This is a genomic window from Sphingobacterium sp. UT-1RO-CII-1 (genome assembly GCF_026711005.1).
Lineage (GTDB): Bacteria > Bacteroidota > Bacteroidia > Sphingobacteriales > Sphingobacteriaceae > Sphingobacterium.
Window position 1 is genome coordinate 72,774 of the sequence record NZ_JAPPVJ010000011.1, and the last position, 46,723, is coordinate 119,496.

34 protein-coding genes are annotated in these 46,723 nt (G+C 37.6%); 13 read left to right on the top strand and 21 right to left on the bottom strand.

Translation table 11 applies throughout. The annotated features are described in order from the left end of the window. Nucleotides 1–117 precede the first annotated feature (117 nt). On the top strand, nt 118–996 hold the full coding sequence (gene era, locus ORI89_RS18305; protein ID WP_268232000.1) for a GTPase Era: 879 nt from the start codon (nt 118–120) through the stop codon (nt 994–996). Here the strand turns inward: era and uvrC are convergent. The 3 genes from uvrC to porW all read right to left on the bottom strand — a co-directional run bounded on the left by uvrC (nt 984) and on the right by porW (nt 8,276). Then, nucleotides 984–2,792, bottom strand: coding sequence for an excinuclease ABC subunit UvrC (gene uvrC / locus ORI89_RS18310; RefSeq protein WP_268231965.1), 1,809 nt, complete (start codon nt 2,790–2,792; stop codon nt 984–986). The two genes, era and uvrC, sit on opposite strands and share 13 nt — an antisense overlap. 85 nt (nt 2,793–2,877) lie before the next feature. Beyond that, nucleotides 2,878–5,127: a penicillin-binding protein 1A gene (locus ORI89_RS18315; RefSeq protein WP_268231966.1), complete on the bottom strand. Its 2,250-nt coding sequence runs from the start codon at nt 5,125–5,127 to the stop codon at nt 2,878–2,880. Nucleotides 5,128–5,144: 17 nt separating this feature from the next. Next, nucleotides 5,145–8,276: a type IX secretion system periplasmic lipoprotein PorW/SprE gene (gene porW, locus ORI89_RS18320; protein ID WP_442800898.1), complete on the bottom strand. Its 3,132-nt coding sequence runs from the start codon at nt 8,274–8,276 to the stop codon at nt 5,145–5,147. 238 nt (nt 8,277–8,514) lie between these two features. On the opposite strand from porW, the gene ORI89_RS18325 reads away from it, so the two are divergent. After that, nucleotides 8,515–9,735 carry a TCR/Tet family MFS transporter gene (locus ORI89_RS18325; protein ID WP_268231968.1) on the top strand — a complete coding sequence of 407 codons (1,221 nt, stop codon included), beginning with the start codon at nt 8,515–8,517 and terminating at the stop codon, nt 9,733–9,735. Here the strand turns inward: ORI89_RS18325 and ispF are convergent. Further along, entirely contained in the window at nt 9,719–10,198 is a 480-nt protein-coding gene (gene ispF / locus ORI89_RS18330; RefSeq protein ID WP_268231969.1) for a 2-C-methyl-D-erythritol 2,4-cyclodiphosphate synthase, read from the bottom strand. The genes ORI89_RS18325 and ispF overlap by 17 nt on opposite strands. Before the next feature lie 314 nt (nt 10,199–10,512). Between ispF and ORI89_RS18335 the strand changes: the two genes are divergently transcribed. The 3 genes from ORI89_RS18335 (at nt 10,513) to ORI89_RS18345 (ending at nt 13,857) form a co-directional block, all read left to right on the top strand. Beyond that, entirely contained in the window at nt 10,513–12,036 is a 1,524-nt protein-coding gene (locus tag ORI89_RS18335) for an SUMF1/EgtB/PvdO family nonheme iron enzyme (protein ID WP_268231970.1), read from the top strand. Nucleotides 12,037–12,178: 142 nt separating this feature from the next. Continuing rightward, the gene (locus tag ORI89_RS18340; RefSeq protein WP_268231971.1) at nt 12,179–12,751 is read left to right on the top strand and encodes an RNA polymerase sigma factor; all 573 of its coding nucleotides are present in this window, start codon (nt 12,179–12,181) and stop codon (nt 12,749–12,751) included. Between the two features lie 14 nt (nt 12,752–12,765). Then, entirely contained in the window at nt 12,766–13,857 is a 1,092-nt protein-coding gene (locus ORI89_RS18345; protein ID WP_268231972.1) for a S1C family serine protease, read from the top strand. A 64-nt stretch (nt 13,858–13,921) separates the two neighbouring features. Here ORI89_RS18345 and ORI89_RS18350 read toward each other — a convergent pair whose 3' ends face one another. Further along, on the bottom strand, nt 13,922–14,557 hold the full coding sequence (locus tag ORI89_RS18350) for a peroxiredoxin (protein ID WP_268231973.1): 636 nt from the start codon (nt 14,555–14,557) through the stop codon (nt 13,922–13,924). Nucleotides 14,558–14,727: 170 nt separating this feature from the next. Here ORI89_RS18350 and ORI89_RS18355 point away from each other — a divergent pair, with 170 nt between their 5' ends. After that, complete coding sequence (locus ORI89_RS18355; RefSeq protein WP_268231974.1) at nt 14,728–15,864, top strand: acyl-CoA dehydrogenase; 1,137 nt, start codon at nt 14,728–14,730, stop codon at nt 15,862–15,864. Nucleotides 15,865–15,919: 55 nt separating this feature from the next. Here the strand turns inward: ORI89_RS18355 and ORI89_RS18360 are convergent, their stop codons facing one another. The 4 genes from ORI89_RS18360 to uvrB form a co-directional block, all read right to left on the bottom strand. Then, nucleotides 15,920–16,327, bottom strand: a complete 408-nt coding sequence (locus tag ORI89_RS18360) for a hypothetical protein (protein WP_268231975.1) — start codon at nt 16,325–16,327, stop codon at nt 15,920–15,922. A gap of 5 nt (nt 16,328–16,332) precedes the next feature. Next, on the bottom strand, nt 16,333–17,583 hold the full coding sequence (locus ORI89_RS18365) for a glutamate-5-semialdehyde dehydrogenase (RefSeq protein WP_268231976.1): 1,251 nt from the start codon (nt 17,581–17,583) through the stop codon (nt 16,333–16,335). 31 nt (nt 17,584–17,614) lie between these two features. Beyond that, nucleotides 17,615–18,649: a glutamate 5-kinase gene (proB, locus tag ORI89_RS18370; protein WP_268231977.1), complete on the bottom strand. Its 1,035-nt coding sequence runs from the start codon at nt 18,647–18,649 to the stop codon at nt 17,615–17,617. Nucleotides 18,650–18,739: 90 nt separating this feature from the next. Next, nucleotides 18,740–20,779 (bottom strand): excinuclease ABC subunit UvrB, encoded by a 2,040-nt coding sequence (gene uvrB / locus ORI89_RS18375; protein ID WP_268231978.1) that lies wholly within the window; start codon nt 20,777–20,779, stop codon nt 18,740–18,742. 110 nt (nt 20,780–20,889) lie between these two features. On the opposite strand from uvrB, the gene upp reads away from it, so the two are divergent. The 4 genes from upp to ORI89_RS18395 all read left to right on the top strand — a co-directional run bounded on the left by upp (nt 20,890) and on the right by ORI89_RS18395 (nt 23,345). Further along, nucleotides 20,890–21,537, top strand: a complete 648-nt coding sequence (gene upp / locus ORI89_RS18380) for a uracil phosphoribosyltransferase (RefSeq protein WP_268231979.1) — start codon at nt 20,890–20,892, stop codon at nt 21,535–21,537. Between the two features lie 75 nt (nt 21,538–21,612). Further along, the gene (locus ORI89_RS18385; RefSeq protein ID WP_268231980.1) at nt 21,613–22,086 is read left to right on the top strand and encodes a ribonuclease H-like YkuK family protein; all 474 of its coding nucleotides are present in this window, start codon (nt 21,613–21,615) and stop codon (nt 22,084–22,086) included. A gap of 83 nt (nt 22,087–22,169) precedes the next feature. After that, nucleotides 22,170–22,721, top strand: a complete 552-nt coding sequence (locus ORI89_RS18390; protein ID WP_268231981.1) for an ATP-binding protein — start codon at nt 22,170–22,172, stop codon at nt 22,719–22,721. A 213-nt stretch (nt 22,722–22,934) separates the two neighbouring features. Then, nucleotides 22,935–23,345: a BrxA/BrxB family bacilliredoxin gene (locus ORI89_RS18395; RefSeq protein WP_326494330.1), complete on the top strand. Its 411-nt coding sequence runs from the start codon at nt 22,935–22,937 to the stop codon at nt 23,343–23,345. A gap of 39 nt (nt 23,346–23,384) precedes the next feature. Here ORI89_RS18395 and ORI89_RS18400 read toward each other — a convergent pair whose 3' ends face one another. The 3 genes from ORI89_RS18400 to lipA all read right to left on the bottom strand — a co-directional run bounded on the left by ORI89_RS18400 (nt 23,385) and on the right by lipA (nt 26,293). Next, nucleotides 23,385–24,620, bottom strand: a complete 1,236-nt coding sequence (locus ORI89_RS18400) for a beta-carotene 15,15'-monooxygenase (RefSeq protein ID WP_268231983.1) — start codon at nt 24,618–24,620, stop codon at nt 23,385–23,387. 11 nt (nt 24,621–24,631) lie between these two features. Further along, nucleotides 24,632–25,270 (bottom strand): peptidylprolyl isomerase, encoded by a 639-nt coding sequence (locus ORI89_RS18405; protein WP_268231984.1) that lies wholly within the window; start codon nt 25,268–25,270, stop codon nt 24,632–24,634. A gap of 144 nt (nt 25,271–25,414) precedes the next feature. Beyond that, nucleotides 25,415–26,293: a lipoyl synthase gene (gene lipA, locus ORI89_RS18410; protein WP_268231985.1), complete on the bottom strand. Its 879-nt coding sequence runs from the start codon at nt 26,291–26,293 to the stop codon at nt 25,415–25,417. Nucleotides 26,294–26,441: 148 nt separating this feature from the next. On the opposite strand from lipA, the gene ORI89_RS18415 reads away from it, so the two are divergent. After that, nucleotides 26,442–28,679, top strand: a complete 2,238-nt coding sequence (locus ORI89_RS18415) for a glycoside hydrolase family 20 protein (protein ID WP_268231986.1) — start codon at nt 26,442–26,444, stop codon at nt 28,677–28,679. 237 nt (nt 28,680–28,916) lie between these two features. Continuing rightward, a complete protein-coding gene (gene carB, locus ORI89_RS18420; protein WP_268231987.1) occupies nt 28,917–31,736 on the top strand; it encodes a carbamoyl-phosphate synthase large subunit in 2,820 nt (939 codons plus the stop codon). A 124-nt stretch (nt 31,737–31,860) separates the two neighbouring features. Here carB and ORI89_RS18425 read toward each other — a convergent pair whose 3' ends face one another. The 3 genes from ORI89_RS18425 to ORI89_RS18435 form a co-directional block, all read right to left on the bottom strand. Further along, entirely contained in the window at nt 31,861–32,781 is a 921-nt protein-coding gene (locus ORI89_RS18425; protein WP_268231988.1) for a siderophore ABC transporter substrate-binding protein, read from the bottom strand. Between the two features lie 75 nt (nt 32,782–32,856). After that, complete coding sequence (locus ORI89_RS18430) at nt 32,857–34,107, bottom strand: DUF4374 domain-containing protein (protein WP_268231989.1); 1,251 nt, start codon at nt 34,105–34,107, stop codon at nt 32,857–32,859. Nucleotides 34,108–34,156: 49 nt separating this feature from the next. Next, nucleotides 34,157–36,667, bottom strand: coding sequence for a TonB-dependent receptor (locus ORI89_RS18435; RefSeq protein WP_268231990.1), 2,511 nt, complete (start codon nt 36,665–36,667; stop codon nt 34,157–34,159). A 118-nt stretch (nt 36,668–36,785) separates the two neighbouring features. Between ORI89_RS18435 and ORI89_RS18440 the strand changes: the two genes are divergently transcribed. Further along, nucleotides 36,786–37,796, top strand: a complete 1,011-nt coding sequence (locus tag ORI89_RS18440) for a helix-turn-helix transcriptional regulator (protein ID WP_268231991.1) — start codon at nt 36,786–36,788, stop codon at nt 37,794–37,796. 43 nt (nt 37,797–37,839) lie between these two features. On the opposite strand, the gene ORI89_RS18445 is transcribed toward ORI89_RS18440, so the two are convergent. The 6 genes from ORI89_RS18445 to ORI89_RS18470 all read right to left on the bottom strand — a co-directional run bounded on the left by ORI89_RS18445 (nt 37,840) and on the right by ORI89_RS18470 (nt 46,417). Beyond that, a complete protein-coding gene (locus ORI89_RS18445) occupies nt 37,840–37,977 on the bottom strand; it encodes a hypothetical protein (protein ID WP_268231992.1) in 138 nt (45 codons plus the stop codon). 2 nt (nt 37,978–37,979) lie between these two features. Further along, nucleotides 37,980–39,050 (bottom strand): formylglycine-generating enzyme family protein, encoded by a 1,071-nt coding sequence (locus tag ORI89_RS18450; RefSeq protein WP_268231993.1) that lies wholly within the window; start codon nt 39,048–39,050, stop codon nt 37,980–37,982. Between the two features lie 227 nt (nt 39,051–39,277). Continuing rightward, nucleotides 39,278–40,690, bottom strand: coding sequence for a Gfo/Idh/MocA family protein (locus ORI89_RS18455; RefSeq protein WP_268231994.1), 1,413 nt, complete (start codon nt 40,688–40,690; stop codon nt 39,278–39,280). 271 nt (nt 40,691–40,961) lie between these two features. After that, on the bottom strand, nt 40,962–42,266 hold the full coding sequence (locus ORI89_RS18460; protein WP_268231995.1) for a TolC family protein: 1,305 nt from the start codon (nt 42,264–42,266) through the stop codon (nt 40,962–40,964). Between the two features lie 4 nt (nt 42,267–42,270). Then, entirely contained in the window at nt 42,271–45,348 is a 3,078-nt protein-coding gene (locus ORI89_RS18465) for an efflux RND transporter permease subunit (protein WP_268231996.1), read from the bottom strand. Between the two features lie 10 nt (nt 45,349–45,358). Beyond that, nucleotides 45,359–46,417, bottom strand: coding sequence for an efflux RND transporter periplasmic adaptor subunit (locus ORI89_RS18470; protein WP_268231997.1), 1,059 nt, complete (start codon nt 46,415–46,417; stop codon nt 45,359–45,361). Between the last annotated feature and the right edge of the window lie 306 nt (nt 46,418–46,723).

The following is a 46,723-nucleotide window of genomic DNA, read 5'->3' on the forward strand; positions in this document are numbered from 1 at the left end:
AATGTGTTTTTATATTTAAACGCGCTTTGCTTATCACCCAGCGCAACATTACTTCCTCTTTTATTGGAGCACAAAGATATTATTTGTTTCTTTGTAATCCAAATAGAAACAAGAAAAATGTCACATAAAGCAGGATTCGTCAGCATCATCGGCAAGCCTAACGCCGGAAAATCTACCCTAATGAACTCATTAGTAGGTGAAAAAATGTCAATTATCACACCAAAGGCACAAACCACGCGTCACAGGATAATTGGCATTGTAAACGACGAGAACCATCAAATTGTATTTTCTGATACACCTGGCGTCATAAAACCGAATTATTCTTTACAAGAGTCAATGATGAATTTTGTACAAGGATCGTTAATTGACGCTGATATAATTCTATTTATGACCGACATTCATGAAAAGTATGACGAAAATGACGTTTTAGAAAAACTACGGAAAACTGCTTCACCTGTCGCTGTTTTAATTAATAAAATTGATAAATCTTCTGAAGAAGAGGTGAAAGCTAAAATAGAGTTTTGGCAAGAGAAGTTAAATCCAGATGCTATTTTTGCTATATCAGCACTCCTCAACCATGGTGTATCCGGTATTATGGAATATATCAAAGATAAATTACCTATACATGCACCATATTATGAAAAAGACGAGCTAACCGATAGAAATATGCGCTTTTTCATTTCAGAAATGATACGCGAGAAGATATTCAAGCTATACGACAAAGAAATACCCTACAGTACCGAAGTCGTGGTAACGAGCTATAAAGAAGAGGATAAAATCACTCGTATAGCTGCAGAAATAATCGTCGAAAGAGATTCGCAGAAAAATATTATTATAGGCAAAGCAGGAGCAATGATCAAAAAAGTGGGAACATACGCCCGCCAGGATATGGAAGAGTTTATTGACGGAAAAGTGTTTTTAGAACTCTTCGTTAAGGTAATTCCAGATTGGCGCAGTAAGAAAAATTATTTAAAAAAATTCGGCTACGACGATTGATCATTAAAATAGGCCCGGAGTGCATGAACTTGTTTTTTGTTCAGCACTTCGCTCAACTCATCATCCGTAGCTCCTTTAACTCTTTTTGTTGACTTAAACTTTTTCAGCAATTTCTCTACAGAGACTTTTCCTATTCCAGGAATATTGTCCAACTCGGACACAAATGTTTTCTTACTTCGTTGATTTCGGTGAAAAGTAATACCAAAACGATGGGCTTCATCACGAAGATGTTGTATTACTCGCAAAGTTTCTGATCTCTTATCTAAATATAAAGGATACTGATCACCAGGAAAATATAGTTCTTCTAGGCGCTCTGCAATCCCTATAACCGTCATCTTTTTTTCTATCCCTAATAATCTTAAGCTTTTCAAAGCAGCACTCAACTGCCCCTTTCCTCCATCAATCACTACGAGCTGAGGTAACTCTGCCCCTTCCTCCAATTGTCTTTTATAGCGCCTATAAACAGCCTCTTCCATAGTCGCGTAATCATTCGGCCCATCTACTGTCTTCACATTAAAATGTCTATAATCTTTCTTTGAAGGTTTTGCATCTTTAAACACAACAATTGCAGAGACAGGGAAGCTTCCTTGAATATTTGAGTTATCAAAACATTCTATATGTTGTGGCAAAACATTCATTCTCAAATCTTTTTTCATCTGAGTCAAGATACGCTCCACCTTCACATCCGGATTTAGGCGCTCATAATGTAGCATACGCTCTTTCTTAAAGTAAGCAACATTTTTCATAGAGAGATCCAACAAACTCTTTTTATCTCCGGCTTTTGGCACTGTAAACTTCAAAGCACTATCTGTTTCGATCGGGATATCAAATGGTACAATAATCTCTCGGGAGGTACTCCTGAACCGGCCTCGTATTTCTGGAATTGCTAAACTCAAGAGCTCCTCTTCCGTCTCGTCCAAACGTTTTCTTAACTCAATAGTTTGCGTTTGAATCACGACACCATGAGCTACTTTTAAATAGTTAACGAAAGCATAATTATCATCTGATGCGATGCTAAATACATCGATATTCGTAATGGAGGAGCTAACAACAGTGGATTTACTTTGATAATTGGATAATTTATCTAATTTAACTTTTAAGCGATGAGCAAGCTCATAATTCATTGCCTCGGCGGCGGCTTTCATTTGACTTTTCAAACGATTAGTAACAATTGCTATCTTTCCGTTCAAAATATCTTTAATATCCGAAAGGTTCTGTTCATAATCCTCTTCGGTCTGATAACCTTCGCAGGGTCCTTTACAATTTCCGATTTGATATTCTAAGCAAACCTTATATTTTCCCTTTGCAATATTAGCTTCTGATAGATTGAGATTACAAGTCCGCAAGGGGAAAAGTTCTCTAATCATACTTAAAATAATATGCATCATACCCACAGATGCGTATGGGCCATAATACTTTGAGCCATCTTTCACATAGTTTCTCGTCCAGAAAACACGCGGAAAATTTTCATTTTTAATAACAATCCATGGATATGTTTTATCATCTTTAAGTAATACGTTATAGCGGGGCTTATGCTTTTTAATCAAATTATTCTCAAGCAGCCAAGCGTCTATTTCTGTATCTACAATTGTAAAACTAAGTCTTGCAATTTTACGTACAAGCACTCTTGTCTTTGCATTCAATTGAGTTTCATTAACAAAGTAAGACCCGACCCTATTTCTCAGGTCTTTTGCTTTACCAATGTAAATCAGTTCATTATTTTTATCAAAATACTGGTAAACTCCGGGTTTATGTGGAACCTTCCTAAGCTCTTCTTTATAATCAAAAACATCCATCTGCAATCACATCAAATACAAAAGAGCAAAAAACGAATCTTATAAAACGTCTTTTGCTCCCTTTCGAAACAACATTTAGGGACTTTTAAAAGCCCAACCTGTTATCATTTAACTCTTCATTTTCTATTGGCGCCCCCATAAAAGGAACAAATTGATTACAATCTAATTCAAACCTAGTAATCCCCCCCTCAGGCATTTCAAATTTTGCATCTCCATAGTGCAACTTCTTATCTGCATAAACCTTCTTCATATACAGCCCAAAGATTGGCAAAGCTGCTTGAGCCCCTTGCCCCGACGCCATACTATAAAAACGTATTCCTCTATCTTCAGCTCCGGTCCATACTCCTGTCACCAGCTCAGGTGTTACACCTATAAACCAAGCATCAGAGTTATCATTCGTTGTTCCTGTCTTTCCTCCTATAGGCTGCGTAAGCCCTCCATACTCTGCCCGACGCAAGCGTGACCCCGTCCCTCCATCAACCACACCGCGCAGCATATCAACCATTGCATAAGCAGTTTCACTATTCAATGCTTTTACCACATGTGGAGCTTTTTCATAGATAGGGGTTCCATTTTTATCCTCTATACGCAAAATCATTATTGGCTCGATCCACGTTCCATGATTTACAAAAGCAGAGTAAGCTCCCACCATATCATATACAGAAGCCTCATAAGCTCCAAGTGCAATCGAAGGATATGGCGGCACTTCAGAAGTAATACCCATTTTCTTTGTCAACGTTGCAACATTCGCAGCCCCAACTTCATTAATCAAATAAGCTGAAGCAAAGTTTTGGGATAATTTTAAAGCATTTTTTAAAGTAATTGGGTCACCGCCATTGGCCGTTCCTCTCGGAGTCCACTTACCATAGGTCTGTAAATGATTAGGGACCGACACGCAAGGCGAGTAGCCATTATCAATAGCATAAGCATATGTAAAAGGTTTAGCTGTTGATCCTACTTGTCGTTCAGCTAATTTCACATGGTCAAATTTAAAATGCTCAAAGCTAATTCCCCCCACCCAGGCTTTAATATGTCCGGTTTTAGGTTCCATAGACATTACTGCATTTTGCAAAAAGAGCTTATTATACCTGATCGAATCCATAGGAGTCATCATAGTATCTATATTTCCTTTATAAGTAAACAAAGTCATAGGCACCTTCTTATCAAACTCCGCTCTTATTTGCTCCTCGGTCATATCCTCTTCTTTCAGCATCCGATATCGATCTGACCTGCGCATACCAGTAATCAACAACTTTGCATTATCTCCTTTAAAAGGATCTGCAGTTTTATATTGTCGGTCAAAGTCTCGTTGCAATTTAGCCATCCATTCTTTTTGCGCTTCTTCAGCATATTGCTGCATTGCGTAATTAATCGGCGTATAAACCTTCAAACCATCCCTATCCAAATCATAAGCCGACCCATCTGCCTTTGTAATAGACAATCTTTTAAATTCCTTTTTTATTTCCTCTTTCAATACTGCCCTAAAGTAAGGTGCTAAGCCTTCTCCATAATTGGAAATTCTCAGGCGTAAATTGATCGGGCTTTCTTTAGCTTTCGCATATTCGCTTTGTGTCAGGAAATTTTGTTTTTCCATATTCATCAAAACGGTATTCCTTCTTACAATTGCTCTTTCCGGAGCTTTTACAGGCGAATAAAGAGAAGTTCCTTTTAACATACCCACAAGCATAGCAGCCTCTTCGGCATTCAGTTCAGCAGGTGTAGAATTAAAATACGTACGAGCTGCAGACTTTATTCCATAGGTATTATAAGCTCCAAAGTCTACGGTATTAAAATACATTGTAATAATTTCCTCTTTGGTATAATTACGTTCCAATCTAACAGCAGTTACCCATTCCTGAAATTTCTGCATAATACGTTTAGCTGTATTACGCTCTCTTCGTTCAGAAAATAAGTTTAAAGCCAATTGTTGGGTAATAGTACTTCCCCCCTGCTTATTACCTGTTAAAGTATGAAAAACCGTTGTTAACGTCCTAGAATAATCTATCCCCGAATGTGAATAAAAACGTTTATCCTCGGTGGCTATGAGTGCATTCACCAAATGAGGAGACAGCTCACTATATTTCACATTCGATCTATTATGTCTATAATAAGTTCCGAGTACTTTTAAATCATCGCTCAGGATCTCGGAAGCCAAATTACTCTTCGGGTTTTCCAATTCTTGGAATGAAGGTAATTTCCCAAACATGCCAACTCTGACACTCAAAATAAAAATACAAGCTATAACTACAACACTAAAAAATAAAAGCCAAAAATTCCGTGTATAACGCTTAATATCTTCTTGTGTTAATAATGTTTTTTTTGATTCTCTCTTCATCGTACTTAAAATACAATTTATTGCTCTATATAAATTTGATGGTAATCGCTTATCTGTATTCCATCTTTCAATGTACCTAATAACTCTTTCGTTATAACAAAAGAATTATAATCAGATTCCGGGACTTTCATTATCTCAGGCAACAAAGGTAATATTCTTGATTCATATGTCTTCACTTCTTCAAAAGTTTCAAATGGCCCGACAAACAACAATTGATTTTCAGCATTAATCAATTGTAATTGGTGACTGATATTTGCACGCTGGTATCTTGAACGGTTAAACTGCCCAATACCGTAGCGACTAGGGGCTAAATTCACTCTGGGATCTTTTATATTAATAGTGAAAAAATAAGTTGCCGTATCTGGGAACAACTTCTTATCCCGATATTCATTAGGACCGTAATTAATAGACAGATCTGCCCCTCCTATCGCCTTTGTATCTAATTTAACAACCGTATTCCCCAAACCACTTTTTTTACTATCAGCTACCTTGATCCCCATTCCATCCAGTGTTGCAACCTTTCTTTCTTCCTCCTCCTCTATCGTTAAATTTGCGATTACATTCCCTCCTTCCCTCCTTTTTAATTCAGCCTGACCACTTCGCAAATCTAGGTTTGCTTTTACTTGTAGCTTGGAGTCAAGTTCACCTGCTAAGAGCAACTCGACTTTTTCACTCTCTTTCTCTACTTGAAGGGGGTCTTCTACTTTCAGCTCTTCTTCTTTCTTCGGCTGAACTAAAGCAACTCCTGTTCTATAATCTCCATAAATATTTAACGCTGGCCAAGGCGTCATGTCCGGCTCATCAACAAAAGCTACACGGCTTTTATCAATGTCCTGCAAGGCATTGACCCGGTTAACAAAAAGATTAGGGTTAGATTCTATGAAGGTTAAGTTTTCCAGCGCTAAAGGAACTACTAAGCTATCTGCAGGGTAATTATCAACCAACGTCTCTAACGCACTGGTAAAATCCGCCACACGTCCTACACGACCTATAGCTAATGCTTTTAAATACTCAATCTGAGCCAACATGGTCGAAGCTTCAAAACCTCCCTGCAATTCTTCATTGGCTTGTTTTATCACTTCAACGTAATCTCCTTTTGCATATAGTGTGAACAAGCGTTCAAACGCACGATCTAAAACTTTTTTATCTCTATTTACCTTATCCATATAATAAGGATCTTTTGCAACTTTAGCATGCAATGTGTTTGGAAAAAGTTCAATCAACTTGTTTTTATATACTGTACTTTTTGCAATATCCACCTCATCATACATTCTATAAAGAGAATAATACACCTCTGCACTTGCCGTTGTATTCGGAAAACGTTCTAAAAATGCTTCATAAGCAATAATAGCATCTCTATTATCCCGTGTATAATCTCTATAAATATTTCCTATAACAATCATATTGTCATGTACTATTCCCAATCGTCTATCATATTCCGACTGACTATCTGGAATAGAATCCAAATACCTGCGTTTGGCTAAGTAAAGAAACTCACCTGTATCTAACGAATCAGTACTCGCTATCACTTGCGACTCTTTTCTAATAGCTGTATCTATTGATAAACTGGCTGTATTATCCGCAGAAAAACGCCAATCATCTTTTAGTTGCCTGGTACCCCATCTGCGTTTAAATTCTGACGCTCCTAATAATAAAGCATCTGTATTATTAAAATAGAACCTATTATCAGTAAAGGTGCTTGCTGCTGACTGAGGTTCTGTTGCGACAAATGTATTGTTAAAAACCTGCTGACGCTCTTGCACGTTATTTTTTCTCTTTTCACTATTTTTCGTCAACAAACGCTGTCTCTCCGTTTCAGCCTGCTTAACAAATAACTGCTTAGCTGCATATTTAGACACTTCTTCCATACGACCTTCGTCGTCAAGCTTCCCCAAAGAAATTAAAGTATCTTGCCACAGATTGACTTCATACAGCTTGGTAAGCTCTCCCATATAAGCAAGCTTCCTCCTCACTTTGTTAACATCTGTATAATCGTTTGGCAAAACACTAGCAGTACTGTCATAATATAACTGTGCTGCATGATATCTTCCTTTCTCAAAATGATAATCGGCTAATGTCAAATAGGTTTCTGTAGTTTGATACAAACTTGCATCCGCATTTTGAAGAGAGAGATTAAAATATTTAAAAGCATTTTCTTCATCCCCTTCCACAAGGTAAACCTTCCCTACCTCGTACAAAATTTGATCTTTATACCCCTCATGTTTTCCTTGTCTTAACATAGATAAAAATGGTTTAACACGAGAATTCAAGTCGTCGCCCGATAGTTTTCCCTCTAAAAAAGCAGCTTGAAGCGCAGCTTCAAAAGACATATCAAAAGGAGCATTGCTACGTGACATCTTTTCAAACATTTGTCTTGCCTTTTCATTTTCCTCTTTTTCCTGATATAACTGCGCTAACAAAAAGCGCCAACGTTCTTTATCATATCTGTCCTTATTAGATTCCAACGCATACTCCAAAAACGGGACTGCCTCTTCCGGCCTACCAAGCCTTAAAAGAACATTTGCCTTTGCAGCATTCACAAAAGTCCGTACTTTCTTATTATCATCAACGAACATAAATGCAGAATCCACAGCTTTTTCTGCCTGTTCTGTCTTATTAATCTGCAATAAGGCTCTCGATTTCCAAGCGTAAGCTAAAGGTCTATATTTAACCGCGAATTCCTTATCCTTAATAAGCTTATCAAAAAACTCAACAGCCGTATAATAAGACCCTTTTAAATAATAAGCTTTACCAATGATAAAATACGCTTCACCAACATACTTGCTTTCTTGCTTCGTATTAACAATCTTATAAGCCTTCTGAACCAATGAATCCATTGCTTTATGAGGATCCCCATTCACGGTAGGCTCATCAAAAACGCTTAACCGTACCTGATAATTTTTACCTGTGCCATCATAAATAGATTTACGTTCCTGCTCTAACATATTATTCGCATTATATAAAATGTTATACTTTGATGTTAGATTTTGAAAAAAATCAGTCTTCAAGCTATCATCTATACTACTTTGCTTGGACGCTAATTTTCTTTTAGAACTCTTGCATCCCGACATTGTAAAAAACAGAAGCAATACAGCTTGAACAAAGAGCAAAAACCGCACCCAAACTCTCTTATCAGAATTGATCACCATGTAAAATAATTACTTAATACTTATTGCTAATAATATTTCAATCCAATTAAAGCACAAAAATACCATAATTCCAACAATTACAGGGGCGCAATGCTTTAAAAAACGTGAATTATCCACAAAGTAGTCAAACAGTTACAAAAAAAAGATTTATTATATAATCAAAACCTTATTTTTGACGTACTTAGTCCGGAACAAATCACAAAGTTAAATTAGCATTTCAGGAGAAATCAGCACCTCTATGTTTAAAACAAATAATTCTGCTTTATTTTTCATTTTCCTAACTGTCGTCATTGACACCATAGGATTAGGTATTATCATACCCGTAATCCCTGGACTAATACGAGAACTTATAGATGGTGATTTAAGCGAGGCGTCTCGTTACGGGGGATGGCTTATGTTTTCTTATGCCTTTACACAGTTTATATTTGCTTCTGTCCTAGGAAATTTAAGTGATAGATTTGGAAGACGCCCTGTTCTTTTAATTTCCCTTTTAGGCTTTTGTATTAACTATACATTAATGGGATTTGCGACCTCCATACTTTGGCTTTTTATTGGTCGATTAGTTGCAGGAATCACAGGGGCTAGCCACACAGTAGCAGCGGCTTATATAGCCGACGTTAGTACGCCCGATAGAAAAGCACAAAACTTCGGATTACTGGGAGCGGCATTCGGACTAGGTTTTATTATAGGTCCAGTTATCGGGGGTATACTCGGGCAATACGGAACGCGCATTCCATTCTTTGCTGCAGGAGCACTTAGTTTACTAAACTTACTATACGGCTATTTTGTAGTACCCGAATCATTAAAAGTAGAAGATCGAAGAGAATTCTCTTGGAAAAATGCGAATCCCATCGGAACATTTAATTACATCAAAAATTTCCCTCAAATTCACACATTAGCTATATGTATATTCCTCATAAACCTAGCTGCACATGCTATACAAAGCACCTGGTCATATTACACTATGGAAGCTTTTGATTGGGATGAACGTACTGTTGGCCTATCCCTTGGTTTCATAGGTGCTCTAGCTGCTATTGTTCAAGCAGGCTTAATACGCCTTATCATTCCCAAAATAGGCTTACCAAAAGCAGTATTAATAGGTTTGATTTTTTACAGCATTTCCATGGTCGCTATGGGCATATCCATAAATACAACAACAATGTTTGCCTCTGGAGCTATCTATGCTTTAGGCGGTATTGCCGGCCCCGCAATACAAGGATTGATATCTAATCTTACTCCCAATAATGAACAGGGGCGTATACAAGGCGGAATTGCCTCCATTATCAGTCTAACAGCCATTATAGGTCCATTAATGATGACTAATCTTTTCTATACTTTCACAAAAAAAGGAACCACCGTTTATTTTCCGGGAGCTCCCTTCATTATGGGCTCTATTCTTTCTTTAGTAGCCGCTATTATAGCATTTCTTTATTTCAGAAAGCCTAAACTTTCTGAATAAGACATACAGCATAAGCCACTACCCCTTCTTCACGACCAATAAAACCCATTGTTTCATTGGTTGTAGCTTTAATAGAAACATCCTCTACAGAAATACCGGCCGCGCGCGCAATATTTTCTTTCATAGCAGGAATAAAAGGTTTAATTTTAGGAGCTTCTAAACATAGCATACCATCTATATTACCTAATTCAAAACCTTTTTCTTTAATCAACTCGACGCATTTTTCTAAAAGCAACAAACTACTTACCCCCTTCCATTGCGGGTCTGTATTTGGGAAATGATAACCGATATCCTCCAAATTTGCAGCGCCTAAAATAGCATCACATATTGCGTGCGCTAAAACGTCAGCATCAGAATGACCAAATGCTCCCGAATGATGTTCTAAATCAACCCCACCAATTATGAATGGATATCCTTTCGCTACCTGATGAACGTCAAAACCAAAACCTACCTTAATCTTCATTTATAATTTCAATTATACTTCAATAAAAAACCCCTCTGTATAGCTATCTTATCAAGTAAAGAACTCATCACTTACCCTAAAAGATCCCTATTCGCTATCAAAATCTCTAAATTATACAAATATTAGTTAAAGGAGCTTATTTCTAGTACTAAATATTCTAAAAACTGTTAAATAACAGCCCATCTAAATCAATATACGTAGTCATATTACTACGATATAAAACCTCACCAATAACTACTTAGTAATAATAATTTGTTACTTTTGCTTCGTAAAATTCATAATTATATTTTATGATATTGAAAACCAACTTTACAATGAGAAAAACTTTACCTCTTATTATTGTGGCTCTCACTATACTCACCCTTATCTCTTGTAAAAGTAGATCCGGGCGACGAGATGTATCCGCAAAAACAGGAGTAGCTTATAACGATCCTCATAATGGAGGCCTACAAATCAATCGAAAAGTCAAAGAAACCCCAGGGCCGGGATTAGTTGCGATTGAAGGTGGGACCTTTGTCATGGGAGGAAGCTTAAACGAAGATATAGCTTACAGCCATGACAATATAAAACGTCGAGTTACTGTCGCTTCATTTTACATTGACGAGACAGAGGTTTCTAATGCAGATTGGCTAGAGTATCTACATTGGATAGCACAGAACTTCCCTGATGACGGCAAGCTATACTATGATGCATTACCTGACTCTTTAGTCTGGCGCCATCCTTTATCGTATAATGAGCCTTATGTCAACCTCTATTTAAGGCACCCATCGTTCCAAGACTATCCAGTAGTTGGAGTCTCTTGGGAGCAAGCCACCGCTTATTGCCAATGGAGAACAGATCGAGTAAATGAAAATATTCTTAGGCGGTCGGGCATCTTAACAGATTATAAAACAAAGGCAGAGCAAAATGTACAAGGGGATGCTTTTAATACGGAAATATATCTAAATGGACAACTCCGTGGAGAAGGAATCGATGGCCCGAAAATGCCCAACGACACACGACCTGAAGCAGAAGCAGGCGCTAAGCGTTCAGTGCGTATGGAAGACGGTATCTTAAAACAACCTTATCGTTTACCAACAGAGGCGGAATGGGAGTATGCAGCCTTAGGTCTAATAGGCAACAGTGTTAGAGGCAACGTCGAAGACAGTAGAATATACCCATGGAGTGGATTGGGCGTGCGGTCAGCTAAAAGATCAAATCAAGGCCGCATGATGGCTAACTTCAAAATAGGAAGAGGAAATAATATGGGTGTAGCTGGCGATTTAAATGACGGTGGAGACATTACTGTTCCGGTTACGAGTTACGCTCCTAATGACTTTGGACTTTATAACATGGCAGGAAACGTCAACGAATGGGTAAATGACGTGTATCGTCAACTTTCATTCGAAGACTTCGAAGACTTCAACCCTTTTAGAGGGAATGTATTTCAAGATAATCAATACGAAGATGCTGAAGCCCGTGTATTAGCTAAAGACAAATATGGCCGCCCTATTAAAGTTCCTGCACGCGCACCGCGCAAACAGTCTTGGGAAGAGCTTCAAGCATCTAAAAATGGAGAACAAGGCACCACATCTGCGTATAAATATGATGCCCGCGGATTCGAAGATGAAGAAGTAGAAGAGCTTTACGGGAAAACATCTCTAGTTAATAACAACAGCCGAGTATATAAGGGTGGTTCATGGAATGATCGTCCTTATTGGTTAAACCCCGCCACACGCAGATTTATGCAACAAGATGAATCCGATGCCATGACTGGCTTTAGATGTGCTATGACTATGGTAGGCAATGTATTCGGTCCTTCACAGAAAAAAAGCAAAAAAGGTGGTTCAGCCCACTAACAAATAGTTTTTCAAGAAAAGCTCTCAACAAATTGAGAGCTTTTTTTTTATCTTTAACCCAATAGAAAAGTAATCAATTGATATAGTTTAAAAAGAAAAATCAAAACAACAGGTTACCATTTGACAAATAAGGTATTAATAAGTGAGTAAGGAAAACAGCGATATAAGCATTGATGAAAATATCATTCAAGCAATCAGAATTGGCAACCACCAAGCTATAGAACACATCTATAAATTGTGCTATCCACCGATAGCTCGAATGATTATCGACAATCAAGGAAGTACACAAGAAGCTGAAGATATTTTTCAGGAAACCGTCATGGTCTTTTATGATCGAGTTACTAAAAGCGAAGATTTCCACCTGACAAGCAAGTTACAGACTTTCTTATATGCTATTGCACGACGCTTATGGCTAAAACAACTTACTCGAGGTAAAACTAGATATCATAAAGACTCTGTCGATGATCATTTAGATTTACTAATTGCTGAAGAAGCTATTGAAGAGCATAAGGCATTGGAGTCTAAATTGGCACATATGGAAAGCGCCATGCTCGCTTTAGGTGAGCCCTGTAAAAGTATATTACATGACTTTTACATAAAAAATAAGTCCATGTCTGCGATAGCAGAGAAGTTTGGTTATACCAATCCTGATAATGCTAAAAATCAAAAATATAAATGCCTTCAGCGATTAAAAAAAATATTTTTTCAAAAGTAAGTTAGAATAGAATCATGAAAAGGTTAAATGAGCAGGATTTTTTAGAGTGGGCTGATCAATATTTAAATGAAGAATTAAGCAAAAGTGAAATTCTTCAATTTGAACAATACTGCATTTTTTTTCCAGAGGATGCACAACTATTTCGTGAACACAAAGAATTTCTCAGCATCTACAAGAAAAATCAGCATAGGAATGAGTTCAAAAAAGCTTTACATCAACAAAAACCAAAAAAGGCAAAAAAACAAGCTACACAGGTAATTTCTTTATCTGCCATTTGGAATCGACTAAAACTTAATGTAGCAGTTGCTGCTGCAATTGCTATTGTTTCTGTTTTTTCCACGCTATGGCTGACTGGATATTATTCCACATTAAAGAAAACCACTTCTGATTACAGTGCTTTACGTCGAGACATGAATAATGTTAAACGCAACGTCAACGCACATAATGCCGCTATTAGAAGTTTCAACAAAGATAAAAACAGTGATGAAACAACACATTATGGAGCAACAAGCTTTATGATTACGAAGAGCGGCTACGTTGTCACAAACTATCATGTTATAAATGGTGCAGATTCTATACGTCTTCAAAACAACGGAGGTGAAACATTCAAAGCTGAAGTTATTTTCACCAGCCCTGAAAAAGACTTAGCTATCTTACATATCAATGACTCCTCATTCCGCTCCGTTAAGCAGGTACCTTATACTTTTAAAAACCGTGATTCTGATCTAGGTGAAGACATATTTACCATTGGTTTTCCTCGAGATGAAGCTGTTTATGGTCAAGGATATCTCAGCTCCTCGACCGGTTATGCCGGAGACACGTTGGCTTACCAGATATCAATTCCGGTCAACCCAGGTAATAGCGGAGGTCCCGTGCTGGACAAAGAAGGAAATGTTATCGGTATAATTAGTGGGAAACAAAAAGGAATAGACGGCGCAGCCTTTGCTATTAAAACGAAGGCCTTAATGGAAACATTAGAAGATATACCAGCCGACTTACTACCAACAGAAATTATAGTTAGCAACAAAAATACGTTAAATCATCTGAGCAGAACGGAACAGATAAAACGTCTTCAAGATTATATTTATATAGTTAAAGTGTATTAATAAATCAGAAGAGGGAGCAAAATTGCTCCCTCTTTTTTTATAATTATCTAATTCATCATTTTTTTTATTTATTCGGCTGAGGTGTTGTTCGCAAATACGGTTTTATCTCTTTAAATCCTTTTGGAAACTTAGCAGGAATATCTTCCGTTTTAATAGCAGGGACAACAATAACATCCTCCCCATCTTTCCAGTCAGCAGGAGTTGCAACCGAATACTCGTCTGTCAGTTGTAAAGAATCGATTACGCGCAATATTTCATAAAAATTACGTCCTGTTGATGCTGGATAAGTCAATGTCAATTTCACTTTCTTATCCGGTCCGATTACAAACACCGATCGTACAGTCGCCGTTGCCGATGCATTCGGATGAATCATATCATACAATTCAGAAACTTCACGGCTTTCATCTGCGATAATCGGAAACTCAACACTCGTATTTTGAGTTTCATTAATATCCTTGATCCACCCTAAATGTTCCGACACTGAATCTACACTTAAAGCTAACACTTTCACATTGCGCTTATCAAACTCTTCCTTTAACTGAGCCGTACGCCCCAATTCTGTTGTACATACAGGAGTATAATCGGCCGGATGTGAATATAAAACAGCCCAACCTCCATCGATATATTCATGAAAGTCTATTTTACCGATAGAAGTATCGGCTTTGAAATTTGGGGCAATATCTCCTAATCTTAAACTCATTGTTTTATCTTTTAAAATGTAAACAAACTATCTACTCTACAAATTTAGTAGATTATTTTATTAAAGGGAAAGTATTAGGCTATTTTTTTATAAAAATACGAATCTATTTATTTTACTATGCAAGCATAGTAAAATTCATTATATTTGAATTAACTCAATTTGAACACATTATGTACTTTACACTTACTGAAGAGCAGCAAATGATCCAAGAAACGGCCCGTTCTTTTGCACAAACATTAAAACCGGGCGTTATTGAGCGTGACGAACATGCTGCATTTCCAACCGAATTTGTTAAACAAATGGCCGAACTAGGTTTTATGGGAATGATGGTTGATGAAAATTATAATGGTGCTGGTCTAGACACATTATCATATGCAATTGCACTAGAAGAAATAGCCAAAATAGACGCTTCGACAGCAGTTATCATGTCTGCTCACAACTCTCTAGTCTTATACGGACTAGCTGCGTTTGGGACTGAAGAGCAAAAAGAAAAATACCTAAAACCATTAGCTAATGGTAATAAATTAGGCGCCTTCGCCCTATCCGAGCCTGAAGCAGGCTCAGATGCAACATCACAACACACTACAGCTGTAGATAAAGGCGATCATTATCTACTAAATGGCACAAAAAATTGGATTACTAATGGAGGCACGGCAGACATTTACCTAATTATTGCACAAACTCATCAGGAAAAAGGTCACCGTGGTATCAATGTCTTTATTGTTGAAAAAGGGATGCCAGGCTTCAGTATAGGTCCAAAGGAAAATAAGTTGGGCATTCGCAGTTCAGATACTCATTCTTTGCTTTTTGATGACGTCAAAGTGTCCAAAGCCAATCGTATTGGAGAAGATGGATTTGGTTTTAAATTTGCCATGTTAACACTTGATGGTGGCCGTATAGGTATAGCAGCGCAAGCATTAGGTATAGCGGCGGGAGCTTATGAGCTATCTATAGCTTATGCAAAAGAGCGGGAAACATTCGGAAAACCCATTGCCCAGCATCAGGCAATACAGTTTAAACTTGCTGATATGGAAACAGAAATAGAAGCCGCCCGCTTACTAACCTATAAAGCAGCTTGGCTAAAAGATCAAGGAAAGCCTTATGCTAAAGCTGCGGCTATGGCAAAGCTATATGCCTCAGAAGTCGCTATGAAAACCACCATTGAAGCAGTACAAATACATGGAGGTTATGGTTATGTCAAAGAATATCACGTAGAACGCTTAATGCGAGACGCTAAAATAACACAGATATATGAGGGCACATCTGAAATACAACGTTTAGTTATAGCCCGTGAAGTATTAAAATAAATGAATAGCTTTGGCTACCTTTTTTCTAAGTAGCCAAAGCCTATTACAGACAAAACTACCCCTTAGCCAATTCCTCATCAATCAATGCAAAGTGAGCATAATCTTCAAAGGAGAAAGCTCCCAGACTAACTGAAGCATGATTTAACAATAGCTTTGCCCTTCTAAAAAGCTCTAAAGACTGTGCACGTTCTTGACAAAGCAAACCATCCCTCAGCAACAATAAAGCCAAAGGTCTTATTTGCTCCTTATCCAAGCTTCTGTCGATATAATCAAGTAATTCTTCTGTTTTAGTTTCAATGAACCACGATCGATCAACATTAAAAAACTTTAAATAACCATCCTCTAATAAGCTAGGATCAGCAGGTTCATCAAAAGCTTCATATTTATCTACGAGTAAACGTAAAAATTTACCCATCTCATTCACCCAATTTAATATCGTATCTTTCTCGTAACGAATCCCCATAATCCTTATCTAATATGCCCCTGTCCTGTCACAAACCATTTTTCCGTCACTAATTTTTCAAGAGCAAATGGGCCTCTTGCATGCAGTTTTTGAGTAGAGATACCTATTTCAGCACCTAACCCAAACTCACCACCATCGGTAAACCTAGTCGATGCATTAGCATAAACCGCTGCCGCATCCACGGTGGTCATAAAAGTATCGATTACTTCAGAATCTGTCGATACAATACATTCGGAATGTTTTGACGAATGTTGCAAAATATGTGCTAAAGCATCGTCCATTGAATCCACCACTTTCACAGAACAGTTCAAAGACAAAAACTCACGTCCAAAATCCTCCTCTTGCGCATGATAAAGTACAGGGTAGCCCGCTTCATCTAAAAACTGATAAGCTACAACATCCGCATAAATTCCAACTTTATATTCTGCCAGAGCAGGAGCCACACGTGATAAAAAATCCTTAGCTACTTTTTTATCAACAAGTACGGTATCTAAAGCATTACATACGGAGGGTCGTGATATTTTGGCATTAGCAACAATACGAACCGCAGCATCTAAATCCGCAGACTCCTGAACATAAGTATGACAAACACCAGCCCCTGTCTCAATAACAGGAACTTTCGCATTACTACGAACAAACTCAATCAAAGATTGTGATCCTCTGGGAATAATAATGTCTATATATTTTGTTGCTGTCAAAAGTTCTGCAACAAATTTCCTATCTGTTGGTAAAAGCTGTACCATATGCTTATCTAAGCCCTCTTGCTCTAGCGCATCTTGTATGATCTTAACCAAAATCTGGTTACTATACCAAGCATCAGTGCCCCCACGTAGTACACACACATTTCCAGAACGCAAGCAAAGAGCTGCTACATCAATAGTCACATTAGGTCTTGATTCGTAAATAACACCTACTACCCCCAAAGGGACGGTCTTTTTTTCAATTAACAGGCCATCTTCACGGACAGTTTTTGATACACTCACATTCGTAGGGTCAGCTAGTGATGCAACAGCAAGCACACTTTCCGCTAAAGCCTCTATCCGCTCATTAGTCAATAACAAGCGATCATAACGGGAATCCTCAGGAGACATCTGTGACAGATCTTTCTCATTTTCTATTATTACCGCATCTTTTCGCTTGCGCAATAAAACAGAAATAGTTTCCAGTAGAATACATCTTTCTTTATCGGTTAATCGTTTTAATGGCACCGTGGCTTTATGCGCTGCATACAGCTCCGCCTGAATATCGATCTTCATGTTATTTCGCCTCTTTTATTTTTTTACATCCCTACAATAACACAATATCATCTGCATGTGCTATTGCTACATTTTTTCTAAATTGTATAGAAGCCAAGTCATTCACATCTGTTTTGGCTTGTGCTACAGCGAAGATCTCCCCTTGCTGATTAATAACCTGAAACATCTCTCCTGTCTCAAAAGATTGGTTTACGGAAATAATACCAACGGCTAATAGGCTTTTCCTATCTTTTAGCGCCTGTTCTGCCCCCTCGTCCACTGTAACCAAAGCTTTAATCAATCCTCCACTTGCCAACCACTTGCGCCGTGACGACACTTTAATTGCCTGTGCCCGACACACGGTTCCTGTATCTCCCTTCACCGCTTTCAAAATACCATCCTCGGTCTGCATGCTAAATATTACAGCTTGAATTCCCATTTGATTTGCTAAGCGTGCAAAATTAAGTTTAGAAACCATTCCTCCCAGCCCAACAGAAGATTTATCTTTACGCGCAAGGCCTAATGCTTCTTTATTTACAACTTCAATTTCTCGGACCACTTCTCCCCTGGCGTCCAACACCCCGGGCACAGACGTACTAAATAATACTTGCTCTGCACCAAAGCCTACTGCAATCAAAGTCGCCAATTCATCATTATCAGAAAACTTAAGCTCTTTGTTACTTACCACATCATTCTCGTTAGCGACAGGAATGACACCGTTCTTCCATAACTCTTGATAAGTAGCCTTTAATTGTAAGAATTGATCTCTATTTGCAAAATGTTGTCTTTCACATAAACTTTGTGCTAAAGCAATACCAAAAGGTTTAAAATAAGTACTGTACTTACCTATTAACAAGGGGTTACCTAACGCCGCTGCCGCTTTACGTTCGGATAACGTACCAGTATAATTACTTATATACTTCTTACCCGCAGCCACAGCTCCTGACGAGACAAGAACAATATTATACTGTGCTTGCAACTGAGCTGTTTGTCGGGCTATCTCTAAAATCACACGTTCATCAATCTTCCCTTCTTTTGTTGTTATAGAAGCTGATCCAAACTTAATAACCAAGACTGGCTTTCTCATTCATTTAAAATTTATCAAACAATAGCTTATTTATTTAGATTTTTATAAATGTAATAAGGTTTTTTATAAAAATAAACTATTTATCGATAATTATCTGGTATCCCCAAATTTGCTAACATATAGCTTTTCCAAAGCAAACATCTCGTCTCTCAACTTTGCTGCTTCTAAGAAATCCATATCTTTTGCAGCTTTATCCATTTGTCGTTTTACATTATCAATGGCTTTCTTCATCTCCTTCTCTCCTAAATGCTCCATAACTGGATCTGCGGCAATCAGCGTTGCAGCATCCGGTTCAACATAAGCCTTAACCTCTCCCGGCATAAAGTCAGCAACCGAAGTTTGCTCCATGATTTCCTCTCGGGTTTTACCTACTGTTCTTGGTATAATGCCATGCTTCTCATTATAAGCAGTTTGTTTCTCCCGCCTACGATTTGTTTCCTCAATTGTCACACGCATACTATCCGTCATACGATCTGCGTACATGATCACACGCCCTTTATCATTTCTTGCTGCACGCCCGATTGTCTGAATAAGTGATCGTTCTGAACGTAAAAACCCTTCTTTATCGGCATCTAGGATAGCAACTAAAGTTACTTCGGGCAAGTCTAACCCCTCTCTTAGTAAATTCACTCCAACCAGTACGTCAAACTCTCCCAAACGCAAGCCACGTAAAATCTCCACGCGCTCCAAAGTTTTAATTTCAGAGTGTATATAGCGCACTTTTACATTTAATTTTGCCATATACTTCGTCAGTTCTTCTGCCATACGTTTTGTTAGGGTAGTAGCTAAAATCCGGCCTCCCTCACTAATTGTTTGTTCCACCTGTTCTAGGAAGTCATCCACTTGGTTCATTGCAGGTCTCACCTCTATAATTGGATCCAACAACCCAGTTGGCCTAATAACCTGCTCAACAACGACTCCTTCTGTCTGCTGCAATTCATAATCCCCTGGAGTAGCAGAAACATAAATAGTCTGATTGGTTAATGATTCAAACTCTGGAAAATTAAGTGGCCTATTATCCATTGCTGCCGGCAATCGGAACCCATGCTCTACCAGCGATAGCTTGCGCGACCGATCACCTCCGTACATTGCTCGCAACTGTGGTAGCGTCACGTGACTCTCATCGATCACTAACAAATAATCTTCAGGGAAATAATCCAACAAACAGAACGGTCGCATACCCGGCTCTCTACCATCAAAAAAACGGGAGTAATTTTCTATACCCGAGCAGTACCCCAATTCGCGCATCATCTCAAGATCATAATTTACCCGCTCCTCCAGCCGCTTTGCTTCCAGCATCTTTCCTTCTTCTTCCAGCTGCGCAACCCGCTGCACCAATTCAGCCTGTATTGCCCATATAGATTCCGTAAACTTTTCTTTTGGCGTTACAAATAAATTTGCTGGGAATAGTGCAATATCCGCAACCTTAGTAATTGTCTTTGCTGACATCGGATCTATTTCTGATATTTCATCAATCTCATCCCCAAAGAAAGAAATACGGAAAGCGTAATCTAAATAAGCAGGAAAAACATCAACTGTATCTCCTTTCACACGGAAAGTACCTCGCTTAAAATCGCCGGTAGTGCGCGAATACAGAATTTCAACCAAGCGATGTAAAAAAGCATTGCGGCTAATCGTCATCCCTACTGCAAACCTAAAAATAGACCGGGAAAAATCCTCCGGATTTCCCATACCATAAATACAGGACACAGATGATACCACAACAATATCACGCCTGCCCGACATCAATGCAGAAGTTGTTGCCAAACGCAGCTTCTCAATCTCCTCATTAATAGCTAAATCTTTCTCTATGTAAGTATTCGACGAGGCGATGAAAGCTTCTGGCTGATAATAATCATAATATGAAACAAAATAATTAACAGCATTTTGAGGAAAAAACTGTTTAAATTCACCATACAACTGGGCTGCTAGTGTTTTATTATGACTTAAAATCAATGTTGGTCTTTGTGTCTCTTGAATAACATTCGCTATAGTAAATGTTTTTCCTGAACCTGTTACACCCAACAAATTCTGATAATGTTCTCCTTCATTAACGCCTGCCACAAGTTCCTTAATAGCCTGAGGCTGATCACCTGTCGGTTTATATTCTGATGTTAATTCAAACTTCATGTATCTTTACCAAATAATCTTTAAAAGTAATTAAAAAAGAAGTTTTTTTTATCGCTTCCCTGTCAAGAGAATTAGTAATTTAGTAAAAACACATTTAGCATACAAACAAAATGATCACCATACTCAGCAAAAAAAACAGCATAGCAAACCATTATATAGCAGAGCTACGACATATATCTATACAAAAAGACAGATTACGCTTCCGCAGAAATATTGAGCGTTTAGGTGAAATAATGGGCTATGAAATCAGTCAAAACCTAGACTACAAACCACAGTCTATTGAAACTCCTCTAGGCATAGCTGAGCATAATATGCTTATAGAACAACCTGTCCTTGGCACGGTTATACGTGCCGGCCTCCCCATGCATCAAGGTTTGCTTAACATATTCGATCAGGCAGATAGTGCTTTTATAGCAGCTTATCGGCACACTAAAAAAAGTGGAGAAATGGAAATCCACAAAAAATATGAGAACTGTCCAAACCTGGACGACAAAGTCGTTATCATATCCGACCCTATGATTGCTACAGGTCGTAGTTTGGTCCTAGTATGTCGTGATTTACTTTCCAACTACAATATAAAAGAACTGCATATTGCCGCAATTATCGCCTCCGAAGAAGGCTTACAGCATCTACATGCCTTCGTTCCTGAAGCTCACATTTGGGTCGGAGCTGTTGACAATGAACTTACATCTAAAGCCTACATTGTACCCGGTATGGGAGATGCTGGGAATTTAGCATTTGGCGGATCAACCGAATAATTATTAATAAAAGAATAACAGAAACGAAACACACAATGAACTATCCTTCAGTATATTTAAATAAAAAAACACACTATGGTTTGGCAACGTTACAATGGCGAAAAAATTCGCACCCCTATCAACGACGCTGTTGAAGACATTATAAAAAAAGAGACCTACCAAGGAAACAAACTAAAGGTCTATATCGGCACCGATTCACAGGTAAAACGCGGTATCACCGAGTTCGCAACAGTTATTGTATTTCTACGCGAACACAAGGGAGGTTTTATGTTTATACACCGTGATAAACAGGCAAGAAAACAAAGTATCAAAGAGCGCATGCTTACTGAGGTACAAAAATCCATTGAAATAGCCTACAAGCTCTGTCCACTTCTTGAGATGTACCAAGTTGAACTTGAAGTACATGCAGATATTAATACCAACCCACACTTTCAATCAAACATAGCCCTAAAGGAAGCCATGGGCTACATCATGGGGATGGGGTTCGTTTTTAAGGCAAAGCCTGAATCATTTGCCAGCACAAACTGCGCAGATAAAATTGTACAATAATTGAGGTAGAGCTCTTCTTTCTAAATAGCTTTTGTTATTATTGCAGCAAAACAGCTTTTGTTTAAATAAAAGCAATACTAACAATGAAACAGGAAAATAAGACCTCTTTAAAAAAAATTGCTGTTGTAGGTCCTGAATCTACGGGAAAATCCACTATTGCAAAGTTCTTAGCTAAAGAATTCAAAACACTGTATGTCCCAGAATATTCCCGTTATTATTGTCAAGATTTAAACAGGCAATACACTTTACAAGACGAATTAAATATGTTCCATGGCCAAGTCGCTCTGGAAGAAGCCTTAACATCCGTTACAAAAAAAGACATACTAATTTGTGATACAACCTTTTTAACAGTTAAAATATGGTGTGATCATCTTTTTAATGAAACGCCTAAAATTGTTGTAGACAAAATCAACACAACACATTATGATCTTTATCTTCTGATGGATATTGACTTACCTTGGGAAGATGATATACTGCGGGACTTTCCTCAAAAACGCGATCACTTTATGCGCGTATGGAAAAAAGAGCTAAATGCTATTAATGGAAATTACCAAGTAATATCAGGTCAAGGTACAGAAAGGTTAAATAATGCGTTAAAATGTGTCAAACAGTTTTTAAAAAAATCTGAACATTAAACTCAAAAAACACAAGCCATACACTTGCTAATGCCTAATAAGGAAAACTGACATTCAATTAAGAGTGCAGGCTTGTCTCCTCTATTATTTAGTATTATATTTGCTACAAGTCGTAAATTAGAATATATGCTGTGCAAGCTACAGGCTTGTGTTGCTATTTGTATTTTATAAGAACTTAGTTTAGTTATTGTATTTCACTTAATTCACATGAACATGTATCCAGAATATTTAGTTGCCCCAATGCGTCAAGAATTAGTAGACGCAGGGTTTCAGGAATTAAAAACGGCCGAAGAAGTTGATAACGTCATACCCTCTGAGGGAACTGTTTTTGTCGTTGTCAATTCCGTTTGCGGCTGTGCTGCAGCGAATGCTAGACCTGCAGCTAAATTTGCTGTAGAAAATGGCAAAAAACCTACTAAACTAGTCACTGTTTTCGCTGGTATGGAAAAAGAAGCGGTTGATAAAGCTCGTAACTACATGTTACCTTATCCTCCATCTTCTCCAGCAATGGCTTTATTTAAAGACGGAAAACTAGTACATATGATTGAAAGACATATGATTGAAGGTAGACCTGCACAAATGATTGCGGACAATCTAGTATCAGCTTTCAACGAATACTGCTAAAATTTTAGCATTGATTTTTGAATGAAAGGCTTTTCTCTCCTAGAGAAAAGCCTTATTTTTTAGAACTCGTTTCTCTATATCACGCCCATCATGGAAACCCAGCACAAACAACATGATGACAGACAAAGGCAAAAACGAACTAATAAGCATAAGCCAAAAAGAATAATTTGAAATTAAATTATACCCCTCTATAATAAAAAAACCTTGTAAAAGCATCAACCCTTCTGTACACACAAACGCCCCGATAAAAAGAATGATAGCTACATAAACCATAACACCTTTACTTGGCAACCACCTTTTTCTCATTGCAAAAAACAAAATGCTACCACTTATCGCCCCTAACATAAGTAAATGAATAAACCCCACTACTAAAGGTCGAATATGGTAAACATCACTCATCACAGAAGGCAATAGAGATAATAAAGGCACAAAAGCTTTGAGAAAAACAGAAACAATACTAAAATAAAATAATATTTTCTCTACTGGTTTAAGATGTACAAACCAATATTTTTTACACAGATAAATACTAATAAGGCCAAAAACAAAAAGTTGTAATATTACACCTAAACCGTTAAGATAATACAGAACTGCTGCAGGGACATACCAGTTAAGAGGAAGAGCAAACGTCAGCACAATAGATACGATTAAAACTAAGCGTAACATCACAGAGATAGACTTCCTTGTATAATTCTTAACACCTTTCAGAAAAAGAGCTAAAACACTTACTATAAACCAACCATTGAACTGAAAATGTAAAAAGAATTGTATAACTCCCTGAAAGAAGGCAGATCCCTTTCCCTGTATATGAATAGCAGGCCCTATAAGAAGAATTCCTACTGTCGATAAAACCATAAAGCCAAGAGCGGTATACAATAGTCTGTTCTGATCTTTCAATCCGGATTTTCTAAAACGCCAGACATAATAGACAAACAGATAACTGCAAACTAAATGTAAAGCCGAAAAAAATATCGAAAACAAAGCATAACCTTCTATTGGAAAGAATATAAACATACCCACTACAGAAACTTCACTAATCCAAAACAACACATTAAAGCATTTTTTAGATTGGTTCGTCTCCACAACAAAACCGGCATAAATCAAAGCATATAATGCCATATAAGCCCATCCGAGCATTGCCCCGTGTGAATGTCCATGAAGTAAAAACTGTAAATTTAACTTCTCAACAGGGAAGACAGAAGCGTAACGCAATAAAAAGCCCATTAAGGTTGCGATTGCAAAATTAAACAAACTAACACTGAACCAGACCTTGGTCATACCCTTTAAATTCAGTTCAGCAATTCCATCGTAAATAAGACCTTATTTAAAGGCTTATCTTCACCATCGGTGGTTGATTTACTAATTTTCATCAAAACATCGAGACCTTCAATAACCTCTCCAAACACCGTATAATCTTTATCAAGACGAGGCTGCCCTCCTTGTTCTAAATAAAGTTGCCGTTGTTCGTTAGTGTATTTAATTCCCTTTTTCTCCTCCAGAACCTTTAAATCATTTACTGAAACTTTCTTCCCAACAACAAAGTAAATCTGATTCAAAAAAGAAGATTTTGTCAAATTACCATCATGCCCAGCTCCCAAAGCCCCCACTTTATGAAAAGCCCTGTCATCAAATTCAGGAGCTAAACGCTCGGGTAATTTATCAGGGTCTTCTGCTTCCTTTGTTAAAATAGCTTCATCCAACTCTCCACCTTGCACCACAAAATCTGCTATTACCCTATTAAACTCTGCGTTCTTATAGGTTCCATCCTGAATATTTTTCTTTAAAAGAGCACGGTGATTTGGTGTAAAATCATACAACACCACTTTAAAGCTCCCATAGGTTGTTTTTACCAGCACAGTGTCCGTTTGTGCAGCACATGTTAAAAAAATGAAAAATGAAAAAACATTCAATAGCACTTTATAAATCATAGCAATCAATATTATTAGGATATACCAAACTTAAAGAAATTCAGGTTTATCCACAATACCGAAACTAAAGCTATCTAATAAAAAAAAGCCCGTATTCATTAGAACACAGGGCTTTCATATTATCATAGAATACTATTCGAAATATTACATATCAAAAAGGTGTTTTTCGGCACGATAGGACGATCTTACCAATGGCCCCGACTCAACGTATTTAAAGCCCATTTCCAAGCCTATTTTTTGATACTTTTCAAATTGTGCTGGTGTTACCCACTCCACAACTGGATGATGTGCTTTTGTAGGCTGCAAATATTGTCCTAAAGTAAGAATATGTACTCCAACATTATACAAATCCTGCATTGCTTCAATCACATCTTCTTCAGTTTCCCCAAAACCAAGCATAATTCCCGATTTTGTACGGATTCCTGCTTCAGAAATACGTCTTAAACATTCCAATGAACGATCATACTTTGCTTGAATACGTACCTCTCTTGTTAAACGACGCACAGTTTCCAAGTTATGTGATACAATTTCAGGACGTACGGCTAAAACTCGATCTAGATTTTCCCACTGCCCTTTAAAGTCAGGTATCAATGTTTCTAACGTTGTTTCAGGACTTTCACGACGAATAGCATTTATTGTCTCAGCCCATATTATAGACCCTCCGTCTTTCAAGTCATCACGATCAACAGAAGTAATAACACAATGCTTTACCCCCATAAGTTTCACAGAGTTTGCTACGCGGTCAGGCTCTCCTGTATCAACAGCTAGAGGACGACCTGTAGCTACAGCACAAAAAGAACAGGAACGTGTACATATATTTCCTAATATCATAAATGTTGCTGTACCGGCCCCCCAACATTCACCCATATTGGGACAGTTACCACTTTCACAAATCGTATGTAACTTATGCTCATCTACTAAACCTCTTACATGGCGATATTCTTTACCAACAGGAAGCTTAACACGCAACCAATCCGGCTTGCGCTGCGTCTCTACTACAGGAATTACAGGCAGTTCAATCATATTGCAAAGTTAAGGATTATTCTCTTAAATATAGGTAGCATCAATTGTTGTCACAATATCATATTATCAACGCAGAAAACTGTGAAGTTTAAAAAGCCTATCAAATATTTTCGGATATTTGTAGTAAATTATTAATATAAAAGTAGATATGCGTGCCTTAACAATTTTCTGTTTTTTATTATTTACTGTGTTTTATGTTTATGCTCAAAACACAACAATAAAATTAATCCCTAAACCCAACAAAGTTATACAGTCTGAAGGGGTCTACAACATTCCATACAATGTTCAGCTCTATGCCGCTGAACCTTTTATAGAACTGGCTCAATTATTAGCAGAATATCCACAGCTAAAAACGCTCCCTGTAGAGTTGGTGAAAAAAGTTAATAAAAAACATACGCAAGGTATTCGCTTACTCTTAGCCGAAGCAATTGATAAAATTCCAAATAATGCACACCGCATCACTATTGATCAGTCAGGAATACTTCTTAAAGCAAATAACGAAAAGGCTATGCTTGACGGTATACTTACTCTTCTGCAACTTTCTTCTCTACTAGAAAACCCATTATCACTTCCTCAACTTACTATTGATGACTACCCGCGTTTTGCACATAGAGGTTTACATTTAGACGTTGCTTCCCATTACATGCCTTTAGCTTTCTTGAAAAAATACATTGACTTAATGGCTCTTTATAAGTTCAACTACTTTCATCTAGAGCTAGCTAATAATAATGCATGGCGTATGGAAATTAAGAAATTTCCAGAACTAACAGAGCAAACTTCATGGCGAACACACAAAGCATGGTACGAATGGAGTAAAAATGGTCAGCAATTTAGTAAAAAAGGCGATCCTAATGCCTATGGAGGTTATTATAGCCAAAATCAGCTACAAGAATTGGTAATGTATGCAAAACAAAAAGGCATTACAATTATTCCTGAAATTAACCTTATTACCGGAGCACAAGCAATCTTAAAAGTATATCCCGAATTTGTATGTACAGAAACAACAGATAAGCAACAAGAGTTTTGCTTAGGTAATACAAAAAGTTATATTTTTTTTAAAGATGTACTTAATGAAATTATCGAGGTCTTTCCTTCCACTTACATACATATTGGTGGAAATCAGCCCGACACTTCCCATTGGGCAAACTGTTCTAAATGTAAAACTTTAAGCGCAAGCAAAGAATTAAAAGATGCAAACGACATTTACCATTATGCTATAAAAGAAATAGAGGCCCATCTCACGTCACAAAATCGGATACTTATCGGCAGATTACCTCTTCTAACAGATAGTTTAGCCAAAGAAAGTGTCATTAATCTTGTAGATACAGAAATTACTACATCTAAAAACCAGCTTCAAAAACATAATCTCATCCTATCAGCAAAAAATAGTTTACATTTTGACAATTACCAAAGTGATCCACGCCAACATCCTTTAGCGCGGGACAAGCAACTATCATTAGCAAAAGTGTATGCCTACAATCCCAATGAAATAGACTCCGAATTAGCGACTAAAATAATCGGTACAATGGCTACTGTTTCCACAACATTTATGTCTAATTACGAGCAGGTTGAATACATGGTCTTTCCAAGAGCATTAGCTCTAGCCGAACTAAACTGGACAAGACAAGATCTCCGCAACTGGCATGATTTTGAACAGCGTCTACAGACCCACTACACTCTGTTACAAGATAAAGAAATAAATTACTACAGCCCGTCTTATCACGTAAATATAGAAGCAGAATTTAATTTCAACAAAAAAAGAAATACGGTCAGTCTTAGTTCCGAACAACTTAACCCAACCATTTACTACACAACAGATGGTACTGACCCTTCCATAGAAGCCACCCTATTTACCAACCCGATCGAGCTTCCAACTTCCACCCTTATAAAAGCAGCTTCATTTTTCCAAGAAGCAAGAGTAAGCCCCGTTAGCGAAAAACAATTACATATTCATAAAGCTATAGGCAAGAAAGTAACGTATAATACGCCATGGAATGAATATGAAGCGCAGAAGGACTCTACGCTAACAAATGGTATACAAGGGGATATAAATGACATTCTGCAACAATGGCAAGGTTTTACAAATGGCTTGGATGTAACAGTAGACTTTGAAAGAAGAGAGGAAATCAACAGTGTAGCCATTCGTTTTATGCAAAGCAAAACACCTGAAGCCTATTACCCTGAAGAAGTTCAGATAATGTTTTCTGACAACGGTAAAAATTACAGAAAAATAGGAACCGTAAAACATGAAGCGAATGACGATCAAATAGCTTTTAAAAACTTTGAAATAAAACTTGAGAAACCGCAAATGGCAAAATACATTAGAATAATAGCTAACAAACCTGAAAGTGGACAATTACTGGCTGATGAGATTATAATTTATTAGCACAGTTATAAAGTAGAAAAAACATGAAGCGAAACCTTGGAAACAACCTGATCATTATCATTCCTTCAAGCCATTGCATATTAAAACAATAAAATTTTTAAGCTTTCATGAAATTTCAAATAAAAGATGTAACTTTGCACTCCGACAGAGCAGTCGGAATACTCTCCACACAAAGGCACCTTTCGTTGCTTTGTTCAGCACAACAAATAGATTTTAACTGTTTTCAAGAAAAAAATAATGCCTAGAAACACCTCCATCAAATCTGTATTAATCATCGGTTCTGGCCCTATTGTTATCGGTCAAGCCTGTGAGTTTGACTATTCTGGTTCACAAGCAGCACTTTCTTTAAAAGAAGAGGGAATTGAAGTGTCCATTATAAACTCAAACCCTGCAACGATAATGACTGACAATGTCATTGCCGACCATATTTATCTACTGCCACTTACTTGTGAGAGTATAGAGAAAATACTCCAGGAGCAGAAAATAGACGCCGTACTCCCAACAATGGGTGGACAAACAGCCCTTAACCTATGTATTGAAGCAGATAACTTAGGGATTTGGAAAAAATATAACGTAGACATTATCGGTGTAGACATTGCTGCAATTGAAAAAACTGAAAACCGCGAGGCATTCCGTCAATTAATGGTTGACATTGGTGTGGGTGTTGCCCATTCTAAAATTGCAAATTCGTTCTTAGAAGGTAAAGAAGCAGCCCAAGAAATTGGTTACCCTCTTGTCATACGTCCTTCATACACATTAGCAGGTACAGGAGGTGGATTTGTTCATAAAAAAGAAGATTTCGACGCTGCATTAAATAGAGGTCTACATGCGTCGCCTACGCATGAAGTATTAGTAGAACAAGCAGTATTAGGATGGAAAGAATTTGAATTAGAGCTCTTAAGAGATACAAACGATAATGTAATAATCATTTGTACTATAGAAAACTTTGATCCAATGGGGATACATACCGGCGACTCAATCACTGTAGCACCTGGTATGACCTTAAGTGACAAGTGTTATCAAGATATGCGAAATCAGGCAATTCGCATGATGCGCTCCATAGGTAATTTTGCTGGTGGTTGTAACGTACAGTTTTCTGTAAATCCAGAAAACGAAGAAATCATCGCTATCGAAATCAACCCACGTGTATCTCGTTCTTCTGCATTAGCTTCCAAAGCTACAGGCTATCCTATCGCAAAAATAGCTGCGAAACTAGCTATAGGTTATAACTTAGATGAATTACAGAACCAGATCACAAAAACTACTTCTGCTTATTTCGAACCTACACTAGATTATACCATTGTCAAAATCCCTCGTTTTAATTTTGACAAATTTAAAGGTGCTAACAAAGAACTTGGTCTACAAATGAAAGCTGTAGGTGAGGTTATGGCTATCGGTAGAACATTCATAGAAGCTTTACAAAAAGCTTGTCAGTCGTTAGAAACAAATCGTTGGGGATTAGGCTCAGATGGCCGTCAAATCCGTAATTTGGAAGAGATCATGGAAAGTTTAGAGCACCCAAGTGCCGACCGTGTATTTCATATCAAAGATGCATTTGACTTAGGTGTACCTTTAGAATCGATCAGGAAAGCAACCCGTATTGACAAGTGGTTTTTATTACAGATTCAAGAACTTGTACACCTAGAAACGGAATTACGCAGATATCAGTTGAACAATATACCTCGCGACTTCTTCGTTACACTTAAACAAAAAGGATATTCCGACGCCCAAATTTCTTGGCTTTTAGGCAACGTAACAGAAGATCAGGTTTACGATCGCCGTAAAGAACTAGGTATTACCAGAGTATTCAAAATGGTTGACACTTGTGCTGCTGAATTCCCAGCACACACACCTTATTTCTACTCAACATTTGAAGACGAGAACGAATCAATAGTATCGGATAAAAAGAAAATCATTGTTTTGGGTTCTGGCCCTAACCGTATCGGCCAAGGTATCGAGTTTGATTATTCTTGTGTACATGGCTTAATTGCAGCTAAAGAAGCGGGCTATGAAGCCATCATGGTAAACTGTAACCCAGAAACTGTATCTACAGACTTTAACATGGCTGATAAGCTTTATTTTGAGCCTGTTTTCTGGGAACATGTCCGTGAAATTATCGAGCTTGAAAAACCAGAAGGTGTAATAGTGCAACTCGGTGGGCAAACAGCCCTAAAAATGGCCGAACAACTTGAAGCTATTGGTGTAAAAATTATAGGTACATCTTTCGAGAACATGGACTTGGCAGAAGATCGCGGTCGTTTCTCCGACTTACTAAAAGAACTTGATATTCCATATCCTAAATACGGTGTAGCTACTTCAGCCGAACAAGCACTTAAAGTCGCTAATGAGGTTGGATACCCTGTATTGGTGCGTCCTTCTTACGTATTAGGAGGGCAAGGTATGAGCATTGTTATTAATGACGAAGACCTAGAGCGTGCTGTGGTAACTTTATTAAAGAATTTACCGGGCAATCAAATTCTAATCGACCACTTCTTAGATCGCGCCGAAGAGTCTGAATCGGATTCCATCAGTGATGGCGAAGATGTCCATATTATCGGCATGATGGAACATATTGAACCTGCTGGTATTCACTCAGGCGATTCATCAGCCGTGTTACCTCCGTTTAGCTTGTCTGAAAACGTACAGAAAAAAATGGAAGAGTACTCCATCAAATTAGCAAAAGCACTAAATGTACGTGGTTTATTAAATATCCAATTCGCTGTCAAAGGTGAAAAAGTATACGTTATCGAAGCCAATCCACGTGCTTCACGAACTGTTCCCTTTATAGCCAAGGCCTATGACGTTCCATACATTAACATTGCTACAAAAGTAATGTTAGGCACGCATAAATTAAAAGACTTCAAAATTGAACGTAAATTAACAGGGTTTGCAATAAAAGAACCTGTATTCTCTTTCGAAAAATTCCCAGAGGTTGACAAAACTTTAGGCCCTGAAATGAAATCTACAGGTGAAGCGATTCGTTTTATAAAAGATTTACAAGATCCTTATTTCAGAGAGATGTACAAACGCAAATCTATGTTCTTAAACGCGCAGTAATTATAAATTATATATATTAAAAAAACAGTTAAGCTTTATCGCTTAACTGTTTTTTTATACACTTAACTCACTTTTGCTACCTAAAACAACTTTAACTTAAGTAGCATGAAACAAAAGAAATCTTTTAAAACTTAAGACCGTATAGTTTTTCTCCTACATCTGTTATTTTTTGATCTACAGAGGTTAAACCACTACCTGAAAGGTACCAAATCCACCCTGGAAGAATAAACACCTTACCATCTTTATAAGCCTGAGTAGATTTAATATCATCATTAATAATATCATTAGCGTCTGGCATTACACCTTGTATACCTGTATTACGATCAAATACAAATAAGTAATCCGGGTTAATATCAGCTAACTTCGGTGCTTGTGGTCGCTCTCCACCTCTAGGAGCATTCGCTGCTTCCGCATTCGGTATATATGCTGGCTTTAAATCTAAAGCATCATAAAGAAATCCAAAACGAGAATTCGGACCACTAGGCATCACACGTCCATTCATATGCATAGCCAATACGGTTTTCTTTGGATCTGCTTTGGCCTTCTCTTGCACCTGAGCAGCTTTTTGACGTAAAGCGGTTAACTTTTTCTCTGCTAATTTTTCCTTACCATGCAAAGCGGCTATATCGCGTACATTTTGTTCAAAAGAGCCCCAAAAATCCTCCGTATCTGTACCAAAAATAATCGTAGGAGCCACCATTGATAGCGAATCGTAATAATTTCCCATTCTACCACCTGTGATAATAAAGTCAGGCTTTAAAGCCGCAACAGCCTCCATATTAGGCGTTTTTACATTGCCTACTTTAATATATTTCGAATCGTTATATTTCCCCAGATATTCTGGAACTTGATCAACAGTAGCGGCAATCGAAATACCCAATTCATCGTAAGTTTCTAAAGCACTCAAATCCATAATTAATACTTTCTTCGGATTTTTCTGAACTTTAGTTTCGCCTTTCGAATGCTTAAAAGTAACTGCCTTTTGAGCAGACACACTTAAGGAACATGCAACAAAAAATAACGCTATAAAATAATTACGTTTCATAATAAAAATGATAAATACTTCATAAAAAAGCAGGAGGATTCCCCCCTGCCCTATACTAAACTTGAAAACACTATACTACTTCTGCTTAACAAATGTAACTCCTTCGATAGCCTCAGCTTTCTCAACCAGCAGTCCTTTTTTCGCCGCTCCACTCACTGGGTCGATTACATAAAACCTTGGCGATTCATTAGTTGTAGTAATACCTAAATATATTTTTCCTTCTAGTACATAAGGTTCACCTGTACCAAGATCAGGAATCGCACTTTTATCTGGTAAACCACTGACCCAAGTCAATTTCTGACTTGACATATCTAATAATGCAAACTGTGATGCAACACCTGAAACAGATTTACCCGCTTCAGATTTTTCATTGTAAAACTCTAGTAAGAATATGTCATTTTGCACATACCACACTTTACGGAAACGATATCCTTGAGAAGCTTTTTCGATATCCCAAAAATAATCTTTATCAAATCCTGTAGCACCATTTTTAAGAAGTACTGCTCCAGCTGTTTTTGTACCCGCATAGTTTCCTGAAAACACATAAACATCTCCTTTAGAAGTCTCTCCAATCTGAGAATATCTTGCAGATTTATACTGTCCAGCTGACTTACTCAAACGCACATCTTTATACACTGCCTCTGGTTTTAAATTACTTGCTTTAATTTTAGCTACTACCAACTCATCAATTTCATCCGCAGAATAATCTAACCCTGTATAGAAAGAACCATTTCCAGCATCCGCTATACCTACTAAAGCAGCATTCTTACCTTCATAACCAGCAAATTGATCTACCTGCATGTAGGCAAACTTAGGTGTTGAAGGAGACATTGGAATAATATTAAAAGTAGCTTTAGTTTTATCTGCTGCTCTAAAACCACTCATGGCTGAATAAACAGCATCTCCTACTATACCTGCTGTAACAAAACCATCCTGTATTTCAAACTGTTGACCAATCTGTACTGCTTTACCATTTGAGTTTATAGTCACCCTCGTTCCAACATGAGCATCTCCACGACCATATTTAAGAGTGACAAAACCATCATATCCATTAGAAATATAATTAGAAAAGGTGTTATTAACCTCTAATCCTGTTCCAACTGGACTAATCGATTGTTCCGGGTTTTCTAATGATTCAACAGGAATGAAATATGTGCTGGCACTCTCTCCTGTTCCTTTAGCCTGCACTGCTACTAAATACTGCCCTACTTCTTCTGGAGCTTCCTCGCCACCATTATCTGGTGCTGGATCACTTTTACTACAGCCCACAGCTATTAGTGTAGCAAAGGCTAAAAAACATGATTTTATAATAAATTGCTTTTTCATTGTTTTTATTTATATATATACCTGTATTAATTTTATCTTTTAAAATTTGTTACCTTTTAATAAAGAAATATCTCAACTTAACAGCAAAACTTCTTCCTGGCTTCTGCAGACTATAATTATCATATAACATAGCATCTTCTAGATTACGCGCTTCAAAAGAAATATTATATTTGCCGTCTTCTAAAAGATAAGTAGCGGAAAAGTCGCTATAAAACTGTTTTGGTATAAAAGCTTTAGTCGATTTTTCCCCATATGCCTCTGAATTCTTATATATTTTATCCACAAAGTTTAAGGTATAATTCAAATTAAGGGTATTCCCTTTTTTAAGAAAATCGTGGACATAGTAAGAAGCATCAGCATTCCAGAAAAAGTAAGGTAAATTAGCCATACGGTAATTATAGTTTCCATTTTCCTTCTTTCCATCTTTATCTGTAAAACGTACTTTATCACGTATATCCATATAAGTTAATGTTGCACCAACAGTCGCTTTATTCTTATAATAGACTCGGGCTTCTATATCTGTCCCAAGACGTGTAACTCGGCCGTGATTAACCCTACGATACATTGAACTACCATTTACCTCATCGCCTATTCTGGCTAATAAAGTTTGAATAAAATTATAAGTATCACGATAATAACCAGACCAGTCCACATAAATAGAATAATCACTTGTAAGCTCCTTATTAAAAGTAAAACCTATATTATAATTATTAGATTCCTCAGGCTTTAAGGCAACATTCCCTTCTTCCAAAAGTTCGTCTCCAAATAATTCTCTATCATTTGGCAAGCGATAAGCTTTTTCTGCAGAAGCTTTTAATTGTAAATTACGTAGGAAATACGTACTAGCAATACCATACCCTGTTTTAGAAACTTCTTCCTTCTGTTTATACGTTTCTTCAGTTTCTGCATGTGTACCTGGACCTGATGCTTTGTTAGTATAATGTTTGGCGAACACATTTGTATTCCATTTTCGTTGAAATGTGTATCTATATTCCAAGCCTAAAGTATTTTTAAAACTTGTTCTCTTCATACTATCAGCAGCGGTAGGCAAACTAGGGAATAATGCATCAGCTACTCTTTGCATATCAGGCTTACGTTCGTAGTTTGACAAGACATTATTGAAGGCAACTGAGTGATCAGCATTAATACGGTAACCAATATTTACTGTTCCGGACTGATTACTATTTGAATATTCAGACAACCCATAACTTGCTTCTCCAAAAGCATTACTTTGTCCTCTAAGATCTTTCATCAACCTACGCTCACCTGTCCAACTATATTTATAAGCAGTAGTGTCAACACTACCTGCTTTCTGATAATTATAGTTACCTGTGACCCGCACGCTCAATCCCTCTACAATTAAATTTCTTTTATCATAAACAAAAGATGGAAGAAACGACTTGCTATGAGCTGTCCGCTCACCGTACACATATCTCATCTCTGCACCATGCTGCACATCTTGGTGTACTTGACCTACTGTAAGCCCCAATAACATCCTATCAGCCCATTTCTTACCAACAATACCCACTTTGGCCATAATTGTCTCATTTCTATAGGTATCATGGAAACGTCTAAACCATGCAGAATCTGGTGACCATGCAGAACCTTCCTGCCAAATATCATCATCTTCACCCGTCACCGGTTTACCCTCTTTTGCAAAAATTCTATAATCCGTTTTTACCTTATAATTATTATCTGAGTAGTTTTGAAAGGCATTTAATTGTAAAGACACACCCGATTTAAAAGTATGATTAAGACTTACATTCGACTTATGGGTATTAAATGAACCATAAGAATAAGATGCATCCAATGTTGTATTCTGTGTCCTATTCGTTACGATATTAATAACTCCTCCCATAGCATCAGCACCGAATTCAATAGGAACAACTCCTTTATACACCTCTATACGTTCCGCCATGTTTACTGGAATATTGTTTAATTGAAATGCAGTTCCCATACCTTCCATAGGTACACCATCCATAAAAACACGAATATTACGTCCTGTAAAACCATTCAACGTAATGTTCATATCTGACCCCAATCCACCCGTCTCACGGATTTTTACACCAGAAGCTTTATCTAAAAGGTGAGCTAAGTCCAGAGTTGTATTATAATGTGATTTCGCATCTAGAGCTACAACGTTAAATGGTGTCTCTCGAACCTCTTGAATTGCAGACTTACCACTAACTACAACTTGTTCAATTGACATATTTGGATCAGCTTTTAAGATAAATTGAGTATGCTTACTATCTCCTTTCTTCAAAGAAACTTTTCTTTTTTCCGCAAGAAAACCAATAGCCGAACTCATAACCTCATAGTCACCAGATTCAACGACCAATACATAATGACCATCTTTACCAACAGCTGTACTATAAGCTGTATTTGGGATATAAACTGTTGCTCCAGGAATAATCTTGCCATCTTCAGCTTTAACATATCCAACTATTTTAGAGACATCCCTATCTTGTGCACTTGCAGGACAAAAAAATAATAAGAGTAATGCAAGACTGCTCCCTAGATAAAATAAGCGTTTTAATTTTGTGTTATTGTGACAATTCATTTACACCCTTGATTATTGATATTTAGATTAATTATAAATAACTTCGCAAATGTAATTAGTATGTACAGTATCAAATAGCGAAAAGCAGGACAAAAAATAGCGAAAAAAGGGTATGCATTTGAAATCGGAAATTTTAGAGATCAATAAAATAATACATGATACAACTATTCAAAATAAGTATAATGACGTAGATACATTAATACAGGAAACATTTACTCACTATGAAAAAGACATTTCCGTATGCTGTAATATTTTTCATTCATCCGGTTTACATATCACTGAATCCCAGATATGCTCCAACAGAGAACTAACGAATGTATGGTTAACAAAAGAACCACATGTACGATTTTTCTTCTATTTGACAGGCAGTTCCTGCGTTAAGAACGGCGCAGGAAACGAGTCTTATACGCATAGGGCAGGTATGTTGCAACGCAATTTTTTGGATACAGAGGGAGCAGGAGGAACTATGATCATCAAACCAAATGTAGAACTTCACCATATTGTTATAAAGATGTCCCTAGACTTTTATATTAACCTACTCAAGTCAGAGCATTGGATAGATAACGATGTTTTTCATAATTATGTACTATCAGGAAAACCTGAAAATAGGCCAAATGAGACCCTTTCTATAGACATTAAAACACTCCAGATTATTCAGGATATTACAAATAGTGAAGATATCATAGAGCATAGATACCATTTTTTCAAATTAAAACTGAAAGAGCTATTATTCACTATTCACCAACAGACACAATACGGTAAAAACACCCCCGAACTAGCTTCTTCACCATCAGATAGTCTAGATAAAATAAAATCTTATCTCACCTTACATATTGACAATCCCCCGACAAGTGCGGAATTAGCGAAGGTTTTTCTAATGAATGAAAAGAAATTGAAGCAAAGTTTCAAAGAAAAATATGGAAAAACCATATATGCTTTTGTAGTCAAACTAAGGATGGAAAAAGCTAAGAAACTATTAATGGAAAACTATAATGTAAATGAATTAGCAGTCCTTTTAGGCTATCAAAGTGTATCCCACTTTATAAAAGTATTCAAAAATTACTATGGGTGCACTCCCAAAGATGCGCAAAATAAATATCAAAACATCACCCAATCAAAAGCAGAATAACCTTTTACAGCCTATTCAGGAGCGCATTTTTGACTAAAACATATTATTTCAACAGTTTGCCAATAAGATATCCAAATGAGTATCCCAAATTATAAATAAGGAATAAAGCTGCTAACACCATGATCACGACAGCAGCTATCCAATACCATTTGTTTTCACCTGAAAATAGATTATTATTCATGTTTATATATCTTTAACACATCGAAAACCAACATTATTCGTTGGGCTATTTACTTCTCCTTTTCCTCTACTCCCCGCCTTATAACGCTCACAATATTGATCTGTACATAAAAAAGATCCTCCGCGCTGCACCCGTTTTACTGCCCCTGGCTCTTGCGGGTCATGTGAAGATTTTGGTCCTTTCGGGTTTGATCTAGGACTATCTTTATAATAATCCACTGTATAAAAATCAGAACACCACTCCCATACATTTCCCTCCATATCATATAATCCCCAAGCATTCGAAGGAAAAGACTTAACCGGAGCAGTACCTTCAAAACCATCCTCCATAGCATTCCTATTAGGAAACTCTCCTTGATATATATTTGCCAGCCATTTTCCGTCCTGTTTCATCTCATCACCCCAATAAAACATTTCATTTGTATGCTTACCTGCCTTAGCAGCATATTCCCACTCAGCTTCCGTAGGCAAACGTTTCCCTGCCCATCTCGCATAAGCTTCCGCATCTTGATAGGCCACCTGAGTTACCGGATGATTCTCTCTTCCTTTAATCGAACTAGCGGGACCCTCCGGCTGCTTCCAACTAGCTTCAGGCACATAGTTCCACCATTGCAAATGATCTTTAAGACCCAATATTTTCTCAGGGCTTCCAAAAACAGCAGACCCTGGTACAAGCAGTGCAGGATCGACACCAGGAAAATCACTAGGGTTCAACGGTCGTTCTGCTAATGTCACATATCCCGTAGCATCCACAAAAGCTTTAAACTGTGCATTAGTAACTTCATGCTCGTCGATATAAAAAGAATGAACTTCCACTTCGTGGATAGGCTGTGCATCCGGAAAATTAACAGACCCCATCTGGAAAACCCCTCCATTAATCAATACCATACGAGCATTGTCCTCTCCTCTAATACTACTGATAGAATCTACCTGTTGACCAAAACGAGAAGGTATGCTCTCCATATGGCACGTAGAAATAGTATCACCTACTCTTAAGCTACTCACCTGTTGGCTTCCAGCAATAAATTGACAACCTGAAAAAAGTAAGCCTAGCCCCACTAATAAAAATTTCATATATATGTTATAATTTGATCAGCTAAAAATCTCAGTTTATTATCCTTTATAGTTTATTAAAAAGACTTATTTTCTTATTGCTAAGTTAAAATATAAAAATAAGAACAATAAGTCATTAACTAAAAAACCCGTATGATTTACTCACGTTTATGTAAGTAAAACACACGGGTTTTAAAATTATGCCTGCGAACAGACTATATTTATATTAAATATATAAACATTTCTGCTTATACATCTAATTGATTACTCTTCGCTTTTTCTACTTTAGGGCGTATACCTGTAGTACCTCCACCGTTTAACGTCATGTCGTGCGGCGCATTTGTTCTCCAAGCTCCTTTAGTAAAGTCAGGAATATTTACTGTTTTACTATTTTTAGCTACAGATTCAACACTTAATGGAACAATAACACTCCAAGAAGCTCCTTCGTATACAGGTTGATCAATTGGCAATCCATTACGTAAACAATCGATTAATCTCCAATCCATCATAAAGTCCATACCACCGTGACCACCAACTTGTTTAGCTTGCTCTCCTATGAATTTAATCAACTCAGGTGTATACTTTGTATAAAGCTCTTTTAACTCGTCAGGCTTAACAAAACTATGTCCAAAAGCAATTCCCTCTGAAGGATACTTCTGTGCAAAACCTTTTGTTCCACTCAATAAATGTAATCTAGAATAAGGTCTAGGAGATGTCACATCATGCTGTACCATCAGCGTTTTTCCTTTTTCAGTTTTAATCAACGTAGTATCCATATTACCACGGAAACGCTTTCCTACAAACTCTTGGTAGAATGAATCCTTCGCTGCTAATTCCTTAGCCTTATCCCCCATCATAAAGTCAGCAGACTGCATAGCGACTAGATGTGTCATGCGGTCACCACTGTTGATATTCATGCACTGTGCAATTGGTCCAATACCGTGTGTCGGGTATAAGTTACCGTTCATTTTGATATTCTCTCTCAAGCGCCACATATCTTGGTAACCGTTCTTGTTGAAGTTAAGGTCTAAAAGATCATGGATATAAGCCCCTTCTGCATGCACTAGTTCACCGAACATACCTTGACGTGCCATGTTCAATGTCAACATTTCAAAAAAGTCATAGCAGCAGTTCTCTAACATCATACAGTGCTTCTTAGTTTGTTCTGATACACGAACAACTTCCCAGCACTCTTTGACTGTCAAACCGATTGGCACTTCACACGCAACGTGAGCACCTGCTTTCATAGCTGCAATACTCATTGGCGCATGGTATTCCCATGGCGTACAAATATAAACTAAGTCAAGCTCCTGCTCTTTAAGCATGGTCATCCAACCATTCTCTCCTGAGTAAGCTTTTGCCTCTTTAAGTCCTTTGCGTGTTAAAATACCTTGTGCTTTTGTAACACGGTCTGCATGCAAATCACAAAGTGCAACGATCTCTGTGCCTTCAATGTATGACAAACGATCTACAGCACCTGGGCCGCGCATACCAACACCGATAACACCAATACGTACTTTATCAATCTTTGGAGCAGCATAGCCCCACATATTAAAGCCTGGTGCAGCTGCCATCGCTGAATTGTTAAGTGAAGGCAACGTTACAGCCACACTAGACAAAAGTGTAGCTTTTTTCAAAAAATCTCTTCTATTTGAACTCATAAATGTAGATAAGGTTTTACTTTTATTTAAGGAGAACAAAAAATGTCCTCCTTAAAACCACCTATTTTAAAACAAACTAAACAGTTAAATTTCAATAAGCCACTGATTAAACAATAGGATACAAATGGCCACTGAGTAACGATAGCTTTCTCACTAACGCTATACAAGTATAATATTATTAACAGTTAAATAAAAACAGAAAACTTAAGCAAACGTTTGCTCAAACCGTTGTTAACAAAAACGATACAAAGAGCGCCCATTTTTATAGCGTTCAAAGATCAATTTGACCGGTAAGCTCTTTCAATTGAACCTCTGATAATTTAGCTTGCAATAAAGCCGAGTTGTAACGGGATATTGCATTGATGAAATTCTCCTGCGCATCCCTAAACTCCACCGCGCTTATCGAGCCTATAGTATATTTAGCAAGGGTAATATTGAGATTTTCTCGGGCTATTTCTTCATTCCTCTCCTCTAACTTAGCTAACTCTATATTTGTAATATAAGTTTCATAAGCTGTTTTTATATTCGTCTTCACCAATAGCTCCTGCTGCTCTATCTGCATCCCTGCCTGATCGATCTGCAACTTAGCTACTTTCTCGTTTCGTTTTTGATTAAAACCATCGAATATATTCATACTTGCCGTAATGCCGTAATTAAGCCCACGTCCGTTAGATTTTGACACAAACCCCAAACTTGATTCTGTTCGTGAGAAATTATAGCCACTATTTAAGCGTACAGTAGGATAACGTCCTCCTTTTATATTTTTCAATTCCAATTCAGCTATCCGTTTATTAATGGCAACTAGTTGTAAATCCGGATTTACAACAACCGCCCTATTTAATAACTCATCATACACCAAACTTTTATCAATATGCACTTCCTTATCAACAGAAAACAAGATATCCAAATCCCTAGCCAATAAACTGTTCAAATTGATTTTCATATTTCGAACAACCTCCTGCTGTCTTAAGCGCGCAGAAACATCAGCATTTAAGTTAACCTGCACATTAAGAACCTCTAACTTAGAAGCTTTCCCAATCGAAAATCTATTTTCTGCTGTGCGCAAACGCTCTTCCGAAATAATGATACTTGAATCCAAAGCTGCTAAAAGATTCTGTTGCTCTACAATCGTATAATATAGGGTAATAACGTCACCAACCGTAGCTAGAACCATCCGTTGAAAATTAACTGTACCCTGTTTCTCCAACTCTTGCAACTTTTCATATCGTGCAAACATCCCCATACCGTCAAATAAAGTCCACCCTAAACTAACGCCATAATTCAGATTATTATTCTTCGCGTTATCCAATGATCGTTGCTCTCCGTTACTTTGTGTCTGTGTAGAGTTTTGCACACTATTATTTTGTGTTAAGTTTGCCGTAACAGTCGGCATTATACCAGCATTCCCATAGGTCACATTTTCCTTCGCTATTTTCAACTCATTTTGAGAAAGACGTATAGCATAATTATTCTCAAGAGCAACCTCCACGGCTTCCTTCACACTCATTAACTCTTGTGCTACGACATGCACTTTACAAAAAAGGAACAAGACACTTATCAGTATATATCTTCTCATATCACTACTCTTCTATATGATCAAATTCAGGACGTCTTTTCCTCGATCTAGACATCATTAAATAAAAAGCCGGGATAACATACAGGGTCAGAATCAAAGAAAACATTGTTCCACCTACAATAACAACTCCCATACCTATACGGCTCACAGAAGCTGCCCCAAATGACAGGGCAATAGGCAATGCACCCAATGCCACTGTTAAAGAAGTCATCAAAATAGGTCGAAGTCTTGCCTCAGATGCTTCGACTACTGCTTCATATTTCTCATAACCTTGATCACGCAGTTGATTTGCAAACTCCACTATTAAAATTCCGTTCTTAGTCACTAAACCAATTAACATAATTGTTCCAATCTGACTAAATATATTCCAAGTTTGCCCAAATAACCAAAGCGAAAACAACGCACCTCCTACAGCCAAAGGAACAGTCAACAAGATAATTACAGGATCTGTAAAGCTCTCAAATTGAGCGGATAAAATTAAAAATATCAAAATTACCGCCAAACCAAAAGCAAACATTGTATTCGACCCGCTTTCCACAAAATCCCGCGCTTCTCCACCTAGGTCCGTCGTAAAAGTATCATCCAGTACCTTCTCCTTCACAGCATCCATAGCTTCAATCCCTTCTCCCATACTACGTCCTGGTGCCAAACCTGCCGACACTGTGGCTGACATATATCGATTATTATGGTACAACTGAGGCGGGCTGCTACGCTCTTCCATCTCCACGATATTATCCAGTTGGATTAGTTGCCCATTCCTACTTTTTACAAAAATAGATGCTAAATCTGTTGGTGTTGCCCGGTCTTTTCTATCAAATTGCCCCATCACCTGATATTGCTTTCCATTCATCATGAAGTATCCAAAACGTTGTCCAGACAAAGACATCTGCAACGTTTGTGCTACATCTAAAACAGACACCCCCATAGACTGTGCTTTATCTCGATCAATTGTCACATAAATTTCCGGCTTATTGAACTTTAAATTAACATCAACAATAGAAAACGTCCTATCTCGCGATAATTCCTCCATAAATTCAGGGATTTTCTGTTCTAGCTTTTCAAAATTTGGGGCTTGTATAATATATTGTATTGGCATTCCACCCCGTCTATTTACAGAAATTGTAGGCTGTTGCGACACCGCCACGCGGGCTTCAGAGTACTGCCTTGTTAATACAGACAAATGATCAGCGATCTCTCCCTGACTTCGTGCACGTTCATCCGGTGGTACTAACCCCAAACGAACAAACCCACTATTTGCCGAAGCTGATCCAAAACCTGGTGAAGTAATAACTAAACTAACCTTCTTCTCCGGCACCGAATCATTAATTAACATCGTTAGCTCCGTCATAAAGCGATCCATATAATCATAGGACACTCCCTCTGGTGCCGTTGCTCTCAAGCTTATATAACTACGGTCATCATAAGGTGCCGTCTCTTTAGGCAATAACTGATAAAAGAAATATATCAGGCCGAAACAACCGATAATGACTACGAAGCTCAACCATTTTACTCGCAAAAAACTGACCAGCGAGCCCGCATATTCTTTATTTAATGCAACAAAATACCGCTCGGTTTTATTGTAGAACTTAGATCGATGCTGCTCTCCACCTTTCATCAAATATGCATTAAGCATAGGTGTCAAGGATAAAGAAACAAAGGCCGATATCAAAACAGCGGCTCCAATGACTATACCGAACTCTCGAAACAATTGCCCTACAAAGCCTTCCAGAAAAATAACCGGGATAAACACTGCTGCTAAAGTCACAGAAATTGATATAACAGCAAAAAATATTTCATTAGACCCTTTTATTGCGGCCTCAATAGGAGACATCCCCTCTTCAACTTTCTTAAAAATATTCTCTGTCACCACTATACCATCATCAACCACCAAACCAGTTGCCAATACAATAGCCAAGAGTGTAAGAACATTTATCGAAAAACCACACAGATACATAATAAAAAATGTAGCTATCAAGGATACAGGAATATCAACTAATGGCCGGAAAGCAATAGACCAACTTCTAAAGAAAATAAAAATAACAAGTACGACTAAAACAATGGCTATAATTAGAGTTTCTACTACCTCAAATACTGCTTTTTTCACAAATTGCGTATTATCAATAGCTATATTTAATTCGAAGCCCTGTGGCAACTCCTTTTCTAATTTTTCATACTCTTCATAGAAATGGTTGGCAATTTCCAGATAGTTCGTTCCTGGCTGTGGGATTACTGCTAAACTAACCATAGGATAGCCCGAATCAGACATCTTTGTTTCAAAGTTTTCTGCTTCTAATGCTGCATTCCCAATATCGGACAGCCGTATAGTTCGGTCGCCTTCGGCCCAAACAATAATATTATTAAACTCTTCTTCCGAAGCCAAATTTCCAATTGTTTTAACAGCCAGTTCGGTATTTTCACCCGTTAACTTACCAGACGGTAATTCAACATTTTGACTATTCAATGCGCCTCTCACATCTAAAACTGTAAGCCCGTAAGATGCTAGCCGCACAGGATCAATCCACAGCCTCATTGCAAATTTCTTCTGCCCCCAGATCTGGACAGAACTTACTCCTGGAATTGTTTGTAGACGTTGTGCTATAACATTCTCTGCAAAATCTGAAAGTTCCAAAACATTCCGCTCTGTACTTTGTACAGTCATCGTAATAATTGGTTCAGAATCTGCATCGGCTTTAGACACTACGGGCGCAGCATCAATATCTTGAGGCAAATTTCGAATAGCTTGCGACACCTTATCCCGGACATCATTCGCAGCCTCTTCTAGATTTTTACCTAAATTAAACTCTATAGTTATATTACTACTACCTTGGTTACTTGAAGAAGATATATTCCGAATACCATCAATTGAATTAATTGACTTCTCCAAAGGTTCAGTAATTTGCGATTCTATAATATCAGCATTAGCTCCTGCATAATTTGTACGCACTGAAATCTGCGCAGGGTCAATAGAAGGGTACTCCCTAACTCCTAGAAAAGTATAACCAATGATGCCGAAAAGAATCAACATCAGGTTCATTACAATAGCTAGAACAGGTCGCTTTATACTTAGCGTAGATAAACTCATAACTCAACAATTAACGTAAGGTCACTTGAATAGGACTACCATCTCTTAAAGACATCACTCCTGACGTCAGTACGGTGTCTCCTGCAGTTATACCATGAGTTATTAAAACTGCCGCATCGGTCCGCCCCCCGGTCTCCACTAGAACTTCTTTCGCCACACCACCTTTTTTAATGAAAATCTTTTTCCCATTTTGTATAGGAATTAACGCTTCTGCAGGTACAAGTAAACCATTATCTACAGTTTCCAAAGGAAAAGTAACATTGGCAAAAGTACCTGGTACAAGATGATTTCCTGAATTATCGGCGATTGCACGCACACGTAAAGTACGGGTTGCAGCATCTACCATAGGCTCTATAGCATATATTTGCGCTGAAAAGACCGTAGCTAACTCCCGTATTGCAAACTTAACACTGCTGTTTAATCTTACTTTACTTGAATACTTTTCAGGTATAGAAAATTGTAATTTAACTTTACTCATATTCACCAATTGTGCAATCTCACTCGTTGGTGTAATATAACTTCCTTTAGATACATGACGAAGACCAATTGTTCCCGAAAATGGAGCGCGGATAAAGGTCTTATCAAGCTGTGCCTCTATAATTTGTATTTGTGATTGTGCTGTACGATAATCAGCACTAGCGATATCATACTCTTCCTGACTGATAGCCTCTTTTTCCAACAGCAACTTTGCTCGCCTTTCATTTTCTCCAGCTAGTTCATAACGGGTCTTAGCTTGTGTTAGTTGAGCTCTCAATTCAGTGTCATTGATACGAATCAAGGTTTGTCCTGCAGAAACCGCTTTACCCTCTTCAAAATTAAGTGATTCAATTATACCTGAAATTTCCGAACGTAAATTCACGACCTCGTTCGGTTCTATAGAGCCGCTTAATGATAGAAAATCTGAAAAAGACTCCCCTTGCACAACTATTCCATAAACTCTCGCTCCCATACCGCGCATAGCGGAGCTATTAACAACCTCCTTTTCTTTATTCAAATGCAGTCGATAAGCTACTAAAGCAGCTATTCCCAACACTAAGAATATCAAAAAAAACCAAACTTTCTTACTCATTATTGATTAGTAGTTTATATAGATTCTAAATTGACACAAGATACCAATAATAAAAAGACCTCCTTGTAAAAATATCATTATAAACAGCAAGCAATCTCGTTTATAAGCCCTTAAGCACCTTATTATTCAAAAGCTAACAGAAAGTAAAAGATTGGGGAATCTACAGCTCAGTACGCTAGGCTGACAACGGTTTAATAAAAATGCTATAACACAAAAAAGCCCTTGCTGATCTAGCAAAGGCTTTCTGTATAAAATTAGGCACCGACCTACTCTCCCACCTGTTACGGCAATACCATCGGCTCTGGC

Coding starts and splice junctions, on each gene's coding strand:
- ORI89_RS18365 (WP_268231976.1), bottom strand. CDS start 17,583: ATGAAGATCGATATTCAGGCGGAGCTGTATGCAGCGCATAAAGCCACG.
- ORI89_RS18460 (WP_268231995.1), bottom strand. CDS start 42,266: ATGAGAAGATATATACTGATAAGTGTCTTGTTCCTTTTTTGTAAAGTG.
- ORI89_RS18405 (WP_268231984.1), bottom strand. CDS start 25,270: ATGATTTATAAAGTGCTATTGAATGTTTTTTCATTTTTCATTTTTTTA.
- ORI89_RS18430 (WP_268231989.1), bottom strand. CDS start 34,107: ATGAAAAAGCAATTTATTATAAAATCATGTTTTTTAGCCTTTGCTACA.
- ORI89_RS18315 (WP_268231966.1), bottom strand. CDS start 5,127: ATGAAGAGAGAATCAAAAAAAACATTATTAACACAAGAAGATATTAAG.
- ORI89_RS18395 (WP_326494330.1), top strand. CDS start 22,935: ATGTATCCAGAATATTTAGTTGCCCCAATGCGTCAAGAATTAGTAGAC.
- uvrC (WP_268231965.1), bottom strand. CDS start 2,792: ATGGATGTTTTTGATTATAAAGAAGAGCTTAGGAAGGTTCCACATAAA.
- ORI89_RS18350 (WP_268231973.1), bottom strand. CDS start 14,557: ATGAGTTTAAGATTAGGAGATATTGCCCCAAATTTCAAAGCCGATACT.
- ORI89_RS18355 (WP_268231974.1), top strand. CDS start 14,728: ATGTACTTTACACTTACTGAAGAGCAGCAAATGATCCAAGAAACGGCC.
- ORI89_RS18345 (WP_268231972.1), top strand. CDS start 12,766: ATGAAAAGGTTAAATGAGCAGGATTTTTTAGAGTGGGCTGATCAATAT.
- proB (WP_268231977.1), bottom strand. CDS start 18,649: ATGAGAAAGCCAGTCTTGGTTATTAAGTTTGGATCAGCTTCTATAACA.
- era (WP_268232000.1), top strand. CDS start 118: ATGTCACATAAAGCAGGATTCGTCAGCATCATCGGCAAGCCTAACGCC.
- upp (WP_268231979.1), top strand. CDS start 20,890: ATGATCACCATACTCAGCAAAAAAAACAGCATAGCAAACCATTATATA.
- ORI89_RS18325 (WP_268231968.1), top strand. CDS start 8,515: ATGTTTAAAACAAATAATTCTGCTTTATTTTTCATTTTCCTAACTGTC.
- ORI89_RS18465 (WP_268231996.1), bottom strand. CDS start 45,348: ATGAGTTTATCTACGCTAAGTATAAAGCGACCTGTTCTAGCTATTGTA.
- ORI89_RS18450 (WP_268231993.1), bottom strand. CDS start 39,050: ATGAAATTTTTATTAGTGGGGCTAGGCTTACTTTTTTCAGGTTGTCAA.
- ispF (WP_268231969.1), bottom strand. CDS start 10,198: ATGAAGATTAAGGTAGGTTTTGGTTTTGACGTTCATCAGGTAGCGAAA.
- porW (WP_442800898.1), bottom strand. CDS start 8,276: ATGGTGATCAATTCTGATAAGAGAGTTTGGGTGCGGTTTTTGCTCTTT.
- ORI89_RS18415 (WP_268231986.1), top strand. CDS start 26,442: ATGCGTGCCTTAACAATTTTCTGTTTTTTATTATTTACTGTGTTTTAT.
- uvrB (WP_268231978.1), bottom strand. CDS start 20,779: ATGAAGTTTGAATTAACATCAGAATATAAACCGACAGGTGATCAGCCT.
- ORI89_RS18400 (WP_268231983.1), bottom strand. CDS start 24,620: ATGACCAAGGTCTGGTTCAGTGTTAGTTTGTTTAATTTTGCAATCGCA.
- ORI89_RS18455 (WP_268231994.1), bottom strand. CDS start 40,690: ATGAGTTCAAATAGAAGAGATTTTTTGAAAAAAGCTACACTTTTGTCT.
- ORI89_RS18335 (WP_268231970.1), top strand. CDS start 10,513: ATGAGAAAAACTTTACCTCTTATTATTGTGGCTCTCACTATACTCACC.
- ORI89_RS18445 (WP_268231992.1), bottom strand. CDS start 37,977: ATGAATAATAATCTATTTTCAGGTGAAAACAAATGGTATTGGATAGCT.
- ORI89_RS18470 (WP_268231997.1), bottom strand. CDS start 46,417: ATGAGTAAGAAAGTTTGGTTTTTTTTGATATTCTTAGTGTTGGGAATA.
- ORI89_RS18425 (WP_268231988.1), bottom strand. CDS start 32,781: ATGAAACGTAATTATTTTATAGCGTTATTTTTTGTTGCATGTTCCTTA.
- ORI89_RS18390 (WP_268231981.1), top strand. CDS start 22,170: ATGAAACAGGAAAATAAGACCTCTTTAAAAAAAATTGCTGTTGTAGGT.
- ORI89_RS18435 (WP_268231990.1), bottom strand. CDS start 36,667: ATGAATTGTCACAATAACACAAAATTAAAACGCTTATTTTATCTAGGG.
- ORI89_RS18385 (WP_268231980.1), top strand. CDS start 21,613: ATGGTTTGGCAACGTTACAATGGCGAAAAAATTCGCACCCCTATCAAC.
- ORI89_RS18360 (WP_268231975.1), bottom strand. CDS start 16,327: ATGGGGATTCGTTACGAGAAAGATACGATATTAAATTGGGTGAATGAG.
- carB (WP_268231987.1), top strand. CDS start 28,917: ATGCCTAGAAACACCTCCATCAAATCTGTATTAATCATCGGTTCTGGC.
- lipA (WP_268231985.1), bottom strand. CDS start 26,293: ATGATTGAACTGCCTGTAATTCCTGTAGTAGAGACGCAGCGCAAGCCG.